62 protein-coding genes and 1 pseudogene (2 of these 63 only partly in view) are annotated in these 56364 nt (G+C 47.6%); 30 read left to right on the top strand and 33 right to left on the bottom strand.

Annotated features, from left to right (window positions below):
* The 4 genes from OWN49_RS03960 to OWN49_RS03975 form a co-directional block, all read right to left on the bottom strand.
* Positions 1–207: the beginning of a MarR family transcriptional regulator gene (locus OWN49_RS03960; RefSeq protein ID WP_012117244.1), read on the bottom strand. Its footprint begins 315 nt before the window's first position; only the first 207 of its 522 coding nucleotides appear in the window; it begins with the start codon at positions 205–207; its stop codon lies beyond the left edge, outside the window.
* Between the two features lie 89 nt (positions 208–296).
* Positions 297–1778 carry a monooxygenase gene (locus OWN49_RS03965; protein WP_176283234.1) on the bottom strand — a complete coding sequence of 494 codons (1482 nt, stop codon included), beginning with the start codon at positions 1776–1778 and terminating at the stop codon, positions 297–299.
* A gap of 144 nt (positions 1779–1922) precedes the next feature.
* Entirely contained in the window at positions 1923–2438 is a 516-nt protein-coding gene (gene lepB, locus OWN49_RS03970) for a signal peptidase I (RefSeq protein WP_003155158.1), read from the bottom strand.
* Entirely contained in the window at positions 2435–3061 is a 627-nt protein-coding gene (locus tag OWN49_RS03975) for a TVP38/TMEM64 family protein (RefSeq protein ID WP_165408879.1), read from the bottom strand. Before OWN49_RS03975 ends, lepB begins: the two co-directional genes overlap by 4 nt.
* A gap of 151 nt (positions 3062–3212) precedes the next feature.
* Between OWN49_RS03975 and OWN49_RS03980 the strand changes: the two genes are divergently transcribed.
* The 4 genes from OWN49_RS03980 (at position 3213) to OWN49_RS03995 (ending at position 5717) form a co-directional block, all read left to right on the top strand.
* Positions 3213–3572 (top strand): hypothetical protein, encoded by a 360-nt coding sequence (locus OWN49_RS03980; protein ID WP_012117241.1) that lies wholly within the window; start codon positions 3213–3215, stop codon positions 3570–3572.
* Positions 3573–3692: 120 nt separating this feature from the next.
* Positions 3693–3893, top strand: coding sequence for a DUF3311 domain-containing protein (locus tag OWN49_RS03985; RefSeq protein WP_003155162.1), 201 nt, complete (start codon positions 3693–3695; stop codon positions 3891–3893).
* Positions 3890–5359, top strand: coding sequence for a sodium:solute symporter family protein (locus OWN49_RS03990; protein ID WP_063174181.1), 1470 nt, complete (start codon positions 3890–3892; stop codon positions 5357–5359). The genes OWN49_RS03985 and OWN49_RS03990 overlap by 4 nt, the downstream gene beginning before the upstream one ends.
* 40 nt (positions 5360–5399) lie before the next feature.
* The gene (locus OWN49_RS03995) at positions 5400–5717 is read left to right on the top strand and encodes a YbjQ family protein (RefSeq protein ID WP_176283233.1); all 318 of its coding nucleotides are present in this window, start codon (positions 5400–5402) and stop codon (positions 5715–5717) included.
* Positions 5718–5749: 32 nt separating this feature from the next.
* Here the strand turns inward: OWN49_RS03995 and OWN49_RS04000 are convergent, their stop codons facing one another.
* On the bottom strand, positions 5750–6019 hold the full coding sequence (locus OWN49_RS04000) for an excalibur calcium-binding domain-containing protein (protein WP_176283232.1): 270 nt from the start codon (positions 6017–6019) through the stop codon (positions 5750–5752).
* Between the two features lie 195 nt (positions 6020–6214).
* Between OWN49_RS04000 and OWN49_RS04005 the strand changes: the two genes are divergently transcribed.
* Positions 6215–6925, top strand: coding sequence for a YrpD family protein (locus OWN49_RS04005; protein WP_003155170.1), 711 nt, complete (start codon positions 6215–6217; stop codon positions 6923–6925).
* 132 nt (positions 6926–7057) lie between these two features.
* Here the strand turns inward: OWN49_RS04005 and OWN49_RS04010 are convergent, their stop codons facing one another.
* The 3 genes from OWN49_RS04010 to OWN49_RS04020 all read right to left on the bottom strand — a co-directional run bounded on the left by OWN49_RS04010 (position 7058) and on the right by OWN49_RS04020 (position 8548).
* Positions 7058–7429, bottom strand: a complete 372-nt coding sequence (locus OWN49_RS04010; protein WP_077722024.1) for an iron chaperone — start codon at positions 7427–7429, stop codon at positions 7058–7060.
* A 26-nt stretch (positions 7430–7455) separates the two neighbouring features.
* The gene (locus tag OWN49_RS04015; protein ID WP_003155175.1) at positions 7456–7824 is read right to left on the bottom strand and encodes an iron chaperone; all 369 of its coding nucleotides are present in this window, start codon (positions 7822–7824) and stop codon (positions 7456–7458) included.
* Positions 7825–7969: 145 nt separating this feature from the next.
* A complete protein-coding gene (locus OWN49_RS04020; RefSeq protein WP_003155179.1) occupies positions 7970–8548 on the bottom strand; it encodes a competence protein ComK in 579 nt (192 codons plus the stop codon).
* A 315-nt stretch (positions 8549–8863) separates the two neighbouring features.
* Here OWN49_RS04020 and OWN49_RS04025 point away from each other — a divergent pair, with 315 nt between their 5' ends.
* Positions 8864–9097 carry an IDEAL domain-containing protein gene (locus tag OWN49_RS04025; RefSeq protein ID WP_003155181.1) on the top strand — a complete coding sequence of 78 codons (234 nt, stop codon included), beginning with the start codon at positions 8864–8866 and terminating at the stop codon, positions 9095–9097.
* A gap of 30 nt (positions 9098–9127) precedes the next feature.
* Here the strand turns inward: OWN49_RS04025 and OWN49_RS04030 are convergent, their stop codons facing one another.
* A complete protein-coding gene (locus OWN49_RS04030; protein WP_007610477.1) occupies positions 9128–9985 on the bottom strand; it encodes an SDR family oxidoreductase in 858 nt (285 codons plus the stop codon).
* 124 nt (positions 9986–10109) lie between these two features.
* Here OWN49_RS04030 and OWN49_RS04035 point away from each other — a divergent pair, with 124 nt between their 5' ends.
* The 7 genes and pseudogenes from OWN49_RS04035 (at position 10110) to OWN49_RS04060 (ending at position 16889) form a co-directional block, all read left to right on the top strand.
* Positions 10110–11633 carry an FAD-dependent oxidoreductase gene (locus OWN49_RS04035; RefSeq protein ID WP_077722022.1) on the top strand — a complete coding sequence of 508 codons (1524 nt, stop codon included), beginning with the start codon at positions 10110–10112 and terminating at the stop codon, positions 11631–11633.
* Positions 11549–12289 (top strand): annotated as a pseudogene (locus OWN49_RS19495) (protoglobin domain-containing protein); the annotation flags it as partial. The gene OWN49_RS04035 and the pseudogene OWN49_RS19495, both read left to right, overlap by 85 nt.
* Before the next feature lie 243 nt (positions 12290–12532).
* Positions 12533–13048: a methyl-accepting chemotaxis protein gene (locus tag OWN49_RS19500; RefSeq protein WP_369719112.1), complete on the top strand. Its 516-nt coding sequence runs from the start codon at positions 12533–12535 to the stop codon at positions 13046–13048.
* Between the two features lie 130 nt (positions 13049–13178).
* On the top strand, positions 13179–13736 hold the full coding sequence (locus OWN49_RS04045) for a biotin transporter BioY (RefSeq protein ID WP_003155185.1): 558 nt from the start codon (positions 13179–13181) through the stop codon (positions 13734–13736).
* 11 nt (positions 13737–13747) lie between these two features.
* Entirely contained in the window at positions 13748–15184 is a 1437-nt protein-coding gene (locus tag OWN49_RS04050; protein ID WP_077722021.1) for an acyl-CoA synthetase, read from the top strand.
* Positions 15172–16263 (top strand): acetyl-CoA C-acyltransferase, encoded by a 1092-nt coding sequence (locus OWN49_RS04055; RefSeq protein WP_176283231.1) that lies wholly within the window; start codon positions 15172–15174, stop codon positions 16261–16263. Before OWN49_RS04050 ends, OWN49_RS04055 begins: the two co-directional genes overlap by 13 nt.
* 50 nt (positions 16264–16313) lie before the next feature.
* Entirely contained in the window at positions 16314–16889 is a 576-nt protein-coding gene (locus OWN49_RS04060; RefSeq protein WP_007610462.1) for a histidine phosphatase family protein, read from the top strand.
* 14 nt (positions 16890–16903) lie between these two features.
* Here OWN49_RS04060 and OWN49_RS04065 read toward each other — a convergent pair whose 3' ends face one another.
* Positions 16904–17782, bottom strand: a complete 879-nt coding sequence (locus OWN49_RS04065; protein ID WP_015388471.1) for an ABC transporter substrate-binding protein — start codon at positions 17780–17782, stop codon at positions 16904–16906.
* A gap of 487 nt (positions 17783–18269) precedes the next feature.
* Here OWN49_RS04065 and OWN49_RS04070 point away from each other — a divergent pair, with 487 nt between their 5' ends.
* Positions 18270–19418, top strand: coding sequence for a S8 family peptidase (locus OWN49_RS04070; protein WP_077722018.1), 1149 nt, complete (start codon positions 18270–18272; stop codon positions 19416–19418).
* A gap of 44 nt (positions 19419–19462) precedes the next feature.
* Here the strand turns inward: OWN49_RS04070 and OWN49_RS04075 are convergent, their stop codons facing one another.
* Entirely contained in the window at positions 19463–20713 is a 1251-nt protein-coding gene (locus OWN49_RS04075; protein ID WP_077722017.1) for a M48 family metallopeptidase, read from the bottom strand.
* A 154-nt stretch (positions 20714–20867) separates the two neighbouring features.
* On the opposite strand from OWN49_RS04075, the gene OWN49_RS04080 reads away from it, so the two are divergent.
* Entirely contained in the window at positions 20868–21263 is a 396-nt protein-coding gene (locus OWN49_RS04080) for a hypothetical protein (RefSeq protein ID WP_048368015.1), read from the top strand.
* A 47-nt stretch (positions 21264–21310) separates the two neighbouring features.
* On the opposite strand, the gene OWN49_RS04085 is transcribed toward OWN49_RS04080, so the two are convergent.
* The 4 genes from OWN49_RS04085 to OWN49_RS04100 form a co-directional block, all read right to left on the bottom strand.
* Complete coding sequence (locus OWN49_RS04085; protein WP_007409202.1) at positions 21311–22852, bottom strand: fatty acid--CoA ligase family protein; 1542 nt, start codon at positions 22850–22852, stop codon at positions 21311–21313.
* A 131-nt stretch (positions 22853–22983) separates the two neighbouring features.
* Positions 22984–23628: an SDR family oxidoreductase gene (locus tag OWN49_RS04090; protein ID WP_172615142.1), complete on the bottom strand. Its 645-nt coding sequence runs from the start codon at positions 23626–23628 to the stop codon at positions 22984–22986.
* A gap of 80 nt (positions 23629–23708) precedes the next feature.
* Entirely contained in the window at positions 23709–24704 is a 996-nt protein-coding gene (gene lplJ / locus OWN49_RS04095) for a lipoate--protein ligase LplJ (RefSeq protein WP_106080406.1), read from the bottom strand.
* 12 nt (positions 24705–24716) lie between these two features.
* The gene (locus OWN49_RS04100; protein WP_060562107.1) at positions 24717–25451 is read right to left on the bottom strand and encodes an MBL fold metallo-hydrolase; all 735 of its coding nucleotides are present in this window, start codon (positions 25449–25451) and stop codon (positions 24717–24719) included.
* Between the two features lie 169 nt (positions 25452–25620).
* Here OWN49_RS04100 and yhfH point away from each other — a divergent pair, with 169 nt between their 5' ends.
* Together yhfH and OWN49_RS04110 are read left to right on the top strand one after the other, a co-directional pair.
* A complete protein-coding gene (yhfH, locus tag OWN49_RS04105; protein ID WP_370465857.1) occupies positions 25621–25743 on the top strand; it encodes a protein YhfH in 123 nt (40 codons plus the stop codon).
* Positions 25744–25977: 234 nt separating this feature from the next.
* On the top strand, positions 25978–27267 hold the full coding sequence (locus OWN49_RS04110) for a cation:dicarboxylate symporter family transporter (protein ID WP_003155211.1): 1290 nt from the start codon (positions 25978–25980) through the stop codon (positions 27265–27267).
* A gap of 40 nt (positions 27268–27307) precedes the next feature.
* Here the strand turns inward: OWN49_RS04110 and OWN49_RS04115 are convergent, their stop codons facing one another.
* Entirely contained in the window at positions 27308–28339 is a 1032-nt protein-coding gene (locus OWN49_RS04115; protein WP_007409206.1) for a M42 family metallopeptidase, read from the bottom strand.
* 131 nt (positions 28340–28470) lie between these two features.
* On the opposite strand from OWN49_RS04115, the gene OWN49_RS19450 reads away from it, so the two are divergent.
* Together OWN49_RS19450 and fabHB are read left to right on the top strand one after the other, a co-directional pair.
* Positions 28471–28692: a hypothetical protein gene (locus OWN49_RS19450; RefSeq protein WP_003155215.1), complete on the top strand. Its 222-nt coding sequence runs from the start codon at positions 28471–28473 to the stop codon at positions 28690–28692.
* 137 nt (positions 28693–28829) lie between these two features.
* A complete protein-coding gene (fabHB, locus tag OWN49_RS04125) occupies positions 28830–29807 on the top strand; it encodes a beta-ketoacyl-ACP synthase III FabHB (RefSeq protein ID WP_077722015.1) in 978 nt (325 codons plus the stop codon).
* A 50-nt stretch (positions 29808–29857) separates the two neighbouring features.
* Here the strand turns inward: fabHB and OWN49_RS04130 are convergent, their stop codons facing one another.
* The 6 genes from OWN49_RS04130 to OWN49_RS04155 all read right to left on the bottom strand — a co-directional run bounded on the left by OWN49_RS04130 (position 29858) and on the right by OWN49_RS04155 (position 38784).
* On the bottom strand, positions 29858–32191 hold the full coding sequence (locus OWN49_RS04130; RefSeq protein ID WP_033574487.1) for a YhgE/Pip domain-containing protein: 2334 nt from the start codon (positions 32189–32191) through the stop codon (positions 29858–29860).
* 74 nt (positions 32192–32265) lie between these two features.
* Positions 32266–32838: a TetR/AcrR family transcriptional regulator gene (locus tag OWN49_RS04135; RefSeq protein WP_032874350.1), complete on the bottom strand. Its 573-nt coding sequence runs from the start codon at positions 32836–32838 to the stop codon at positions 32266–32268.
* A 147-nt stretch (positions 32839–32985) separates the two neighbouring features.
* Positions 32986–34419 (bottom strand): protoporphyrinogen oxidase, encoded by a 1434-nt coding sequence (gene hemY, locus OWN49_RS04140; protein WP_176283229.1) that lies wholly within the window; start codon positions 34417–34419, stop codon positions 32986–32988.
* 27 nt (positions 34420–34446) lie between these two features.
* The gene (hemH, locus tag OWN49_RS04145) at positions 34447–35382 is read right to left on the bottom strand and encodes a ferrochelatase (protein ID WP_003155221.1); all 936 of its coding nucleotides are present in this window, start codon (positions 35380–35382) and stop codon (positions 34447–34449) included.
* A gap of 75 nt (positions 35383–35457) precedes the next feature.
* Positions 35458–36519: a uroporphyrinogen decarboxylase gene (gene hemE, locus OWN49_RS04150; protein WP_032875175.1), complete on the bottom strand. Its 1062-nt coding sequence runs from the start codon at positions 36517–36519 to the stop codon at positions 35458–35460.
* Positions 36520–36642: 123 nt separating this feature from the next.
* Positions 36643–38784, bottom strand: coding sequence for a transglycosylase domain-containing protein (locus OWN49_RS04155; protein WP_033574485.1), 2142 nt, complete (start codon positions 38782–38784; stop codon positions 36643–36645).
* A 122-nt stretch (positions 38785–38906) separates the two neighbouring features.
* Between OWN49_RS04155 and hmoB the strand changes: the two genes are divergently transcribed.
* The 3 genes from hmoB (at position 38907) to OWN49_RS04170 (ending at position 42166) form a co-directional block, all read left to right on the top strand.
* Positions 38907–39407 (top strand): heme-degrading oxygenase HmoB, encoded by a 501-nt coding sequence (hmoB, locus tag OWN49_RS04160; protein ID WP_003155224.1) that lies wholly within the window; start codon positions 38907–38909, stop codon positions 39405–39407.
* 117 nt (positions 39408–39524) lie between these two features.
* The gene (locus tag OWN49_RS04165) at positions 39525–40910 is read left to right on the top strand and encodes a hypothetical protein (RefSeq protein ID WP_058906679.1); all 1386 of its coding nucleotides are present in this window, start codon (positions 39525–39527) and stop codon (positions 40908–40910) included.
* 68 nt (positions 40911–40978) lie between these two features.
* Positions 40979–42166, top strand: coding sequence for a M20 family metallopeptidase (locus OWN49_RS04170; protein ID WP_077722014.1), 1188 nt, complete (start codon positions 40979–40981; stop codon positions 42164–42166).
* Positions 42167–42186: 20 nt separating this feature from the next.
* On the opposite strand, the gene OWN49_RS04175 is transcribed toward OWN49_RS04170, so the two are convergent.
* The 3 genes from OWN49_RS04175 to OWN49_RS04185 are packed head-to-tail and all read right to left on the bottom strand — an operon-like array spanning position 42187 to position 44896.
* Positions 42187–42891, bottom strand: a complete 705-nt coding sequence (locus OWN49_RS04175; protein WP_058906677.1) for an EcsC family protein — start codon at positions 42889–42891, stop codon at positions 42187–42189.
* Positions 42892–42933: 42 nt separating this feature from the next.
* Positions 42934–44160 (bottom strand): ABC transporter permease, encoded by a 1227-nt coding sequence (locus tag OWN49_RS04180; RefSeq protein WP_007409219.1) that lies wholly within the window; start codon positions 44158–44160, stop codon positions 42934–42936.
* Positions 44153–44896 (bottom strand): ABC transporter ATP-binding protein, encoded by a 744-nt coding sequence (locus tag OWN49_RS04185; protein ID WP_176283228.1) that lies wholly within the window; start codon positions 44894–44896, stop codon positions 44153–44155. Before OWN49_RS04185 ends, OWN49_RS04180 begins: the two co-directional genes overlap by 8 nt.
* Positions 44897–45385: 489 nt before the next feature.
* Between OWN49_RS04185 and OWN49_RS04190 the strand changes: the two genes are divergently transcribed.
* The 3 genes from OWN49_RS04190 to OWN49_RS04200 all read left to right on the top strand — a co-directional run bounded on the left by OWN49_RS04190 (position 45386) and on the right by OWN49_RS04200 (position 47678).
* Complete coding sequence (locus OWN49_RS04190) at positions 45386–45823, top strand: HIT family protein (RefSeq protein WP_003155232.1); 438 nt, start codon at positions 45386–45388, stop codon at positions 45821–45823.
* A gap of 136 nt (positions 45824–45959) precedes the next feature.
* Positions 45960–47039 carry a 3-phosphoserine/phosphohydroxythreonine transaminase gene (gene serC / locus OWN49_RS04195; protein ID WP_077722012.1) on the top strand — a complete coding sequence of 360 codons (1080 nt, stop codon included), beginning with the start codon at positions 45960–45962 and terminating at the stop codon, positions 47037–47039.
* A 120-nt stretch (positions 47040–47159) separates the two neighbouring features.
* A complete protein-coding gene (locus tag OWN49_RS04200; protein ID WP_069013599.1) occupies positions 47160–47678 on the top strand; it encodes a tryptophan transporter in 519 nt (172 codons plus the stop codon).
* Between the two features lie 57 nt (positions 47679–47735).
* Here OWN49_RS04200 and OWN49_RS04205 read toward each other — a convergent pair whose 3' ends face one another.
* A complete protein-coding gene (locus OWN49_RS04205; protein WP_003155235.1) occupies positions 47736–47927 on the bottom strand; it encodes a hypothetical protein in 192 nt (63 codons plus the stop codon).
* 117 nt (positions 47928–48044) lie between these two features.
* On the opposite strand from OWN49_RS04205, the gene OWN49_RS04210 reads away from it, so the two are divergent.
* A complete protein-coding gene (locus tag OWN49_RS04210; protein ID WP_007409224.1) occupies positions 48045–48401 on the top strand; it encodes a YtxH domain-containing protein in 357 nt (118 codons plus the stop codon).
* Positions 48402–48580: 179 nt separating this feature from the next.
* Entirely contained in the window at positions 48581–49192 is a 612-nt protein-coding gene (locus OWN49_RS04215) for an HTH-type transcriptional regulator Hpr (RefSeq protein WP_176283227.1), read from the top strand.
* Here the strand turns inward: OWN49_RS04215 and OWN49_RS04220 are convergent.
* Positions 49189–49530 carry a YhaI family protein gene (locus OWN49_RS04220; protein ID WP_015388481.1) on the bottom strand — a complete coding sequence of 114 codons (342 nt, stop codon included), beginning with the start codon at positions 49528–49530 and terminating at the stop codon, positions 49189–49191. The genes OWN49_RS04215 and OWN49_RS04220 overlap by 4 nt on opposite strands.
* Positions 49531–49741: 211 nt before the next feature.
* On the opposite strand from OWN49_RS04220, the gene OWN49_RS04225 reads away from it, so the two are divergent.
* Positions 49742–50272 carry a DUF3267 domain-containing protein gene (locus tag OWN49_RS04225; protein WP_007409225.1) on the top strand — a complete coding sequence of 177 codons (531 nt, stop codon included), beginning with the start codon at positions 49742–49744 and terminating at the stop codon, positions 50270–50272.
* 60 nt (positions 50273–50332) lie between these two features.
* Positions 50333–50551: a hypothetical protein gene (locus tag OWN49_RS04230; RefSeq protein ID WP_003155245.1), complete on the top strand. Its 219-nt coding sequence runs from the start codon at positions 50333–50335 to the stop codon at positions 50549–50551.
* A 56-nt stretch (positions 50552–50607) separates the two neighbouring features.
* Here the strand turns inward: OWN49_RS04230 and yhzE2 are convergent, their stop codons facing one another.
* Together yhzE2 and yhzE1 are read right to left on the bottom strand one after the other, a co-directional pair.
* Entirely contained in the window at positions 50608–50694 is an 87-nt protein-coding gene (yhzE2, locus tag OWN49_RS04235) for a sporulation protein YhzE2 (protein ID WP_003155248.1), read from the bottom strand.
* Positions 50695–50818: 124 nt separating this feature from the next.
* Positions 50819–50905 (bottom strand): sporulation protein YhzE1, encoded by an 87-nt coding sequence (gene yhzE1, locus OWN49_RS04240; RefSeq protein ID WP_017417375.1) that lies wholly within the window; start codon positions 50903–50905, stop codon positions 50819–50821.
* Between the two features lie 158 nt (positions 50906–51063).
* Between yhzE1 and OWN49_RS04245 the strand changes: the two genes are divergently transcribed.
* A complete protein-coding gene (locus OWN49_RS04245; protein ID WP_003155249.1) occupies positions 51064–51915 on the top strand; it encodes a peptidylprolyl isomerase in 852 nt (283 codons plus the stop codon).
* A gap of 38 nt (positions 51916–51953) precedes the next feature.
* On the opposite strand, the gene OWN49_RS04250 is transcribed toward OWN49_RS04245, so the two are convergent.
* From OWN49_RS04250 to OWN49_RS04265, 4 genes are all read right to left on the bottom strand, one after another.
* Entirely contained in the window at positions 51954–52181 is a 228-nt protein-coding gene (locus OWN49_RS04250) for a sporulation YhaL family protein (RefSeq protein ID WP_007409227.1), read from the bottom strand.
* A gap of 114 nt (positions 52182–52295) precedes the next feature.
* On the bottom strand, positions 52296–53240 hold the full coding sequence (gene yhaM, locus OWN49_RS04255) for a 3'-5' exoribonuclease YhaM (protein WP_003155251.1): 945 nt from the start codon (positions 53238–53240) through the stop codon (positions 52296–52298).
* 73 nt (positions 53241–53313) lie between these two features.
* Positions 53314–56196 carry an ATP-binding protein gene (locus OWN49_RS04260; protein WP_176283226.1) on the bottom strand — a complete coding sequence of 961 codons (2883 nt, stop codon included), beginning with the start codon at positions 56194–56196 and terminating at the stop codon, positions 53314–53316.
* Positions 56193–56364: the end of a metallophosphoesterase family protein gene (locus OWN49_RS04265; RefSeq protein ID WP_077722010.1), read on the bottom strand. The gene runs 1052 nt beyond the window's last position; the window shows 172 of its 1224 coding nt (coding positions 1053–1224); its start codon lies beyond the right edge, outside the window; the stop codon is at positions 56193–56195. The genes OWN49_RS04260 and OWN49_RS04265 overlap by 4 nt, the downstream gene beginning before the upstream one ends.

Here is a 56364-nt window from a genome sequence, read left to right on the forward strand (position 1 = left end):
GATCGGTTCATGATCTCCGATACACGACAAAATGTGAATTTCCGTCAAGGTCAATTGTAACTTTTTCCCATTTTCTTCACGGAGTTCATCCATCCGTCCGGCCAACGACGCCCTGATATCCTCCTGGCACCTCTCCTGCTCGTGAAAAATATCTGTCAGCCCTTCAAGAATCATGTGTTTTGCATGGTCTGGCTGTCTTCTGTCCAACTGCTGAGTCACCCCTCCGTATTGATTGTTTCTTTTACTATAACGTTTTGTTACACAAGAAACAATCACACAGACGCATAAAAAGGTTATCAGATGAATAATCCCCATCTCTCCAAACCGGCCAGAACGGCTTCTTCCGCTTCACGTCCCGAGCCGCCGGCTGCCCATGCCGCATGGCCGTCCGGCCGGATTAAAACGGTGTGGACGTCGTTCCAATCGGCACGTGTTTCAGCAAGCTCCGCCCTGACTGCTGCCACGCTTTCCGTATCAATACCGGCGGGAATGCTCCCTCTTAATGACAGAAGCACAAAGCCGCCCTCGCGGAGAAAATCATAGAGCTGGGCCGGCCGCCCGTCATGAAGGGTCAGTTCGATATCCGGCAGGCGTTTTCCGTTCAGCGTATGCGGCGGCAGCTCCGCATCCGGTTCATAATGCAGATCAAGCGCGGATACTTTTCCCGCCAATAAACGGTTGGACTCCTGAAAATCCAGCAAAGCGGTCATCGTTTCTCTTAATGCCATCCCCGACTCGGTAAAATCCATGAGCTTGATCTGCGTTTTGATATTGTGCAGCACTTCTTTTCCTGTGCTGTGCCTTTCCTGATGATAGCTGTCCAGAAGATGAGGCGCCGCTTTTCCTTTCATTTGCGCCGCCAGCTTCCAGCCGAGATTGACGGCATCCTGAAGCCCCGTATTCAGGCCTTGGCCGCCTGCGGGAAAATGAATGTGCGCCGCATCCCCGGCCACAAAAACCCGGCCGGAGCGGTACTGCTCAGCCTGACGCTCGGCATTGCCGAACCGCGACATCCATACCGGATCACTCAATCCGAAATCAGTGCCGCATATCCGCCGCAGGTCTTCTTTCAGCTCATTTTCGGTGACCGGCTCTTCCTTCCGCTTTTGCAGGACGTGCGGAGAAACGATGAGGACGCGGAAAAGTCCGTCCGTAAGAGGGATAATCACAACCGATCCCTCCAGGCGGCACGTTGAAAAAAAGGAAGATTCGGGCGGATGTTTCAAAGCGGCATCACAAAGGGTTCCTGTTAAGTCGGCATCTGTGCCCGAAAAAGCGATGCCCGCCTGTTTCCGGACAATGCTCCCCGCCCCGTCTGTACCCGCGGCATATAAGCTGTGAAGAGTGCGGATTCCGCTTTCGTCCCGGAACACCGTCTCCACTCCGTCATCCGTCTGGGTGACAGCCACCGCTTCCGCCCCGCGGATGATGTCTGCGCCGAGACTTGATGCATACTCCTCCAACATCCGCTCCGTTTCTGCCTGTGGCAGCATTAACGAATAATTCTGCTTCGTATCCAGCCGAGAAAAATCCAGCCGTGTATCCAGCATGGAAAAATGGCCGGAAGACACCTTCGTCCCTTGATCCGCAAAGCGTTCCAATATGCCTCTCATGGCAAAAAGCTCAAGTGTGCGCGGATGCATGATAAGCGCTTTGGAATATGGCACCGTCTTCTTCAATCGTTCAATGACAGTCGTTTTCACTCCGGCCAGCGCCAGTTCTGATGCAAGCATAAGCCCGACCGGACCTCCCCCGATAATGGCAACCTGTGTTTTCATCTCATCAGCCCTCTTTCCTTTTTTGTTACACACGTAACAAAACCACTAAAAAATAAACGCCTCCTTTTTTGTTTCGTGCGTAACAATTTTCATTATAGTCTTTCCTCCGCTTTTTGACAATCATTTCCGAAAAAAAGACGCCGTTCACTTGGCGTCTGATTCACTGATGACTCCGACAATGTCTTTATCCTTAATCGGACCGAAATGACGGCTGTCGAGGCTGTATATGCGGTTGTCGCCAATAACAAAGTATTGTCCCTTCGGTATGCTTTTGCGCCCGGTCGTTTCCTTCAGCGTATAATCACCGGTCACATGGCTCCCGGCGGACAATGATGACTTTAACGGTTTTAAAAACGGTTCCGCCACCCGTTTTCCATTCACATACAGCTGATCCTCCCTGTATGCGATTGACTCGCCGGGGAGCCCGATGACACGTTTGATCAGCACTTTGCGGTGCGGGCCTTTAAACAGAACAATATCGAAACGGCGGATCGTTTTGTAACGATGGGAAAACTTGTTGACCATCAGCTCATTTCCTTGTTTAAAGGTCGGATTCATACTGATTCCTTCGACTTTATAATCAATAAAAATGGCATTCTTTAATTGTATGGCCAAAACAACGATAAGCACGCCGGCTATAAACCAAAATCGTTTTTTCAAGATTCCTGTCTCCCTCCGTCTTTCTCATGCTGACTGATTCTCGTCTGTAAACGCCGTTCGATATGCTTTCCGGCATACCACAGCACCGCGATCACCATTATGGCGCCCGCCATCCTGAAAGGCTGTGTCATGAGTGCGTGAAGATCATACCCGATAAAGCTGATCATAAAGATCATAACCATTTTCCCCATAGCGGCTGCTGATATAAACTGCAGCGCCCCCACCCGTGACAGACCGGCAACGATATGAACCGCAGCGGACGGCGTAAAGGGGAAGCAAAGTAAAATAAACAGCGGACCGAAACCGTGCCGCTCAACCCAGAGCATCATCCGCCTTATGGTCTGATGCCTGCGGATGAAACCGAAAGCTCTTTTCTGTCCGAAACGGCGGACGGCATAAAACATCAGCATCGATCCTGACGCAGACCCGAGCCATGACAGAAAAAAACCTTCCCACAAACCAAATGCATTCGTATTCGCCACCACAAATACAACGAGCGGCAAAAACGGAAGAAACGCTTCAATAAAAGGCAGTACAGCCGCAGCAGCCGGGCCGAAAGCTCTATAGCTTTGGAACCATTCCGTCAGCTGTTCCTCAGTCAAATATGATAAAAATTGCTCCAACGTTTATACTCCTTAACGAGTTTGTCTATCCTTATTCTACACATTATCTCCAAAAAACGAAAATGTTTACGAGATTTTCCGACTTGAAATATCGTGTAAGCGAGCATAAAATAAGAACAAACGTTCTCTTTTTAAGAAAGAAGGAGTATTTATGCCTGACATTCGGAGCGGCACCCGCGATCTCATCGAAAAAGGGCTGTTTCTGCCCATGGCGGCTGCCATCCTGAACCGGGACCTCGAAGCGCTTGATTCGTGCCCGTTCAAATTAAAACAACCCTATAAACAGCTTATCAGCTGCTCTTTAAAATTAGCACAAAAGGATTTGAGTGATGTTCGAAAAGAGTTAAGAAAGCGTAAAATTAAAATATACGAAGCGGAAAGAGACGAAGCATTTACGCTTTATATATGCACCATTAACGGCTATGAAGAAAAACACCGTTATTTCAACCCGAGAATACGGGAACAGGTAACCGCCTTATTGGAATATTACCTGTCTCTTGCGACCATTTAAAAAGCAGCCGGGACTGCTTTTCCTTTTCAGTTGATAAATTTCAGACTATTCACACTATACATTCGACATGATTTTCTTTATAATCGGGACACGCTGTTTTCAATGAAAAGGAGGAATGTTATGAAACTGATTCATGTTCTCGCCGCCCTGCCCTTTTTCGGAATTCTCGCCGGCATTCCATTTGCCAACCGGGTGACGCCTTATGTTTTCGGAATGCCTTTCATTCTCGCATATGTCGTCATCTGGGCGGTGCTGACTTCCGTTCTGATGGCCGCCGTTTACAAATTGGACAAAGAAAACAAGGCGGGTGAGACGGAATGAACGCAGCATTTCCCGTAATGGCCGCCGTGCTCCTGTTTTGTGTATATCTCGGAATCCGGGCCCGAAAAGGAAAACATATGGACCTTGAACAATGGACGGTGGGCGGACGCGGCTTCGGCACGATGTTTGTCTTTTTATTAATGGCGGGAGAAATATACACGACCTTTACATTCCTCGGCGGAAGCGGATGGGCTTACGGAAAAGGAGGCCCGGCCTTTTATATTATCGCGTACGGCTGCCTTGCCTACATTTTGTCATATTGGCTTCTGCCAGCCGTGTGGACTTACGCCAAACAACACAAACTGATGTCGCAATCAGATTTTTTTATTTCAAAATACAACAGCCCGCTCCTCGGCATTCTCGTATCGCTCGTCGGCATCGCATCCCTCATCCCCTATCTCGTTCTGCAGCTGAAAGGGCTCGGATTAATTGTTTCAGCAACATCATACGGACAGATTCCGCCCTCCGCCGCTGTCTGGATCGGCGCTGTCTCCATCACGATTTATGTGATGATTTCAGGAATCCATGGTTCAGCGTGGATATCCGTCGTCAAAGATATCATGATTTTAGGCATCGTCCTGTATTTAGGCATTTATCTGCCCATTCATTACTATGGCGGGTTTACGGAGATGTTCAAACAAATTGACGCCGCAAAACCCGGTTTTCTCACGCTGCCGGAAACCGGACAGAGCGTTTCCTGGTTCAGCTCAACGGTTTTGCTGACCGCCCTCGGCTTTTATATGTGGCCTCATACCTTTGCCGCTTCCTATTCGGCGGAGCATCCGCGGGTGTTTCGGAAAAACGCGATCATCATGCCTCTTTATCAGCTCGTCCTGCTGTTTGTCATCTTTACCGGATTTGCGGCGATTCTGCAGGTGCCCGGTTTAAAAGGGGCGGACACGGATCTCGCCTTATTAAAGCTGTCTGTGAAAACCTTTGATCCCTGGTTTGTCGGACTGATCGGATCGGCGGGCATTCTGACGGCGCTTGTGCCCGGTTCAATGATATTAATGGCCTCAAGCACGCTGTTCGCCAAAAACGTGTACAAAGCCATTCGGCCCGGCACGACTGACGAAAAAGTCTCACGGCTCGCAAAATACGCCGTACCCGTCATCGCGCTGATATCCGTATATTTTACGCTGAAAGGCGGAAATACCATCGTCACCTTGCTTTTAATGGGCTACAGCCTTGTCACCCAGCTTTTCCCCGCCCTCTTATTCAGCCTGCCGAAGCGGCGTTTCATCACAAGCCACGGCGCTTTTGCCGGCATAACGGCCGGGGTCGGAACGGTGGCCTTCATTACGCTGACCGAATCAACCGTCGGAACCCTCTTTCCGTTTCTTCCGCAGATCGTTAAGGATATGAATACAGGCATCATCGCGCTGGTTCTGAACATTGCCGTCATGTTTGCAGTCAGCGCCGCAGTCAGAAAAAAACAAATCAGCGCAGCCGAAAAGGCGGCTTAATGATAAAATAGCGGTAAGACACATGAAGGGGGAAAGCCGCATGATCATGACAACGACCGAAACCGTCGCCGGAAAACAGATTACGGAAGTAAAAGGCTTAGTGACAAGCAGTATCGTCCAGTCCCGTCACATCGGAAAAGATTTGCTTGAAGGCTTAAAATCTGTCGTCGGCGGCGAATTGAAAAGCTATACCGAAATGCTGGATGACTCCAAAAAAGCGGTGAAAGAGCGGCTGATCAGAGAGGCGGAGCAGCTCGGAGCGAACGCCATCGTCGGCCTGCGGTTCGAACTGACCGCAGGACAGAACACATCCGAATTAATCGGATACGGAACCGCCGTCACCGCCGAATCCATTTAAAAAAACAAGCCTCTTTAAAGAGGCTTGTTTTTTTATTTCTCACATGCGATATAGTCTTTATCCCGGTCAAGTCTTTTATTTGCATTGTAAAGCGCTTTTGATACATACGGGTTGTACTTTGTTCTGCCGCCCTTGTTTTTCACTTTCGACGATTTGGCCACGCCGCCTTTATACACCTTATTCAGCGCCTTGCAGTTTTGATACGTTTTTACCTTTGTTTTCGCTTCTGCCGTCTGCCCCGCTCCGTATGAACAACCGAACACCAGGCCGAAAGACAAAAGCACAGCTGCCGTCTTTTTCATTTCTATCCTATCCCCTTTCCTGAATCATGTTGTATGGCTGAACATATCATAGTTCAAATAATCTCCATTTACAAGATAAATAGGAAAATAGTTTTAATTTATGTCCGCCCGTATATCTTTTATGGAATTTTTCCCAAAACCTTTTATAATATGAATTGATAGCGCTATCTGACTATGATGATAGGAGGAGAAATGATGATGAAAAAAGGGCTTGTTGCGGGTGTTCTCACTACAGCCGTTCTATTCGGCGCATGTACGGCGGATATTCCGGGGGTGATCAGTCCAAATACGGCGGAAGCGGCGTCCCAGCTCAGTAAAGGAATCGGCGGAAGGGCCTATCTGAACAGCACGGGCTCAGTTCTCGTCACGAAAATTCAGCTTCCAAGCTCGATTCAGGTGTCAAATGGGACAGCCTATATTTACTCAGGATTTACCGGAGGCACAGAGGCTGATATCGGGCTTCAGTACAGTGACACCTATCATGTATGGAAACCGATCATGAAAGTCGGTTCAAAGGGACAAGGCCAGGTCCGGTATCTGGAAGGAGAAAGCCAATTCACTTATACGAAAGGCTTCCGGCCCGGCAGCACCGTACAGCTGACCATTTACAAAAATCTGAACGGCAATACCCGCGCCACATATTGGGGCACGAATAATGACGGATACACCGGCCGCATCATCTCAGAACTCGCCCAAACAAATGTAGGCTCTGTCTCAAAATGGAAAGCGCTCGCCACCGTCGCGGTCACATCAGAGGATCAGCGCCCTTACATCAAATCAAACTTCTCAACAGCCTTTACGAACATCACGATCGACAATAAAGCAGTCACACCTGTGATTGATACACAGGATTTTGCCAAATTGACAGTGTCAGGAAGCAGCGTCAGCATGTCTGTCGTCAAATAAAGAATTTTGAACGCACGATTTCTGTCATCGTGCGTTTGTGAGGGTCTGCCGGATACGCAAATCCCTTATTTTTCGGATTACGTTTAATAAAAAAACAGCCCTCCTCAGGGTTGTTTTTTAACATTTCTTTCATTATTTCCGCCAAAACGCTGAGCAGTCCGCCTTATCCTGGATATTGAATTGAATCATGCTTTCAAGCAGCTCATAATGCACCGGTTCAGTCCATTGAATTCTGAACAAACGGGAAGTAGCGCTGTAGCCGGCACGGGCAATGTCGTCGGCAAAATGCGCAATTCCAGCTTCTTCGGGGGAAACACTTACATGATGCTTTGCTGCCGCAAAGCCGATAATAAACGTGCCGTGATCGGTAAACATCGGCGTGTTCCACTTGATCTGCGGTGTTAAACCCGGGAATTGCTCAGCCGTCCACGACAGGATTTCCTCCATTCGCAGACGATGATCAGGGCTGTCGATACTTGATAAATAGTCTTTGAAAACGTCCATGTCTTCCTCCTTCTACATCACGTCCGCTAGCGCCAAAACCCCGGATTTTCAGCTTTTTCCTTGATGTTAAATTCGATGATCTTCTTAAGCAGATCATAGTGCACCGGATCAGTCCACCGAATTCTGAACAGGCGTGAAGAAGCGCTGTACCCGGCTTGGGCGATGTCATCGGCAAAATGCTCCATCGTCTCTTTTTCAGGCAAAATGCTCAAATGATTTTTTGCCGCGGCAAACATAATGATATAGGTGCCGTGATCGGTAAATGTCGGTTTGTTCCACTTGATCTGCGCTTCTAAGTTCGGAAATTGGTCAGCCGTCCACGACAAAATTTCCTCTGCTTTGAGACGGTGATCCGGATTATCGATTTCTGATACATATTTTGCAAACACATCCATGCCCATCTCTCCTAAAATGAAATATCATTACTCTTTACATCATCATAGCCAACAGACGGACACGATACAACTCTATCCGGGCATGTAAATCGAAAAAAGCCCTTCCTAAAAGGAAAGGGCCCGTCCCTTCACATCACAGCTTTCTCTAATATCTCTCCCCCAGCTCCCGCAAAATAAAGTCGTAGATCATTCTTGTCCGCTCTTCTTTCGGATACAGCATGAATTCCTGCCGCTTCGGGATATGACTGCCCATCCTGTCCTGAAAAGTGGTTCTGAGATAGGCGGTTCTGTAAACCTGATTTTCAAAAGAATGATAGGATACTTCCAGTTCCATCGTTTTGCCGTTTGAGAACGTGACCGCTGTGTCATCAAATGCCGTCGGTTGAAAATCTTTAACGTGCACATGAGATATCCAGCCGCATTGAGGCCTTGCAGAAGAAAGTGTAGGGAATAAAAAGATGTGATTTGAAGGGTCCACCATAATCGGCGGCTTGTGAGAAATTTTAATCGCTTCATATGTTCCTGCTTTTCTCCCGGCATAGCTGGAGCCAAAGTAGCGGCAGCTTCTGTCGATGATGTGAATCGGCTTCATGCTGACATACAGAATGCAGTCTTTTTCAATGACCTTCGACCCCATTTTACCGTCTATTTCCTCAGGCAAAACAGCGATGGTTGAACGATTTACTTCGTAGCTTTCTAAGGGTGCGTGTGTTTTCTGGCACATGATGTGCAGCCTCCAATCCTTTTCTTGAAAATTTATACTAATAATCTATCATCTGTCATTGGAAAACGACAGGTTTTTTTTGAATATAGCTAAAAATCACCTTTTAAAGCTGTAATTTAGTCTTAAATTACTATTTAAATATTATTTTTCTTTTTCATTTCACCTCATTTATACAACGATCATTTTCGTTTTTTCGTCAATTTGCAGGATATGTCGATATATTTCCAAGTATTAGTTGTCTAAAGATTATAAAAATTAATTGATTTTTCCGGCCGTTATCCATATACTATAAAAAAGGCATTGGGGGGATTCTTTATGAAAGAGAAAAAGTCGTACACTGAGCTCATGAAGTCCCGCAACACGGAAAAAGCAAACGAATTCGATGTGACAATGGCCGATATTTACATTCAAATGGTGCTTGATGAATCCTTGTATAAACGCCGGATCGCCATGCTGACAATGCAGATTAATAAGGCGCTTGATGATAAAAATAAAGAAGCGTTCCTCACGCTTTCAAAAGAATATGCCGCTCTCAAACAGAGTGAATAAGCCAATCCATATGGATTGGCTTTTTTTACATTATCCGTTTACGATGGTGCCGCCGTTCACATGAATCGTCTGTCCCGTGACATAGGAAGAATCATCGCTTGCTAAGTACAAATAGCTCGGCGCCACTTCAACAGGCTCTCCCGGGCGCTGCATCGGCACGTCTGAGCCGAAGACTTCCACTTCCTTCGCCGAGAAGCTCGCCGGGATCAGCGGCGTCCAGATCGGCCCCGGCGCCACTGCGTTTACCCTGATGCCCTGAGTGACAAGAGATTGGGAAAGAGATCTTGTAAACGTGACGATCGCCCCTTTTGTCGCTGAATAGTCAATCAATGTTTTGTGGCCTTTATAGGCGGTAATGGAGGCCGTATTAATGATTGAACTTCCTTTTTTCAGGTGAGGGAGCGCGGCTTTCGTTAAGTAAAACATTGAAAAAATATTCGTCTGAAACGTTCTGATGAGCTGGTGGCTCGTGATTTTCTCAATCCCCGGCTGCACGTGCTGCTCACCCGCGTTGTTGACCAGGATGTCAATGGAAGGAAAGGCTTGGCCCGCCTGGCGGATGACATCATTGCAAAAGGCTTCGTCGCCGACATCCCCTGCGATCAGCAGACACTTCGCCCCCTCTTTTTCTACATATTGCTTCGTCTCTTCGGCATCCTGATGCTCATCAAAGTAAACGATGACCACATTAGCGCCTTCCTTCGCGAATAAAACGGATACGGCGCGGCCGATCCCGCTGTCTCCGCCCGTGATGATCGCCGTTTTCCCTTCAAGTTTTTTCGCCGCTTTCGGTTTGTCAAAAACGGGGCGCGGGTCCATTACATATTCAAAGCCCGGCTGCCGGTTTTGATGCTGCGGCGGCAAGGTTTTCTTCTTCTGATTCGCCATTTTGATCACTCCTTTACATTAATTACTATATTATGAGTAATTTGAGCATCTTATACGAATTTCATGTATGAACAGAGTCTTATTGGAAAAATTAAGAATATACAACAGAGGAGGTAAATCTGAATTGACTACTTTTTCAAACGAGGAACCGGCTTCCTATTGGCAAGCAACAGCTGACATTCCTTCCTTTCCCGCCCTCACTGAAGATACGGAATGCGACGTTGCGGTTATCGGCGGAGGAATTACGGGTCTGACAACGGCATACGAACTGACGAAAAAAGGTTTCCGTGTCGCTGTCATTGAAGCAGACCGGATTTTAAACGGGACGACCGCGGGCACGACCGCAAAAATCACCGCCCAGCATGATTTCATCTATGCCGATCTTATTCAGCAGATCGGCCTGACCAGCGCAAGGCTGTATTTCGAAGCCCATCTCCGCGCCATGGAAGACATGAAGCAGATCATCAAGGACCTTTCGATTGACTGCAGACTGATTGAACAAGACGCATATCTTTACACGAATACAGAATCAGGCGTCAAAAAAATCCGCAGTGAGCAGGAAGCTTATACCAAGCTCGGTATTGAACATGAGCTTGTGAAAGAACTTCCCGTCCCCGTTGATTGCAGGCTCGGCCTTGCCATGAAGAATCAGGCGCAATTCCATCCGCTTTTATATGGTGCGGCGCTCGTGAAAGAGATCGTTAAAAACGGGGCGCGGATTTTTGAACAGACGGCTGCGATCGACATAAAAAAAGAACCGCAGCCGGAAGTGGTCACGAAAAACAGACACGGCATCAAGTGCAGCTACATTGTCTGCGCTTCCCACTTTCCTTTTTATGACGGAGGCGGGCTTTATGCCGCCAGAATGTATGCCAGCAGATCCTACGTACTCGCGGTAAAACCGAAACAAGCGTATCCGGACGGGATGTATCTCAGCATAGACAAGCCGTCCAGATCACTGCGATACACCGATTTGAACGGTGAAAAACTGGTGCTTGTCGGCGGTGAAAGCCACAAAACAGGCCAAGGAAAAGAAATGTCCGGGCATTACGAAGCGCTGAAACAATTTGCGGAAGACACAATCGGAGTTGAAAGCATCCCATATCATTGGTCTGCACAAGACCTTGTCACCATTGACAAAATTCCGTTCATCGGTCCCATCTCAGGCGATGAAGAACATATTTTGGCGGCGACCGGTTTTAAAAAATGGGGGATGACAAGCTCAGCGCTCGCCGCGAAGCTTTTGGCTGATCATATTCAAAACAAAAAGAACCCGTTTTCCGGCCTGTTTATTCCGTCACGCTTCCACGCAGATCCCGGACTGAAAAAACTGATTTCCTATAATGCCGACGTGGCCAAACACCTTATCTCGGGCAAACTTGAGAGGCCGGACGCTTCACCTGAGAGTCTTGGGCCCGGGGAGGGAAAAATCGTAACGGTAAACGGCAAACGGGCCGGCGCCTATAAAGATGAAAAAGGCTGTCTGCATCTTGTCGATACGACATGCACCCATTTAGGCTGTGAGGTTGAATGGAATGACGGCGAACGGACGTGGGACTGTCCATGTCACGGGTCCCGGTTCACACCCGACGGCGGGGTTGCCGAAGGTCCCGCCATCAAGCCGCTGAAACGTCTCACCCAAGATTGACTAAACCATTCTGTACGAATGGTTTTATTTTTTTCCGCATTAAAATATTTTTATCAGATTCCTTCATTCAAGTTCCTTCCAAACCGATAAAAAGAAAAAGAGAATATCTGGGGGAACTTATATTGTTATTTAAAAAAGACCGCAAAAAAGAAACAGCATATTTTTCAGAAGCCGATGGAAAAAAACGCATCGCGCTTTCAAATCAATATGCAGATGTCCAAAAACAGCTGAAAATGGTCAGGCTCGGAAACGAAGAACTTCATGTGCTTGAAGAGCTGCAGCCGTTAATTAAAGAACATATCTCAACAATCGTCGATTCCTTTTACCGAAATCTGGATCACGAAAAATCATTAATGACGATCATTAACGACCACAGCACGGTTGAGCGACTGAAAAAAACATTACGGCGTCATATCCATGAGATGTTCGCCGGCACGATTGATGATGAATTCATTGAAAAAAGACAGCGCATCGCTTCCATCCACTTGCGGATCGGCCTTGAACCGAAATGGTATATGGGAGCGTTTCAGGATCTGCTTCTGTCGATGATGAACATATATGAAGCAACCATTCCGGATTTGCATGAGCTTTTAAAAGCGATCAAAGCGACGACGAAAATATTGAATCTTGAACAGCAGCTCGTCCTTGAAGCATTCCAGACTGAATATAACTGCCAGCGTGACGAACAAGAGGAAAAGAAAGCCCGCCTTCATCAGAAAATCCAGGAAACATCCGGATCACTCGCTGATTTGTTTTCAGAAACGAGCAGAGCCGTGCAGGAACTGGTCGATAAATCCGAGGGCATTTCCGAGGCGTCAAAAGCCGGCACCGTCACTTCCGTACATGTCGAAGAAAAATCAATCGGCGGGAAAAAAGAGCTTGAAAGCCAGCAGCAGCAGATGAATAAAATCGACGCCAGCCTTCTGCAGATTGAAGAAGAAATGGACAAGCTGAATGACATCGCCCAACAGATCGAAAAAATCTTCGGCATCGTGACGGGGATCGCCGAGCAAACGAATCTCCTGTCACTCAACGCTTCAATAGAATCCGCGAGAGCCGGGGAGCACGGCAAAGGGTTCGCCGTTGTGGCGACGGAGGTAAGGAAGCTTTCAGAGGATACGAAAAAAACCGTTTCCACCGTATCAGAGCTTGTGAACAATACCAATACACAAATCAACATCGTGTCCAAACATATTAAAGATGTAAACGGACTTGTAAGCGAAACGAAAGAAAAAATGACGCAGATCAACCGTCTGTTTGATGACATCGTCCAAAGCATGAAAACGAGCAAAGACCAGACAGGCAAAATCGACGTTGATTTGCAGGCCTTTCTCGGCGGCCTTCAAGAAGTCAGCCGCGCCGTTTCCCACGTTGCATCATCCGTTGATTCACTTGTTATCCTTACAGAAGAATAAAGATAAACCGACCGGCCTTTTTCATAAAGGGCCGGTCTTTTTATTGTTAACTTAAAATATAATAGAGTTGACATATGTAAAGACTCGCTTTATTGTATAAACATATTTTGATAAGCTGGAGGAATACATAATGAAATTGACAGAAATGATGCATATTGCCGTGTTTACCGCCATTATGGGACTTTTGGGGCTGCTCCCGCCGCTTTTCTTATCCTTTACGCCGGTTCCGATTACGCTCCAGACGATCGGTGTGCTCTTATCGGGAAGCATCCTGAAACCGAAAGCGGCGTTTTTAAGCCAATTGCTTTTTTTGCTGATTGTGGCATGCGGAGCGCCTCTCCTTTCAGGCGGAAGAGGCGGCTTCGGGGTTTTTTTCGGGCCGAGCGCCGGATATCTCATCGCATATCCGCTGGCGGCATTACTGCTGAGCCTCAGCATCCAAGGCCTTCGCTCAGCTGCTGTCCCCCATTTGTTTATCAGACAGTTCTTGTTCGGCGTGCTGTTTTTGTATGTCATCGGCATTCCCGTTCAGGCTTTTATGATGCACATTGATATCTTGACTGCCGTAAAGCTCAGCCTCATCTATGTGCCCGGAGATCTGCTTAAAGCGGCCGCAGCCTCATTCGCAGCCGTAAGAATCAGAAAAACTCTTCAAGCTAGCCGGCTTTTGCCGACGAAAGGAAGCTGATTTTAGTCATCATGATTACATCATCATATTCAGATACAGCCGGACAAGCGCCGGAACAGATCGCGATTCAGACAGAAACAGAACAGATCAACTATCAAACTTGGAACAGGCTAGTAAACCAAACCGCAAACTGGCTTGGCAGCCTTTCAGGTAAGCCGGAAAACATTGCAATATTACTGCCGAACGGCATCCCATTTTTACAACTTTTCGCAGGGGCGGCGCATGCCGGCTGCACGGCGGTTCCGTTAGATCCCCGCTCGGCGGCGGCGGAACTCGCGGACCAGCTGCACATCAGCAAAACCGATCTCGTCATCTGTGACCGCCGGCTGAGCGGCAGACTGGACGGCATCAAAACGCCTGTCATCCTGTGGGATGAATGCAGGCCTTTGATCGAGGCGGAAAAAGCGGAAGGCGCTTTTATCAAAAACGCCTGCCTGCCCTTTTATACCGGATTCACCTCGGGATCGACCGGTAAGCCGAAAGCCTTCACCCGCTCTCACCGTTCGTGGCTGGAGAGCTTTTCTTGTACGAAACGTGAATTCGGCATTTCCCCTGATGACAAAGTGCTGGTGCCGGGCACGCTGCGCTCATCACACTTTTTATACGGCGCTGTCAGCACTTTGTTTATCGGCGGAACCGTCCTCCTTCAAAGAAAATTCAATCCGGCCGGAATGAAAGACCGGCTCAGACAAGCTGACGTTCTATATACCGTTCCGACAATGACGGACGCCCTGCTCTCACTAGAGGCGTTTCCGGATACACCGCTCAAGGTGATTTCTTCCGGTGCAGACTGGCCCGCTTCGTCTAAACAAGCGCTGTCAGAGCGCTATCCCCATTTGCGGCTGTATGATTTTTACGGAACGTCTGAGCTGAGTTTCGTGGCGTTCTTATCGCCTGAAGACAGCGCCCGAAAGCCTGACGCGGCGGGCCGTCCGTTTGAAAATGTTACAATCGAAATCCGCCGGCCCGGCGGGGAACGCTGCATGCCGGGCGAAACGGGGAAGATTTTTGTGAACAGCCCGATGAAATTTTCCGGATACATCAACGGCGCAAAGCCTGATGATTCCGGCTGGATGACGGTTGATGACATGGGATATATCGATCATGAAGGCTATCTTTATATCGAAGGACGTGAAAACGGGATGATCGTATCAGGCGGCCTGAATGTATTCCCGGAAGAGATAGAACGTGTGCTCAACCGCTGTCCGGGCGTCAGAAAAGCGGCCGTCATCGGCATTCCTGATGATTATTGGGGCAGCATCGCCGTTGCGGTGATCGACGGACATGCAAATGTAAAGGAACTGAAGAAACAGTGCCGCGAGCAGCTGGCGGCATATAAAATCCCGAAAAAATGGCTGTTTTCAGAAATACCGGAAACAGCCGGCGGAAAGATCGCCCGTGCCGCCGTACAAAAGCAGGCAAAGGACATGATGGAATGGAAGCTGTAATTACGGATGCGAAGCGGACGATTTTCGCCCGGGAAAACGGCCTGTTAAAAGACTGTCTCCCTGAAGATTTGGCAGCTCTGCTGATCCGACATTTGAGCCGGAACATGCCCGAAGACATTGATGAAGTCCTGCTCGGAAACGCGACGGGCCGCGGCGGGAACCTCGCCCGGCTGTCAGCCTTGGCCGCCGGGCTTCCTTTGAGCGTGTCCGGTACGGCCATCGACAGGCAGTGCGGTTCCGGATTGGATGCCGTGAGAATCGCGTGCCACTTTGTTAAAGCCGGCGCGGGGAGCACATACATCGCGGGAGGAGCGGAGAGCAGCAGCCTTTCCCCTTTCTCATCCCGGGCGCGCTTTTCTCCTGAACACATCGGCGATCCTGATATGGGCATAGCGGCCGAGTATACGGCACAGGCTTACGGCGTAACGAGAAAGATGCAGGACGAATATGCCCTTCTCAGCTATGAACGGAGCGTCAAAGCGCACGAAGACGGCTTGTACCGCCGGGAAATTCTCCCCTGCCACGGATTCGCCGCTGACGAAAACATGCTGAAAAAGCGGAACATGGCGCCTCTCATCGCCCGCGCCAAACCCGTCTTTCAGTCCGGAGGCTCTGTCACCGCCGCCAACAGCTGCGGAATTTCTGACGGGGCGGCGGCAGTTTGTGTGATGGAAGAACAAAAAGCGCGGTCTCTCGGTTTAAAGCCGGGATTGCGTTTTATCGGAAGCGCGGTAAGCGGCGTCCATCCGCATTATCCGTCAGCAGCTCCGGTTTATGCCGTCAAAAAGCTTTTGAAGGAACGGGACCTGTCACCGGATGATATTGATATATACGAAATCAACGAGGCGTTTGCCGTCAAAATATGCGTTTTTTCACAGCAGCTTCAAGTGCCGTATTCTAAAATAAATGTCCGGGGCGGCGCTCTGGCCGTCGGGCATCCGTACGGGGCTTCCGGGGCGGCGCTTGTCACCCGGCTTTTTTATGAAGCAAAAAGACGCCCTGATGCCCGCTATGCAGCAGCAGCGATCGGCAGCGGAGGCGGAGTCGGACTGGCGCTTCTCTTTGAAGTGTTAACGTAACGGCAGTATAATAGATGATATCGATAAAAAATGATCGGAGTGGAGACTTTATGACTGCCGTTTGTTTAGTAAGACATGGAGAGACTGATTGGAATGCCCAAAAGAAGCTTCAAGGCAAATCGGATATTCCGTTAAATGCGACGGGAGAGCGTCAGGCGAAAGAAACAGGAGAGTACTTAAAGGGGTCCGAATGGGATGTCATCGTCTCAAGCCCGATGAAACGGGCCAGAAAAACGGCTGACATTATTAACGGTTTTTTGAATCTTCCCATTGTCGTCATGGAAGATTTCAGAGAACGGAGCTACGGTGATGCGGAAGGAATGTCTTTACCGGAACGGTCGAAGCGCTACCCGGATAAAAACTACCCGAACATGGAGACCGCAGAAGAGCTGACAGACAGAATGCTTGCCGGTTTAGTGAAAGTTCAGGAGCGGTTTCCTGAGCAAAAAGTACTGATCGTCGCTCACGGCGCAGCCATTCACGCCCTCTTGTCCGCCATTTCTGACGGTGATACCGACATACAAAACGCAAAGCTTGTCAATGCGTGCCTGAGCAATATCGAACGAATTGAAAATAAGTGGCGCGTCAAAGATTACAATGTAAGCAGCCACCTATCAGAATCATAACAAAAAGGCCCGAATTAGTTTTGGGCCTTTTTGGCGAGCATTTTTTTCTGCAGATCATGTAATACGGCGTCCGCACCGTCAATGCTCCGGCGCTCCGTCCATACCGCCCTGTCCGCGCGGTAAACGCGGCCGTTTTTTACGGCAGTCAGCTGTTTCCAGAGGTGATTTTTTTCGAGTTCTTTCTCACCGTCCAATAGTACGATGTAATCAGGATCGATATGCAAAAGCTGCCCGGGCGTCATTTTGATAGCGCCTGATTTCCCGCCGGAATCTGTCTGGACCGCATATGTAAACCCTGCGAGCGTCATAAGCCGGGATGTGAAAAACCGGTCATCCTTTACGGAAATGCTGCCATTTGCAGCGTCAATTAATAAAATCGTGCCGCCTTCTGCATCCAGCTTTCTTTTGATGTCATTCAGCTTTTCTTCCTGAGCCGACAATTGTTTCTCTATGATGCCCTCTTTACCGACCGCCTTTTCAATGGTAAGGGCAGCATCAACCGCATCCTGATAATCCGCAGCTTCATTTTTCAAAGCGATTGTCGGAGCGATCTTTGTCAGCTCATGGTATATCCCCCTGTGCAGGCTTGAGTCTGCAATGATGAGATCGGGTTTTAACGAAGTGATCTTTTTCAAATCGGGATGTGACGGGGGCCCGACGGACGGACTGCCGTCGTTTCGCTCTTTCCGGTTATCCGCCGCGGCCGCCGGCTTTATGCCGAGATCATGGAGGGTGTCAATAAAGCCCTCATTCAATACGGCGATGCGCTGCGGGTGCGCAGCCACATGCGCCGTCCCCAGATCGTGCCTGACGGCGGTTTCATGTTCCTGTTCTGAGCATGCCGTTATGAAGAGAACGGATAAGATCATCAGCATACTGAAAATTGGTTTCATCTGTTCCCCCTCTTTCGTTTTTCCGCAATTATATCATTGACAATATAAGTATCAATGATATTCAATATCATTATTTTCATAAAATGGTTTCACAGCTTTCTCCGTCAAGAAAGCCAAAGACTGATTCATGCCGGCCGCTTTATTTCATTCCGCTTTCGTTTCCATCAGACTTCTGCATTCAACAAAAGGTGACATTTATCCTGTTTTTGCCGCAGCTTCCAAAAATGGAATCAAACCGTTCGACCCAGTAAACAAGAGAGCGATTGCGGCTGTGTACAAATACTCATGTCCTTCCATCGGTTTTTTCCATTAAAATTTAAATATTTCGGGTTCCTATTAAACGAAAGAGAGATGATATACCTAAATAGAAATAAAACAAACTGAAAAAAATTGGGTCTACTAAAATATTATTCCATACTATACAATTAATCCACAGAATAATCTGTCTATTGGTTATTCTGCAAATGAAAAAAGGAGTGGATAAAGAGTGAGAGGCAAAAAGGTATGGATCAGTTTGCTGTTTGCTTTAGCGTTAATCTTTACGATGGCGTTCGGCAGCACGACTTCTGCCCAGGCTGCAGGGAAATCAAACGGGGAAAAGAAATATATTGTCGGATTTAAGCAGACAATGAGCACGATGAGCGCCGCCAAGAAAAAAGATGTCATTTCTGAAAAAGGCGGGAAAGTGCAAAAGCAATTCAAATATGTAGACGCAGCTTCAGCTACATTAAATGAAAAAGCTGTAAAAGAGCTGAAAAAAGACCCTAGCGTCGCTTACGTTGAAGAAGATCACGTTGCACAAGCGTACGCGCAGTCCGTGCCTTACGGCGTATCACAGATTAAAGCCCCTGCTCTGCACTCTCAAGGCTTCACCGGATCAAATGTTAAAGTAGCGGTTATCGACAGCGGTATCGATTCTTCTCATCCTGATTTAAAGGTAGCAGGCGGAGCCAGCATGGTTCCTTCTGAAACAAATCCTTTCCAAGACAACAACTCTCACGGAACTCATGTTGCCGGTACAGTTGCGGCTCTTAATAACTCAGTCGGTGTATTAGGCGTTGCGCCAAGCGCATCTCTTTACGCTGTAAAAGTTCTCGGCGCTGACGGTTCCGGCCAGTACAGCTGGATCATTAACGGAATTGAGTGGGCGATCGCAAACAATATGGACGTTATTAACATGAGCCTCGGCGGACCTTCTGGTTCTGCAGCGTTAAAAGCGGCAGTTGACAAAGCCGTTGCTTCCGGAGTCGTAGTGGTTGCGGCAGCCGGTAACGAAGGCACTTCCGGCGGCTCTAGCACAGTGGGCTACCCTGGTAAATACCCTTCTGTCATTGCGGTAGGCGCTGTTAACAGCAGCAACCAAAGAGCATCTTTCTCAAGCGTAGGTTCTGAGCTTGATGTCATGGCACCAGGCGTCTCTATCCAAAGCACGCTTCCTGGAAACAAATACGGCGCGTACAATGGTACGTCAATGGCATCTCCGCACGTTGCCGGAGCGGCTGCTTTGATTCTTTCTAAGCACCCGAACTGGACAAACACTCAAGTCCGCAGCAGTTTAGAAAACACTACTACAAAACTTGGTGATGCTTTCTACTACGGAAAAGGGCTGATCAACGTACAGGCGGCAGCTCAGTAAAACATAAAAAACCGGCGTCGGGCATGGCCCCGCCGGTTTTTTTATTATTTTTCTTCTTCCGCATGTTCAATCCGCTCCATGATCGATGGGTGGCTCCCTCTGAAAATTTTGACGAGAAACGGCGGGTTGACCCGGCTCAGTCCCGTATCGGCCAAGTCCTGAAACGTCTCAATCGCCGCTTCCCGGTTTCCGGTCAGCTCGATGCCGTAACGGTCGGCGGCGTTTTCCTGATACCGGGAGACGGCGTTCGTAATCGGATCAGAAGCAAAACTGAGAACGGATATGAGCAGCAATAACAGCGGAAGGGCGGCCAGATCTTCAGGCCCCTTTATATGAAGCATTCGGCCGAAGAATTTGGACAGCCGCTTATAAAGCTTGTCAATGATATACAACCCGGCTAATGACAGCAGCAGATACCCGGCCAGTCCGATGTACACGTGCTTCATCACATAGTGCCCCATCTCATGCCCCATAATGAACAAAATTTCCCGATCCTTCAGTTTGTTAAGCGTCGTATCCCACAAAACGATCCGCTTATTCGAACCGATGCCCGTCACATACGCATTCAGCGCATTCGTTTTCTCCGACATATTTACTTCATACACATGGCTGGCCGGAATGTCGGCCTTGTCGGCAAGCGACAAAATTTTGCTTTCCAGCTCCTTGTCTTTCAGCGGATAGAAATCATTGTATAAAGGATCAATCACGACCGGCTGCAGGAAAAACAAAAACAGGGTAAACGGCACAGTAAGACACCAAGCGTAAAACCACCATTTTTTTGTATGCTTTGTGATCAGCCAGTAAAACACAAGCACACACACGGCAAACAGCGGAAAACTGATCCAGAAATCAATGACATGGTCTCTTATCCAGCTTGATGCTGTCTGCGTCGAAATATGATACGCAAGCGAAACCCGATATCCGATCCACTCAAGCGGAAGCGAAGCCGCCGTAACGATGAGTGAAATCACAAATACGAAGCTTACGATTTGCAGCACCCGAAAGCGCACCGCTGCTTCCAGCCAATGCTTTATTTTTTTGGCAAGCCCCGTAATGAGCAGCAGAAAAAATAAAAACCAATCTAACGGCGCTCCGATGAAAAATAAAAAATCCTTTACATTTGAAAAGTTTTCAGCGGCTGCCAGGCGGCCCGGCTCCATAAACGAGGACGGATCGGCTTTCGTTCCCTTTACGGCCTCCGGGACGGCGGAGTCTCCTGTCATAAAGAAATACCAATAGAAAAAAAGGCCATACAGCACATAGGCAAGTCCCGCTGCCGCTATCCATTTGCGCATGGAAGTCTCCCTCCTTAGCCTTATGACTTACTCCTATTGTAAGCATAAATGCAAATAAATAGAACCAAGCCTCCGAAACGGATGTTAATCTTTTCACAACAGAAAAGAATGGAACAACAGGAAGCGGGAAAGACTAAAAGACGGAGTGATGAATATGAAAAAAATAATCGCGTTTATTGTAGTAATCGCCCTTTTGGTTATTGCTTTCTTCTATGTATACAGCCGGACCGGCGATGTGTTTCCATCAAGCAACGCAGATCTGATTATTCTGTCAGAGCACGGAAAAAAAGAAATCAAAATTAAAGACAGGCAGAATGTAAAAGATATGCTCGATATCTTGAACCAAGGAAAACAAGTCAAACTGACCAAAAGCGTGTCTCCCGATTACGACGGAACGGTCAAATACCATGAAGACCGTTTTGATTCATTCAGTATGTGGCTCGAAAGCGGCAATTATATGATGTACAAGCATAAAAACACGTATTACAAACTGACCCGGCATGATACGAAGCTTGTGCAAAGCATCATTAAGGAAGAATCGCAAAGCTGACCGGATCAGCATGTAAAAGCGAAGCCCCCGGCTTCGCTTTTCGTCCGTCATTTCGGAAGCATGTCCCGGACCGCCCTTCTCAGCAGCTTCCCGGTCGCGTTCTTCGGAATCTCATCAAGAAAAACCACTTCCGCCGGCCGCTTATATTTTGCCAAATGTGTTTCACAGTAATCAAAAACAGCCTGCTCTGTCAGCTCACCGTCCCCAGGCACTATATAAGCATGCACCGCTTCCCCCGTTTTGGCGTCAGGAACGCCGATGACCACGGCTTCTTTAATGCCCTCATGGCTGTAGAGCACTTCTTCTACTTCGCGCGGATAGACGTTGTATCCGCCGACGAGAATCATATCTTTTTTTCTGTCGACGATATAAAAATAACCGTCTTCGTCGCGCTTCGCCAAATCACCCGTGTACAGCCAGCCGTCTTTCAGCGCGTGCTCCGTCTCCTCGGGCATCTTGTAATAGCCTTTCATCACATTCGGCCCTTTCACGATCAATTCTCCCACTTGATGGTCGGGCAATTCGCGTCCGAGCGTATCGACGACTTTATTTTCGACATGTAAAATATTCGTCCCGATCGAGCCGGGCTTTCTCCCCCGATCAAACGGATTAAAACAAGTAACCGGAGACGCTTCAGAAAGTCCGTACCCCTCCAGAATGGTGACGTCAAAGGTTTGTTCAAACGTCTGCAACAGAGCGACCGGCATGGAGGCCCCGCCTGAAATGCACAGTCTGACGGACGCAAAATCCTCCGCCTTGCCGTGCTCGTATTGATACAGATAGTTATACATCGTCGGAACGCCGGCAAAAATGGTTGCCTGTCGGCTTTTAATCAGTTTAAACACAGAAGCCGGACTGAATTGCGGCTCGATTAAGACACACGCTCCGCTCATCAGAGGCGCATTCATACAAACGGTTAAACAAAAAACGTGAAACATCGGCAATGCCGCCACAATTTTGTCTTTCTCATTCATTCCTAAGTATCCGGCGACATCATTTGCATTGGAGAAAAGATTCTGATGGGTGAGCATGGCGCCTTTCGGTTTTCCGGTCGTCCCTGAGGTGTATAAAATGACGGCAGTATCGTCTTTGGACAATGTCGGATAAGTTCTGCTGCGCTCCGCCGGACGGAGCATTTTTGTAAACGTTGTCATTTTTAAGCGCAATTGAGGGTCTTCTGTCGATGGAGCGTTCTCTGCTGTCTGGCTGATAATGATATGCTCCAGCAGCGGCAGCGAGCCGTGCAGGCTTTCAAATACGGGAATTAATAGGTCGATGCCGGCGATCGCTTTGACATCGCCGTTTTTCAGCATGTATGCGATTTCTGAAGGTGTGTATGCCGGATTAACAGGTATGACGACAATTCCCGCTTTTAACGCGCCGAAAAACGCAATAACAAAGTCAGGCGTATTTCCGAGCAGCAGCGCGAGATGATCCCCTTTTTTCAGTCCCCTGTCCTCCAAGCCGTTTGCAAATGCTTTGATTTTACCTGCCAGCTCCTCATACGTCATGTACTGATCTTGAAACAGACAAGCTGGTTTTTCCGGTTTCTGCGATGCCGTTTCTTCCAATTTGGAAACCAGATTCATTTTCCCACCCCTTTAAAAATATAATGAATGAATAGTCATTCATTTATCCGGAATAAACGTTCACTTTTATTATAGAAAAATATAGAAAAACACTCAAGGGCAAAAAGCCCCGAGTGCCGTAAAACCGGAAACTATAATTGTTTCAGCGCTTCACTGACCGGCGTGCCGCCCGCTGTCAGATCGAACGCTTTTTCATACGTATTCGGTTCATCAAGGGATGCGATAACGGTCTTGGCGACATCGTCTCTTGAAATGGAGCCTCTTTCTAAATCGGCCGCGGCTTTGATATTTCCCGTGCCGGGATCATTTAATAACGCGCCCGGCCGGATAATCGTATACGTCAGACCGCTCGCTTCAAGAATTTTATCCGCATAATGCTTTGCGGCATAATACGGCTTCAGCGCTTCATTCCAATTGTCGCGGTTATGAGCCTGAAGGGCGCTTACCATAATGAACCGCTTGATGCCGGCTTTCTTTGCCGCTTCTATCGCTTTCGCCGCTCCGTCAAGATCAATCAGAAGCGTCTTATCGTATCCGGTGCTTCCTCCTGATCCGGCGGTAAACACAATCGCGTCACAGCCTTCAGCGGCTTTCGCGATGTCTTCCGTGCTTCCTTCCAAATCTGCAAGAACGGCTTCTGTTCCCGCGGCTTGAAGCGCTTCTTTCTGCTCTTCTTTCCGGACCATCGCCCGCAGCGTATGCGTGCCGTCTTTTTGAAACAGCCCGGTCAGACGCTGTCCGATCTGCCCGTTTGCTCCGATGAGAAATACTTTCATCATGATCCCTCCCCATTCATTATGGTTCTATCATTTCACAAAAACGGGTGCTGATTCAAATCATGCGTTCGGCAAATGTTCTAATAAATCAGCTCGAGGAAATCTTCCAGCTCTATTTTGCCGAAATACTGTTTCAGATCGATTCCGGCCAGCGCCTCCCTGATAGCGGTTCTGTCATACTGTTTTCCGCTCAGCGCCTGTTCGACTTCACTCACATCTTTCGCACCGAAGAAATCACCGAAAATTTTGCAGTCCTGAATGATTCCTTTTTTCACTTCAAGACGCAGATCAATCGATCCGACCGGATAACGTTTCGAATGCTGAAGGTTGAATGCGGGCGACCTTCCGAAATTCCAGTCCCAGTTTTGATAGCGCTCTTCGGAAATCTTCCGGATCGCTTTCCAGTCTTCATCGGTCAGTTTATATTCCGGCACTTCGGAAAGATCATTTGTATTAAAAATATGGTGAAGCAGATGCTTTTTGAATTCGTCCGCCGTCATTTTATCATCAAGAAACTCGCTGATGTTGGCGACACGGCTTCTGATTGACTTAATGCCTTTTGATTCGATTTTGTCTTTTTTCACTTTTAAGGCTGACACGACATGATCAATGGCGGAATCCAGCATTAATGTTCCGTGGCTGAAAATACGCCCTTTCGTCGAAAATTGAGCGTTGCCGGAAATTTTTCTGCCGTCCGCGACGATGTCGTTTCGGCCGCTTAATTCAGCTTCCACACCGAGCTGGCGCAGCGCCTGAATAACGGGTTCTGTGAATTTTTTAAAATTGTGAAAGCTGTCGCCGTCATCCTTGGTGATAAAACTGAAATTCAGATTCCCGAGGTCATGGTAAACCGCACCGCCTCCTGACAGCCTGCGGACGACGATGATTCCGTTATCTTCTACGTATTTCGTATTGATTTCTTCTATTGTGTTTTGGTTCTTCCCGATGATAATCGACGGCTGATTGACATAAAACAGCAGGTATGTCTGTTCAGGGTCGAGATGCTTCACGCAATATTCCTCGATCGCGAGGTTGATCCTCGGGTCGGTTATGTTTTGGTTGTCGATAAATAACATGGTGCTCCTCCTTTATTTCTCCCACTTCAATCCGGAAGCGGCGATTGTCACTTCGCCCCCGAACACGGATTCCGCTTCTTCTTTCAGCTTCCGGTGCTCGCCGAAATGAGGCAGATGTGTGAGAATCAGCTCCCCCGCTCCGGCCTCCTCCGCGATACGTCCGGCTTCCAAACTGTTCATATGGCCGGCTGACGTGCCGTCCTGGTCCGCGTAAAAATTGCACTCGCAGATCAGCAGATCGGCATTTTCCGCAAACGGGATAAACGCGTCCTGGTAGCTTGAATCAGCCGTATACACAACAGAAGCTGCACCGTCAGTAATCCGCATCGCATAACAAGTGACCGGATGCACCGTTTTCAGAAAAGTAATGGTGAACGGCCCGGCAGAAAGCGGGCGGTCCGGCTGATAGGCCACTCCTTTTGTATGCGTTTTATATGTAAGACGCTCAAACTGTTCTATATCAGCATCATGCCCGTAAATCGGCAGTGCATGCGTCCCTTTTCCGAGAAAGGAGCCGACCTGTTTGGCAAATTGAAGCGGCCCGATATCAGCGATATGATCATGGTGATAATGGGACAAAATGACGGCATCAAGCTCTTCTGCCGGAACATAGGCAAACAGCTTTGATAATACGGCGCTTCCGCAATCAACGAGCAGAGAATAGCCGCCGGACTGAAACAGATAGCCTGAAGTTGCTTCGTTTGCGGCCGGAAACCCGCCGCAGCATCCAATAACTGTAACTTTCATATGACCCTCCGAATGTTTATGATAAAAAGATCCTTTCCTCCAATATACCTATTTTTCGTACAAATTGCATGTTTTAAACATTGTGCCAAAACAGCCGTTGATTTTCCAAAACTGTTATAATACAATGTAGAGACAAAACAATGAAAGAGGGATGGGTATGTTGGAAAAGATGTCGGATTTTTTCAGAAATTTACCCGGTAAGAAATGCGAAGAATGCGGAAATGAGATTGTTGAGCAGTATGAGTGTCACATTAATTTGTGCAATGACTGCTTGAAAATTAAGGATATGTGACAATAGGGCGCCGCACAATTCTAAGTTGTGCGGCGCCCGTTTTTTTCGGCCGTCATCATACTTTCTGAATAGGGAGTTATTCACCATTATTAGCAATTATCTGTACGTTTTAAAAGATTCAGTATTTTCAATCTATATTTTTCTATAGACGGATTGTTTTCTTTTCTATTATAATTTGTTCTAATAGCTATCTTTTTAGATACTTATTGCACTTTTTTCTTCGGGAGGTAATCTATGAAAAAATTACGCTTTGGACTAGCGACGCAAATTTTCGTCGGACTCATACTAGGGGTTGTAGTCGGTGTCATCTGGTACGGCAATCCTGCCATTCCAACATATTTACAGCCTATCGGCGATTTGTTTTTACGCTTAATCAAAATGATAGTGATTCCAATTGTCGTCTCCAGCTTAATCATCGGCGTTGCCGGCGCGGGAAGCGGAAAACAAGTCGGAAAATTAGGCTTCAAAACGATTTTGTATTTTGAGATCATTACCACTTTTGCCATTATTCTCGGGCTGGCTTTGGCGAATCTGTTTCATCCGGGAACAGGCGTTAATATACATGAAGCTCAAAAAACAGATATCAGTCAATATGTTGAAACAGAAAAAGAACAAAATAACAAATCTATCGCAGACACATTCCTGCATATCGTACCGACAAACTTCTTCCAATCATTGGCCGAAGGAGATCTGCTTGCCATCATCTGCTTTACCGTGCTGTTTGCACTCGGCATCTCGGCAATCGGTGAAAAAGGAAAGCCCGTATTGGCCTTCTTTGAAGGTGTTTCTCATGCGATGTTCCATGTTGTGAACCTCGTCATGAAAGTTGCGCCGTTTGGTGTTTTTGCGTTGATTGGTGTTACCGTTTCCAAATTTGGGCTCAGTTCCCTGCTTTCACTCGGTAAACTGGTCGGTTTAGTATATGTAGCTTTGGCTTTCTTTCTCATTGTTGTATTCGGAATCGTCGGAAAGCTTGCCGGAGTAAACATTTTCAAATTCCTCGCCTATATGAAGGATGAAATTTTATTGGCGTTCAGTACGTCAAGCTCCGAAACCGTACTCCCCCGCGTTATGGAAAAAATGGAGAAAATCGGCTGTCCGAAAGGTATTGTTTCCTTTGTTGTGCCGATCGGATATACCTTTAACTTAGACGGATCTGTGCTGTACCAATCTATCGCCGCTTTATTCCTCGCTCAGGTATACCACATTGACTTGTCCATTTGGCAGCAGATTACCCTTGTGCTTGTCTTGATGGTCACTTCCAAAGGAATGGCTGCCGTGCCCGGGACTTCTTTCGTCGTCCTGCTTGCGACATTAGGCGCATTCAACATTCCTGCAGAAGGCCTTGCATTCATCGCCGGTGTTGACCGGATTATGGACATGGCCCGTACGGTCGTCAATCTGACCGGAAACGCGCTGGCATCCGTTGTGATGTCAAAATGGGAAGGCCAATATGATCCCGTTAAAGGCGCGAAGGTCATGAGCCTCGCCAAAACAGAACAAAACACAACCATCTCAGGTTAAAATGAAACCCCTGCACGGAATGATTTCCGCGCAGGGTTTTTTATGCCATCGGCGATAGAACGTACCTGTGTAAAAGCTTCGCCGTATTAAGAAGCGATAATTCATGCGTGCGTTCAAAAGCGTGTGAAGCGTCAATTCCCGGTCCGATCAGCCCGTGGACGATGTCATGGCCCGAACGGATGGCTGCTGAGGCATCAGAACCGTAATACGGATAAATATCAAGCTGATAATCAATGCCATAGCGCTCCGCAAGCCCGGCCAGATGCTTTCTGAGCTGATAATGGTACGGGCCGCTCGCATCCTTCACGCAAATGGAGACGGTATATTCATCCGTAGACTGGCCGTCGCCGATCGCTCCCATATCAACAGCCAAGTATTCGACGGTCTCAGGAGGAATGTTGGAATTGCCTCCGTAGCCGATTTCTTCATTATTAGAAATCAGAAAATGCGTCGTATACGGAAGTTCGATTTTCTCTTCCGTGATGCGGCGGATTAAATTCAAGAGCAGAGCCACGCTCGCTTTGTCATCAAGATGACGGGACTTAATAAAGCCGCTCGGCGTAATCTGCACACGCGGGTCAAATGAGATGAAATCGCCGACCCTGATGCCGAGATCGGACGTCTCTTCCTTCGTCCGGACAGGTTCATCAAGGCGGACTTCCATATTCTCCTGATTCCGCTCTGCCTTACCGGCGTCCTTGTAGACGTGCACTGAAGTCTGATGCATTAAGATGGTGCCTGTATAGGTTTTGCCGGAAGAAGTTTGAATCTCACAATATTCCCCTTCAATTGAGTGATATCGGAAGCCGCCGATCAAGTCAATCTTCAGCCGGCCGTCCGCCTTTATTTCCTTTACCATCGCGCCGAGCGTATCGACATGCGCCGTCAGCAATCTGTGTTTCTTGTCATCACGGCCGGGAATTGTGACAAAAAGACCGCCTTTGCGGTTTCTGTAAGAGGAGACGCCCCATTCTTTTAAAAGACTTTCTGTATAGGCGATAACCTCGTATGTATTGCCCGTCGGACTCGGAATCGACACCAGTTCTTTAATCAGTTCCATCGTATGTTTCATATTTGCCACAGGTCATTCCTCCTATCAATTTTATTCTTCTTAAAATATACTCTTTTGATCCATAACCCGTCCAATCTTTTCCTGCTCTTTTTTCATAGAATGAAGGGAGCATGAGCATAGGAGGGAAATGTATGATCAGCCGTAAACCGCACAAGCGGAAAAGGTTTCATAATGATTGGTTTGAGGATTGGTTTGAGGATGATTGGTCTGGTGCAGCCTTCTGGTGCTGTAAAAAAGAAAAAGATCACTGTAAAAAGAAAAAAGAAGACCCTTGCAAAAAGAAGAAAGACAAAAAGAAGAAAGACAAAAAGAAGCATCATCATTCATGCCGCCGCTGCTGCCGTCATTGGTAATCGTTCACACAAGCCCGTTTTACAAATAAATTTCTCATGCTCCCCAAACAGCGGATGCTGCTTGGGTTTTTTTATTAAAATTAGTACCAAGTAATAATATCAGGTGTTATAATCTGATATAAAGGAGTGATTTTTTCATGTCAAAATCTAAAATTACAGCAATCGGTACATATGCTCCGGCACGCCGATTAACAAACGCGGATTTGGAGCGCATCGTCGATACATCTGATGAATGGATCGTCCAGCGCACCGGTATGAAGGAAAGACGCATTGCCGGCGAACATGAATTCACATCGGATTTGTGTGTGGAAGCGGTGAAAAACCTTGCAGAACGATACAGCGGAACTCTTGATGATGTCGATATGATCCTTGTCGCCACAACGACGGCGGACTATGCGTTTCCAAGCACCGCGGCACGCGTTCAGGCTTACTTCGGCTGGCCGCACACGGGAGCGCTTGATATTAACGCCACATGCGCCGGACTCACTTACGGCCTTCAGCTCGCAGACGCATTAATTACCGCCGGTGCCCATCAAAAAGTGATTGTCATTGCCGGTGAAACATTATCAAAGGTAACGGATTATACTGACCGGACGACCTGCGTTCTTTTCGGAGACGCTGCAGGCGCCCTATTGGTGGAACGCGACGAATCAGCGCCGGGATTTTTGGCAGCCGTGCAAGGAACAGCGGGAGGAAGCGCGGACGTGCTGTATCGCACGGGACTGAGCGCAGAATTAAACGGCGAGCCGCTTAAAGGCGGAGGAAATATGGTGCAAAACGGGCGCGAAGTATATAAATGGGCGGCCAGAACCGTGCCGGAGGAATGCAATGCCCTTTTAGAAAAAGCCGGCTTTTCAAAAGACGATCTGGATTGGTTCGTTCCTCACAGCGCCAACATGCGGATGATCGAATCCATCTGTGAAAAACTGCCTTTCCCGCTTGAACGGACATTGACAAGCGTTGAATATTACGGCAACACTTCATCGGTTTCTATTATTCTCGCTTTGGATGAAGCTGTGAAAGCAAAAAAACTGTCGGAAGGCCAGACGCTGGTATTGTTCGGGTTCGGCGGCGGATTGACGTATACCGGACTGTTGGTGAGATGGGGATTTTAATCGAAATCTAAAAAAAGAGGCCCTGAGCATCTGCTCAGCGCCTCTTTTTCTTATGCTGTTATTTCTTCTTCCGTTTTGTGTTCTTTTTTGCTTTGCACCGTAAAATACACAATGGTCAGCGCGATCATGACAACGGCGATGCCCAACAGAATGGATGCCTGCTGCCACATATAGCCGTAATCGCCATTTGAAATGACGGCACGGAACCCGTTGATGCTGTATGTCATCGGCAGTGCCCCGTGAATCACTTGATAGAATCCCGGCAGGAGTTCAAGCGGGAAGGTTCCTCCGCTTGCCCCGAGCTGGAGCACCAGAATGATGACAGCGATAAAGCGTCCCGGATTTCCCATCGTTGTCGCCAATAATTGAATCATCGACAGGAACGCGATGCTGGTAATCATCGTAAAGAGATAGAATCTCCAAGTGCTTTCCACATCAAGCCCGATTCCTTTTAACAGAACCGTGGCGACAATTACGGATTGAATCAGTCCGACGAGCAGAATGACGCTGAATTTGCTGAGGAACCATTCAAAACCGTTTCTCGGACGCCCTGAAGCTTCACTCAGAGGGAATACGACCGTCAGCATCAATCCGCCGACATACAAGCCCATAGAGAGAATATAAGGCGTCAGTCCGGTACCGTAGTTAGGCACGGAATGAATCGCGTTATCGTCCGTTTTTACCGGATCGGCAAACATGCTGTACGTTTTGTCATCTGTCTTAATGTCCCCTGTTTGATCGGCCGCATCTTTCAGCTGGCTGGACAATTGTCCGGTGCCGTCTAAAAGCTTGCTTAAACCGGTGCCGAGAGACGCTTGACCCTGCTCAATTTTGGACGAGCCGTCATGGATTTTGTTTTGCGCGTCCAGCAGTTTCGTTAAGCCGCCAGACACCTGGCCGCTCCCTGACACTAACGCTTCTGATCCTGATTTAAGCTGTCCGAACTTGCTGTTGTATTCGCCGATACCGGCCGTTAATTTGTTTTGGCTTTCAAAGACGGTCTGCGCTCCGCTGTACAATTTATCAGTTCCAGCCGTCAGCTGGTTAATCGCGTCTTGTACCGCCGCCGCGCCGTTATACAGTTTCGATGTGGACTGAGGCAGTGCTTTCAGCTGATCAGCCTTCGCTTTTACATCTGCCAGCGCGCTTTTTATGACTGACATATCCGGAAGCTGGATATCTCCGCCGGACGGAAGCTGGCTGACGATATTGTCTAAATCCGGAAGGTCGGCCTTCGGAAGCTTCTCATTCAGAAGCTGAACAAGTTTCGCTTTTTGCTCATCCGTTAAGAAATCACTGTCCTTAATCACCTTTTTGACCGCGTCATCCCGGGCATCCAGGCTGTTTTTCAGATCAGAAAGCTTTTTCTTAAACTGCTGCAATTCCTTTTCAGTCTGCTCAAGCTCCCCAACCGCTTTTTCAATATCTGAGAGGTTGACTGAATTGATCGCATCTTCAAATGCCGCCGCTTTTTGCGACACTTCCTGCGCCTTGCTGTTTAACGCACTTAATCCATTCGTTAAATCCGGAAGCTTTTGCTGGAGCTGCTTTTGTGCGTCAAGGCTCGTTTTCAGCCCGCTGGCCACTTGGCCTCCTCCTGAAGCAATCTGTCCTGATTTATCTTGAATTTCGGCGCTTGCGCTCTGAAGTTTTGCGATAGAGCTGTCAAGCGTTTGAATTCCGCTTGTCACTTTCGCCGCTCCGTCTGCAAGCTGCTGCGTTTTATCGCCGATGGTGGCGGTGCTTTCAGTAAGCTTCGCTAAATTTTCCTTCAGCTTGGCGCTGCCGTCTTTCGCGTTTTTCGTGCCGTCGTCTATTTTCTTGGCGCCGCTGCTGGCTTTGCCGAGTCCTTTGGCAATATCTTTAAAATTGTCAAAAATGACTTTTGCGTATTGCTCCGTCACTTCTTTCGACACGGAGGCTTTCAGCTTGTCGATCGCCTTTTCTCCGATTGTCGCGCCGACATAGTTTGATCCGGCATTCGTATGATATTTCAGATCCAGCTTCTTCGGATTTTTATCCATTACCGTGCTGGCGTTTTTAGAAAAATCTTCAGGAATCTCGACCAATAAATAATATTTAGCATTTAATAAGTCCTTTAACGATTGATCAAGATCGCTTGAAAAATGCCAATCAAAATTATCATTTTTCTTTAACTCTTTCACAAGATCGTCACCGATCTGAAGATGTTTCCCTTCGTAGTCCGCCCCTTTATCCTGGTTGACAACGACAACCGGCAGCTGATCCACCGTGCCGTACGGGTCCCAGTACGCCTTCAAAAACACTCCGCTGTAGATCAGCGGAACGAATAATATGGCAATGATGGGGATTAACAGTTTCTTGTTCGTTACAATGTCTTTCCACTGGCTTTTTATTGTATTCAACCCTGTTGCCTCCTTCCGCAAACTGACTCATTTGACAAAACGGTCACGGCACCTAAAAAGTGAAGGATCATCTATTATTTAGATAATCCTTGACCAACATACATTTCCAGCAATTCGGCGATCGTCTCTTTTTCAAGAGGCGGATGGTTTTTTTCCCAGTCAAATATCAGCGCGATGTAGAGCTTGAGCATCACAAAAGCGGTCAGTTCCGGATCACACGGTTTAATGCTTCCGTTTTCAATGGCTGTTTCTATCTTTTCTTTAATGTATGACAGAATGGCCCGCTCCATTTTCGCAATGACATCCTGAACGGCTATTGTACCAATCTCAGCGTTCTCCTGAAAAATTTTAATAGTCAGCTGGTGTGTTTTTCTGAATTCCAAAATCGCGATAAGCGCCCGGTGAACATTTTCGTGAAATGAAAGCTCCGGTTTCATCGCTTCGTCTGCGTGTTCCTTCATTTCTCTTAAAATAGTGGTGAAAATATCATCAAACAGTTCTTCTTTGTTTTTGAAAAACGTGTAGATGGTTCCCTTCCCCACATTTGCAAGCTTTGCCACCAGATCCATTGTCGTTGCTTTGTAGCCGAATTGTGTAAAAGACTTCGTTGCCGCTTCCAGAATGAGCTTTTTCCGATCGACGGACATGTTTCCCACCTCGTTAAATTGACCGTTTGAACGTTTTAGTCATTTTGTACATAAGATAACTTATCACAGTCGCAAAGAAGATTCAAATGTTTTTTCTCTTTATTGGTGTTCCCTTTACAGAACGGGAACATGCAAAAAACCTCCGTTTTACGATAACGGAGGCTGGTACGTTTCAAATAAATAAGCCAGTGAATCATATACGGCGGCTTTTCCCTGGTCAATACAGTCTGGGATGCCCACCCCTTCGAAAGACGCGCCCGTCGCGTATACGCCCGGATAGGAAGCTTTCAGCGCATCTCTGAACTCTTTGATGCGCTCCTTATGGCCGACATGGTATTGCGGCATGCTTTCATTCCAGCGGGTCACACAGGTCATTTCCGGTTCGCCATTTATTTTCATTACTTTTTTCAAATCTTCCATTACGATTTTAATGATCTCGTTATCTGAAAGATCTACGATGGATTCATCTCCGGCCTTTCCGACGTACGCCCTGAGAAGCGTTTTGCCCTCCGGCGCCGCGTGCGGCCATTTTTTATTCGTCCATGTGCAGGCCGTGATGGAGAAATCGCTGTTTCTTGAGATAACGAATCCCGTACCTTCATGCTCCATCTTGACGGCTCCCTCAGGAAAACCTAAGGCGACGTTGGCAACGGACGTAGAATGCATGTCTTTGAGACATGAAACCGCCGGCAGATCAGAAAGCATTTTCGCCGCGGCTTTATGCGGGGCTGTCACTATGCATCCTTCCGCATAGAGCACTTTGCCGTTATCAAGCGTCACGGAATATCCTTTCTCCTCGCGGCCGATATGGGTGACTTTCGTTCCTTTCATCACCTTTGTCAGCGTAAGCTGCTGTTCCAGCTCCTCCACCAACGTTTGAAGCCCTGTCGTCAGTGTTAAAAACTGGCCCTGCTTTTTGGCCGTCAGCTGCTGTCCCGAAGGCTGCGGACGTGATTTTTTCATACCGAGAATCAGGCTTCTGTGCTTTTGCTCAGTCTGATAGAATTGCGGAAACGTGGACATGAGGCTCAGCTTATCAATATCTCCGGCATAAATCCCTGATAATAGCGGTTCTATTAAATTCTCAACGACTTCGTCACCGACGCGTCTGCGGAAAAATTCACCGAGAGACTGATCTTCCTTCGGTTTGCTCGCAGGCAGGACAAAGTCAAGCGCCGCCCGCGCTTTTCCGGGAACAGAAAATAAACCGGTGGAGATGAACGGAGCGATTTTGGTCGGAATGCCCATCACCGCGCCCTTCGGCATCGGATGAAGCGTCTCATTGACGAGCACGTAAGACTGGCCGGTCGCATTGTTGACGAGCAGATGCTCAAGCCCCAAATCCTTAACGAGCTGCGGCGCGCTTTTTTTCCTTTCCAAAAAAGAATCCGGCCCCCGCTCAATGATGTAGCCGTCTTTATGCGCCGTCTGAATTTTGCCGCCCGCTCTCGGGCCCGCTTCGATAAGGGTGACCTCAAGCGGCAGCTGTTTTTCCTTGATTTCTTTTTCCATGTAGAAGGCGGCGGCTAATCCCGTTATGCCGCCGCCGATGATGACCAGATGTTTTTTATCGCCACTCATTTTTATCGCCTTCTTTACCGTTTAATTCTACTTGTCCAGCTCTTTCAGCACGACCGCTGCAAGCGCGTCGATAAATTCAGGCTGTGCGTTCGGCATGGCCGGACGATAGTAGCTTGCGCCGACTTCTTCGGTCACAGCTTTGCATTCATAATCATTATCGTAAAGCACCTCTAAATGATCGGCAACGAAGCCTGCGGGCACGTATACAAATGCTTTATAAGGATGCTTTTGATACAGCTCGCGCGTGAGATCCTGCACATCCGGCCCGAGCCACGGATCAGGGGTGTTCCCTTCGCTTTGCCAGCCGACTGCGTAATCGGTAATTCCGGCGCCTTCGGCAATCAGTTTTGCGGATTCCTCCAGCTGGTCAGGATACGGATCGCCGTATTCTTTAATTTTTTCAGGAAGGCTGTGCGCTGAGACGATCAGCATCGCGTCATCCCGTTCTTCTTTCGGCATTGACTCATACGTTTTCTTCACCTGGCCGACCCAATAATCAACGAATTTCGGTTCATCATACCAGCTTTCAACAGACTTGATGGTCAAGCCGCCGAGCTTCTCCGCTTCTTCTTTCGCGCGTTTGTTGTATGACTGGACGCTGAATGTTGAAAAATGAGGGGCGAGCACAAGGCTGACAGCTTCTGTAATGCCGTCTTTATGCATGTCCGCCACCGCGTCTTCAATAAACGGTTCAATATGTTTTAATCCGATGTACACTTTGAATGTTACGTCGTCCTGGATTTCATTTAAACGCTGTGCGAGCTTCTCCGCCTGCTCCTGCGTGATTTTTGCCAGCGGCGAAATGCCTCCGATCGCTTCATATCTGTCTTTTAAGTCTTGAAGCATGTGCGGCTCAGGCTTTCTTCCGCGTCTGATATGTGTATAATAACGTTCTATGTCTTCTTCTTTGTAAGGCGTTCCGTAAGCCATGACGAGAAGTCCCATTTTCTTTTTGCTGCTCATTTAGTTAAACACCTCTTTTGATGGTCTGTCTATCTTGATTTTGACAGGAAAATCTTCTTATAACCAACGATCTGCTCAGGAAGATTGTTCCGTTTTTTGGGCCGCGGAGTATTCATGTACAAACGCCGTCAGCTTTTTCAGCGTTGCCGGATTGACATCAGGGAATACGCCGTGCCCTAAATTGAAAATAAACCCGTCCGTTTTCATGCCTTGATCAAGTATCGCTTTCGCTTTTTTCTCGATGACTTCCCAAGGCGCAAGAAGAAGCGACGGATCAAGATTGCCCTGAACCGTTTTTGTAATGCCTTGTTTTCTGGCGTCATCTATGCCGAGTCTCCAATCAAGACCGACGACATCAAGAGGAAGGTCATGCCAATCCCCGGCCAGGTGGCTTGCGCCTACGCCGAACATGATCAGCGGAACTTGCTCTGCTGAAAGCTCCCGGAATATTCTGTCCATCACCGGTTTTATAAACTGCCGGTAATCTTCGCGGTTCAGCGCGCCGACCCATGAATCAAAAATCTGAATGGCTTTTGCGCCGGCATTAATCTGCGCTTTTACATAAACGATAATCATGTCCGCGAGCTTGTCCATCAGCATTTGCCACGCTTGCGGCATACTGTGCATAAACGCTTTTGTTTTGTTGTAATTTTTAGAAGGCCCGCCTTCAATCATATAACTGGCCAGCGTAAAAGGCGCTCCCGAAAAACCGATGAGCGGAACATTCAGCTGTTCGTTTACGAGTAATCGGATCGTTTCCAGCACGTAAGGAACATCCTGTTCGGGATTCAGTTCGCCGAGCTTTTCAATATCCGCAGCAGAGCGCACCGGCTGATCGATCACCGGGCCGATTCCGTTTTTTATTTCAACATCCACTCCGATATAAGGAAGAGGCGTCATAATATCTTTATATAAAATGGCAGCGTCCACTCCGTACTGCTCGACCGGGAGCCTCGTCACATACGCGCACAGCTCGGGCTGATGCGTAATTTCGACTAAGCCGTATTTTTCTTTCAGCTTGCGGTATTCCGGCTGAGACCTCCCCGCCTGTCTCATGTACCAGACAGGGACGTGATTTGTTTTTTCTCCCCGTGCCGCTTTTAAAAACGTATCATTAAACGCTTCTCGTTTACTCATCTGAATTTCCACCTTTCCTCCTGCAACCATACGTTCGTGTTCTTCGCCCATTACACTATACCTTGTTTTTTCTGAATGGTATAGAATTGAGGCTTAATGTTCAAAAAATCGCCGAATTCATGATTAAGAAGAAAAAAGCTTCGGCTGAACGTATTCCGTTCCCTCTCCTTCTTGATTCGTCTGTGAATTATATGGAACGACTTTGTATGAAGCCCCTGAAAACAGATTGGCGTACGGTATGTCAAAGCTGCCTTTTCCTTTCACCGAATCCAGAAGCTTGTCTTTTCCGTCTTTCTTCTCATATATTCGGTAAACAACCCGATCATCCTTTTGAATATCCCATTTTAATTGAACCGTAATCAGTCCCATCGCCTTAAATGTATAACGGGCCGACAGGGATTTTACCGCCTCCAGCTCAATCGGGCTGCCCAGTTCCTTCACATTTTCAGGCTTTTTGAATGTCCGGCCGTTTTCACCCGCTTTTGTGACGATATCTTTAAAGAGTCTGACCGGGTATTGGCTGCCGCCTTTCAGGTAATGGGTTTTATCCGTTTTGTCATAGCCCATCCAGACGGCTCCCGTCAGTCCGGGAGTGTATCCCGCAAACCAGGCGTCCTTTGTCGCGCCGGGGATGCCGGTAAATGTGGTCGTGCCGGTTTTCCCCGCCAGGTCACCTTGATAGCTGCCTTGTGAAGCGGTTCCTTCTTTTACAACCTGCTGAAGCATTCTCGTCATATTCCATGCCGTCTGTCCGCTGAAGACGCGCGTTTTGCCGTTTTTAGGCCCGGATAACGTTTCTCCGTCTTCGTCCGTGATGTTCTCTATAAAAAATGGCTTCGTATACATTCCGTTTGCCGCAAAGGTATGATAAGCTCCGGCAAGCTGAAGCGGAGTGACGCCTTCAGACAGACCGCCCAGCGCAATCGCGAGTCCGTTGTCAGAAATGTTCATGCCGTTTTTCTCAAGATACGATTTTCCCGTATCCACGCCGATCTGCTTCAATGTCCAGACAGCGGGCGCATTTATGCTGTAAGTGATCGCATCCTGCATCGTCACTTCCCCCTTGTACTGTCCGTCATAATTTTTCGGTTCATACCCGTCGTAGGACGTCAGTTTGTCTTGGAGAAGCGAATACGGTTTGAACTTGTCTTCCTGCATGGCGGGCCCGTATACGGCAATCGGCTTAAACGTTGAGCCCGGCTGCCGCTTCGCCGTAACCCTGTTGTATCCTTTTGCCACATAGTCGCGCCCGCCGACCGCCGCGCGCACGCCTCCGGTTTTATTATCAATAAAGACGGCGCTTCCCTCTGCCGCCTGATCCGTCCCCGGAAAATAGCCGCTTTCCTTCATGAGGGTATATGCCGTTTTCTGCAGCTTGGAATCAAGTGACGTCCGGATCGTATAGCCGCCTTGAAGCAGCTGTTCTCCTGACATCGAATAACGGTCTTCCGCCTCCTTGATGACAAGATCGATATAACTGTCAAACCAAGGCGTTTCTGATGTTTTCTTGACATTAAGCCCCAATGTCCGGCCCTGGGCTCTGACGGCTTCCTTGGCGCTGATATAGCCTTGATCGTTCATCATTGCAAGAATCGTATCGCGGCGTTCTTTATTTTTATCCGGATGCTGAATCGGCGAATAAAGAGATGGCGCCTTCGGAATCGCTGCCAGAACGGCTCCTTCTGCAACGGTTAAATCTTTTACTTCTTTATTAAAGTAGTAGTGGGACGCGGCTTGAATGCCGTAAACGCCATGGCCGAAATAAAGCTGGTTCAGGTACATTTCAAGCAGCTTGTCCTTGCTGTAATCACGCTCAAGATTGATGGCGATAATGACTTCCTTCGTCTTGCGCAAAAATGTTTTATCATGAGTCAGAAAAATGTTTTTCGCCAGCTGCTGGGTGATCGTGCTTCCGCCCTCCACCTTGCCGCCTGCTAAAACGTCCCGGAACACCGCCCGGCCGACAGACTTCACATCAATGCCGTGATGTTCGTAAAACCGTTTATCTTCAACGGCGATAAAGGCATCTCTCACATCTTCCGGAACCTGCTGAATGGATACCGGCTCGCGATTTTCCGTATAGAGGCTCGCGATTTCATCACCGTTTTGATCGACGATTTTTGAAGATGCATGCAGTATTAATTTCTTTTCATCGATGACATAATGGCCGAGAAATATAATGATAATGTATCCGATTAACGCGAGAAAAGCGGTTGCCGCCGCAATTACAGCCGGAATAAAGAATCTTTTTTTCTTTTTCAGCATAAGTCACCTCGCCTTTCTTAACTTGTAGTATGGGAAATATTGTTTCGAATTATGTCAGAATGAGTCGCCAATAGAAACTTATACCACTCTTTTGATATACTAGCAAGCAGGAGGTGGCTGATATGAAGGTTTATATTACATACGGGACAGCCGATTTTTTAAAGACGATTGCCAAGAAACACCCGAGTGAGAATATGGTGCTGATGCAAGGGGAGGATAATGCGGTTTTAATTCATGAAACAAATGGAGAAACCGTTTTTCAGGCGCCCCATTCCTATGAAAGCATCGACAGCGTCGGGGAAATCAAAAATCCGGGCTACGCCGTCCTCAACAACATCGCCGTTACCCAGGAAGGCCGTCCGCTGTTTGAAAACCGGTTTAAAAACCGCGCCGGCAAAGTGGAAAATGAACCCGGTTTTAAAGCCATCCGCGTATTAAGACCGCTCGAAGGCGATACGTATGTCATTTTGACCCTGTGGGAAGAGGAAAAAGCCTTTCAGGATTGGCAGCAGTCAAACTCTTATCAGGAAGCTCATAAAAAACGCGGAACATCTGCCGGTATCGACACGACGTCTATTTTTTCCCGTCCGTCTTATGTAACCGCTTATTACGCAATAGACTGAAAACCGCCGGAGATTCTCCGGCTTTTTTGATGTCCCGATTTTACGCATCCTTCTTTGCACCTTCCGCCCGCCTATGAATACCCTGTAGCAATCCTATTTATAAACGGAGTGGTTCAATTGGGGATCGGCGTCTACTCGGTACATCTGCTTTATGTTGCTTTTATCGCGGCCATTATCGTTTTTATGCTTCTCAGAAAAGATACAACCTTTATTTCACTCGCCGGCATTTTTGTGATTGCGCTATGGACGACGCATTCATTCTCCGCTTCGGTCAGCAGCCTGTTTCACAGCTTTACGTATGCCGCCGGAGAATTGCTGCCGACGATTTTCATCATTTGTTTTATCGTGGCGATGAGCGGCCTTTTGACCGAAACCGGTATTAATGAAGCGATGATTTCTCCGTTTGCAAAGCTGATGAAAGGGCCGGCTGTCGCGTATTGGGTTATCGGCTGTCTGATGTTTGCCATCTCTCTTTTTTTCTGGCCGTCACCCGGGGTGGCGCTGATCGGCGCTGTGCTGCTTCCCGCAGCGATCCGGGCGGGCCTTTCTCCGATCGCCGCGGCTATGGCGATGAACCTGTTCGGCCACGGATTCGCTTTATCGGGCGATTACGTCATTCAGGCGGCCCCGAAATTAACGGCCGACGCCGCGGGCATTCCCGTGAGCGATGTCATGCAGGCAAGTATTCCGCTCGTTTTGATCATGGGGTTAACGACGACAATCACCGCTTTCTTCCTCATCATGCGGGATCGAAAAAAAACGAAGGCCCCCCTCTCCTTGGACAGCTCTGGTTCTTTGGACACAAGTATGTATCTGCCGAAAAAACTCAGGGTGATCCTGGCGGTTTTCATTCCGCTTGTTTTTCTCGCCGATATTATCTGCATGATCGTATACCGCCTCCAAGGAAACGATGCGACGGCACTCGTCGGAGGAACCGCGATCGGCATTCTCCTGATCATTCATTTCATTGTATATAAAGAGCGGCATTTAGAAAAGATCACCGAGTATTTTATCGGCGGTTTTCAATTCGGCTTTAAAGTATTCGGCCCCGTCATTCCGATCGCGGCCTTCTTTTATCTCGGTGACGCGGGGTTTAAAAATATTTTGAACACCCCGCTGCCGAAAGGGTCTGCGGGGATCGTCAATGACCTTGGACTGGCCCTGTCCCATTCTTTTCCGATGTCCGGAGAATTCGCCGGCATCGCACTGGCCGCAGTGGGTGCGATTACCGGGCTCGACGGGTCTGGGTTTTCCGGTATATCTCTTGCAGGCTCGATGGCAAAGCTGTTTTCTGCCGCGCTTCATACGGACCCGGCCGTTTTAACGGCGCTGGGCCAGATTTCAGCGATCTGGGTCGGGGGCGGAACATTGGTCCCTTGGGCACTGATTCCCGCTGCGGCTATTTGTAAAGTTGACCCGTTTGAGCTTGCCAGGAAAAACTTTATCCCGGTTGCGGCCGGACTTATCGTCACGACGATCGCCGCCATCATCATTCTCCCGTAGCAAAAAGATTGAAATCTTCTGATATTTTCTATACAATCATGGGAAAAGCAGACGAGGGGGCATCGCTTTTGACGTTAACGACACTTCAAAAAAGCTTAAACGCTCAGCTTGACGGGCTGTATGAGGAAATGGTTGAAATCAGGCGTCACCTTCACATGAATCCCGAGCCATCCTTTAAGGAGAAAAAAACACCGGCGTTCATCGCCTCATTTTATGAAAAGCTCGGCGTCCCTATCCGGACGAATGTCGGGGGCAACGGTGTCACAGCCTGTATTGAAGGCAGTGAACCGGGACCGGTCGTGGCACTCAGAGCTGATTTTGACGCTTTGCCGATACAGGATGAAAAAGATGTGCCCTATGCTTCACAAATTCCCGGCGTCATGCACGCCTGCGGGCATGACGGCCATACGGCGGCTCTCCTCGCGGCCGGAAAAGTGCTGTACCGCAACCGGGAAAAACTGAAAGGGTCATTTGTGATGATCCACCAGCACGCTGAGGAATTATCTCCCGGCGGAGCAAAAGCAATGATTGAGGACGGCTGCCTCGAACATGTCGATGCCATTTTCGGCACACACCTATGGGCGACTGAACCCGTCGGAACGGTCTTATGCCGCCCGGGCCCAGTAATGGCCGCCGCTGACGGTTTTACGATTAAAGTCATCGGCAAAGGCGGCCACGGTGCGATCCCTCACGATACGAAAGACGCCGTTTTAATCGGCTCACAAATCGTCACGGCTCTTCAGCATATCGTCAGCCGGCGGGTAAATCCGGTGCAGCCGGCCGTCATCTCAGCCGGCTCGTTCACCGCTGAAAATCCGTTTAATGCGATTGCCGATCAGGCAGTCATATCAGGCACCGTCCGCTCATTTGACGAAAGTGTGCGCAGCCTGCTCGAAGCAGAAATAGAAGCCGTCGTAAAAGGAATCTGCTCCATGCACTCCGCTTCCTATGAATATCGTTTCAAACGCGGCTATCCCGCCGTCGTCAATCATCCTGAGGAAGCGGCGCACGCGGCGGCAGCCGCAGCGGAAACAGACGGCGTTACGAAAGTCGTTGAAGGAGAGCCGCAAATGGCGGGAGAGGATTTTTCCTATTATCTGCAGCATACAAAAGGCGCTTTTTTCTTTACGGGCGCCGCTTTAGAAAATGCGGAAACCATTTATCCTCATCACCACCCGAAATTTGATTTTAATGAAAAAGCGATGCTGACGGCCGCCAAGGTGCTTATCGGCGCCGCGGTAAGCTACCCCCGCTGACATAAAAAACAGCCGGTACATTACGTACCGGCTGTTGTGATTCTTAAATGAAAAACGTGCCTTGCCGTCTCACCGAGCTGTGACAGCAGTTTATAATTGGCCGCTCCGCCCACGGCGGCTCCGACGACCGGCAAAAGCTGAAACAATTTCACCACGTCCAGATAATCGCGGTATTCCTGCTGAAAAACTCTCCAATCGACATCATGCTTTTTCGAATCCCACTGTTCAATCATTGAGTATATGCGTTTCCGCTGTTCACCGCTTGAGAAAGCCAGCTGAAAAATAAACAGCAAGAACAATCGCTCATCCCTGTCTTTCACATCATAGCCGTAAATGGAGGCAAGATCGAACAGACATTTCATTTTAATGGATAGCAGCAAAGGAAAATCAGCCATCCCTAAAAAAATTCCGCCGGCCCCCGTACCGATACCTTCGGCTGCCGCGACCTTTTGGTACGATGCGATGGTTTGTCTGGCGAGGGCATCTTTTTCAGCAAGCGTCATACCGTTTGTATCCCGCTTGCTTTTCACCAGATTTGAACCCGTCATTGTTGCTTCGGTCATTTTTTTAATGCTTTCTGTGATGACGGCATGAATTTTATCGGGAATCCGCTCATTTATTTTCGCCTGCATTCCTTTAGAAAAGCGTTCAAGCATAGAATCCTTGCGCAAAAAACGCGCTTTCCATTGCAGTGCTTCCTGTATCAGCTGCTGATCGTCGGTCATCTGTGTCTCCTTCTTTCATTGAGGTTTCAAAAACCCGATTGATTACAGCTTGCCGTACTTTTTCAATCTTCCGCCCATATACGAAGGCATGATCACAAAAATCAGAACGGCTGAAGCAACGGCCGCATACAGCGCCCCGCTGACTCCCGCGGCATAGGCTGACGCTGCACAGAACAGCAGCGCCTGCACGGTTAATGCTGATTTCATCAGCGAAAAGAAACTTTGCAGCTTCGCTTTCTGATTGACCGGGTAAAGCTCCTGCAGAGAAAGATGATGAAAATGCCCGAACAGCGGAAGAAGCTGTATTCCCGTAATAAAGACGGTAAATACGGTTAACGCCGCCGTGATCCACGGATTGGCGGAAACGAGCATAATAATCAGGATAAAAATAATCGTGAGCCTGACCTGAATGCCGAGATAATCATTTGAACGCAGAAAGGCCCGCGCATACATATAGGAGAACGTTTTCCGCTGCTCAAACGGAATCATTCTGAGCAAAAAGTCGAGATACGCCCGGCGTTTTGCCTGTTTTTTCAGGTGAGGCACATCGGTAAACAGATTGGCGATTCTGTAAAACCGCTGCTTCCTTCTTAATTCATATTCAATATGAGCTTCCCATTTTAATGATTTATGTTTTGCGGCCGATGTGAAATACACATAAAGGCCGGCCATCACAATGTAGACGGCGGCAGCGTACACATAAAACGACTGTAAGACGAAGTATAAAAGCAGCATATTGCAGATAAAGCGTATGACCGCATCCATCATTTTCATGCTTCTGTCATTCATAAACGTCATCCGCCACTCCATGGCCTGATTCCACGCTTTTACCGCCAGCATCTGAATAAATACTGCGGCATACGACGCAAGCGACGCCCCCGGACTTACAGCGAAAAACAGAGGCATGCATACAAGCGACAGAGCAATAAGCGGAAACAGCTGTGACAGATAGCTGTACTTAAATGAATGCTTAAAGTATGTCCCCATTTTCGGTTCAAGCGGCAGCAGAAACACGAGGTCCGCTTCCTTTAACAGTGTCCGGACGTATGAACCGGTCAGCACAAATGAAAAGAGCACCGCCATCACCCAAAATGAGGGAAAATGAACGGGAATGTCTTTGACCCACTTGCTGTACCAGCTCGCCGCGCCGGCAATAAAAAAGATCAGCACAATGACGAGATGATCATTGAGCATATATTTCATATACATTCTGGTTTCCTTTATATGCTCTTCAAGCCGGGACTGCCAAATAGTAGACATATTATTCATGGCCGGCGTCTTCCTTCGTCAGTTCAATATACAAGTCATCAAGAGCTGCGTCTTTCATGCCGAACTGCTCTCTCAGTTCTTCCAGTGTGCCGCTTGCCCGCACTTCGCCGTTATGTAAAATAATGAAAGCATCACAGTAGCGCTCTGCCGTAGCCAGGATATGGGTTGACATCAGCACGCTTGATCCGGCTTTTTTCGCGGCGTCCATCCGCTCCAGCAATGCATTGATCGCCAGCGGGTCAAGGCCGAGGAACGGCTCGTCAATGATATAAAGCGAAGGCTCCGCGAGAAACGCGCACATGATCATGACCTTCTGCTTCATCCCTTTGGAAAAGTGAGCGGGAAACCATTTCAGCCTTTTTTCCATTCTGAATTCTTTCAGAAGCGGAGGAAGCCTTTTTTCAAGCGTTTCTTTGGAAAGGCCGTACGCCATGGCCGTCAGCTCCAGATGCTCTTTGAGCGTCAGTTCTTCATACAGCATCGGCGTTTCGGGGATGTACGTAAATTGCGAGCGGTAGCTTTCCTTATCCTCCGAAAACGTCTTGCCGTTCAGCTCGATCGAGCCTTTATGCGGGTCCATTAATCCGATAATATGCCGGATCGTCGTGCTTTTGCCCGCGCCGTTTAATCCGATGAGTCCGACAATCTGGTTCGGCTCAAGGGTGAATGAAACATTTTTTAAGACCGGGTTTCTCGTATAACCGCCGGTTAAGTCTTTTACCGATAGCAGAGACATAATTTCTCCCCTTCTGATTCGTTTTTCTTCATAGTACCAAAAATAAAGTCTGATTTGAAACGATTCCCTTTTTTTCTCACGTGAAAAGCGTGCATAGTTATCGTTTTGGCGGACATCATATGTATGTAGAAGGAAACAGCTTTAATCAACTGAAAATGAGGTGTTTATAAAAGACGTCTTAGAACAGTTGGATGAAAATCAACATGTCCTGTGCTTACAATTTCTTCACACACTGCTTTGATGATGTTCTTCATTCATGATGAAATAATCAAATGAGGTGTTTGTCCCAGGAATGATTAAGCAGACCCATAAGTCTTCATTTTAAAAACAAATGAGGTGCTTACAAAAGGCATATTTAATTTTCTGTGATAAAGCTCGTACTTCTGCATCAGGGTGAACGCGCAGCCGTTCACCCTGTTTTTTGTTTTGGCCGTTTTTGTGGTACGATGAGAATATACATATATTTCTTTTCAGGGAGGAAACCCATCTATGCACAAAGCGGACGATTGTATTTTCTGCAAAATCATTGCCGGTGACATTCCGTCTTCAAAAGTATACGAAAATGAACATGTTGTGGCGTTTCTTGATATCAGCCAGGTCACAAAAGGCCATACGCTCGTGATCCCGAAAACACATATTGAAAACGTGTACGAGTTTACGCCTGAGCTTTCTAAAGAATATTTCGAAGCGGTGCCGAAAGTTGCACGCGCCATCCGCGATGAATTCGAGCCGATCGGGCTGAATATTCTCAATAACAACGGTGAAAAAGCGGGCCAATCGGTGTTCCATTTTCACATGCATATCATTCCGCGTTACGGAAAAGGCGACGGTTTCGGGGCTGTCTGGAAGACACACGCCGAAGACTATACGCCTGACGATCTTCAGGAGATCGCTTCAACCGTCAGAAAACGGCTTGCCTCATCTTAAAGATGAGGTTTTTTTGCGTCCGGAAACACAAAAAACATAAAATTATATTTTTTCATATCAAAAAAATCAAAAAATTGTGATAGGATAATTGTATTATTTCTTACACTAAAGCGGAAAACAGGGAGAGATCGTAAACATGGAACGTACAACGAATTTCAATGCAGGACCCGCAGCCCTTCCACTGGATGTGCTGCAAAAAGCACAGAAAGAATTTGTCAACTTCAATGACACCGGCATGTCCGTCATGGAGCTGTCCCACCGGAGCAAAGAATATGATGCGGTGCATCAAAAAGCAAAAAGCCTTCTGAAAGAACTGATGGATATTCCCGACGATTATGATATTTTATTTCTTCAAGGCGGCGCAAGCCTTCAATTCTCCATGCTGCCGATGAACTTTTTAACGTCGCAGCAAACGGCGCACTTCGTCGTAACGGGCGCATGGTCTGAAAAAGCGCTCGCCGAGGCGAAACTGTTCGGAAACACATCCGTCACGGCAACAAGCGCAGATTCAAACCATAACCACATACCGGAAGCGGACCTCACAGGAATCAAAGACGGCGCCTACCTGCATATTACGTCCAACAACACGATTTTCGGAACGCAGTGGAAAGAGTTCCCGAATTCACCGATCCCGCTCGTAGCCGACATGTCAAGCGACATCCTGAGCAGAAAAATTGATGTCAAAACGTTTGATGTCATCTATGGCGGCGCCCAGAAAAACCTCGGTCCGTCCGGCGTCACGGTCGTCATCATGAAAAAATCATGGCTTGAAAACGAAAACGCCAACGTCCCTAAAATTTTGAAATACTCCACACATACAAAAGCCGATTCACTGTATAATACGCCGCCTACATTTGCGATTTATATGCTGAGCCTCGTCCTTGAATGGCTGGCTGAAAACGGAGGTGTCGAAGCGGCTGAACGGCGCAATCAGGAAAAGGCCGACGTCCTGTACGGCACAATCGACGCAAGCGGCGGGTTTTACGCGGGGCATGCCGCAAAAGACAGCCGTTCTCACATGAACGTCACATTCACCCTCCGCGACAGCAGTCTCACGAAAAAATTCGTTGAAGAAGCGAAAGCGGCTAAAATGACCGGACTCGGAGGCCACCGCTCAGTCGGAGGATGCAGGGCGTCTATCTACAACGCCGTCAGCCTGGCTGATTGTGAAAAACTGGCTCAGTTTATGAAAAAGTTCCAGCAGGAAAACGAATAAATTTCTTCTAACATAACGGTTCCTTTGATATACTGTTTGCATATCAATTTTTCCGGCCATCGCAATAAATGACGAGCATATTATTGGATGGCGAAAAAGCTTAGCAGAGGAGAGCTTAGTATGAAAACAAAAGAATTAGTCATTATGGCCCTGTTTGCGGCAATCGGAGCGGTGCTTCATTCCATTATGCCGCCGGTATTATTCGGAATGAAGCCCGATATGATGCTTGTGATGATGTTTATGGGTATTCTGTTATTCCCCCGTGTGCAGAACGTGCTGATGATCGGGATTGTAACGGGAATTATTTCCGCACTCACGACATCTTTTCCGGGCGGACAGCTTCCGAATATCATTGAAAAACCGGTAACGGCGTTTCTGTTTCTCGCGCTGGTGCTTTTAGTGAAAAAGAGCGTGAAAACAGCGGCCGCCGCCGTCATTACAATAGCCGGCACCTTCATCTCCGGTTTGCTCTTTTTGGCGCTGGCCCTTCTGATTGTCGGCCTGCCGGGCGGATTCACCGCCTTGGTGCTCGCGGTCGTCCTTCCGGCGGCTGCGCTGAATGCGATCGCCATTATCATTATGCATCCGATTGTGCAGACGATCTTAAAACGGTCCAATATGATTGAAACGGTGAAATAACCGCATACCGAAACCTCTTCCGGCCGGAAGAGGTTTTTTAATGTGTTTCAGCATGTTTTATACGAGAAGTTTTGTGAAAAAGATAAGGAACAATGTGAGGGCGGTTCCTGCTGAGCAGACGATGGCCTTTTGGCGGACGACCCGCTTCGGCGGATAAGAAGCGGCCTGGCCGAGCAGTTTCAGGTAATAAACGGCGCCCGCCGCAAAGACAAGAGCCATACAAGATAAAACAATCATAAAGACAGACAACCTTCTCCCTCCTTTTCCCTTAAAAAATATGCTAAAATAAAGCAAGCTATGTATAGAAGTTTATTCTTCTGAACAAAAATGATAAAAGTTATGAGAAAAAAAACGGGGTGATTTCAAATGGCTGACGGACGTTCCCTTTTAACAGGCCTTTTCGTAGGCGGATTGATCGGAGGCGCAGCGGTGTTACTTTCGGCTCCTTCATCCGGAAAAGAGCTGCGGGGCAAAATCAAAGCAAATTGCAATTCAATTGAGGACACAATCAAACGGTTAAAAAAAGACGGAATGGCGCTTAAGGACCAGCTTGTCCAAACGGCGAAAGAAAGTGCAGAAGTCATTAAAGACGTAGGCGGAGAGCTTCAGACCAGCATTAAAAGGTGGCAGGAGGAAATCAAGCCGCACCAGCAGGATCTCCAAAAGGAAATCGCTGATATTGAAGAGAAAATCAGACAGCTGGAGAAAACCTTACAAAACTAATATCCTATACAACCAAAAAAAGTGCGGACATATTGCGTTCCGCACTTTTTTTTGCGGTTTAAAGCCTTTCCCAGCAACGGATGAAGAATTTATTATAAAATTCTTAAATTTTCATCTTTATTAATCTTTATTTTATTGGCATAATAGAGGAAAAGAAAATGTGAAGCAGGTGATCTGTATTGAATCGTGTTGAACCGCCTTACGATCTAAAAGAAGCTTTAATCTATACCCAAAAAATGGCGCAGCTGTCCAAAGCGCTCTGGAAATCTATCGAGAAAGACTGGCAGAATTGGCTGAAGCCGTACGACCTTAATATTAATGAGCATCATATATTATGGATTGCCTATCAGCTTAAAGGAGCTTCTATTTCAGAAATCGCCAAATTCGGCGTTATGCACGTATCAACTGCATTTAACTTTTCAAAAAAGCTTGAAGAACGGGGATATCTGAAATTTTCCAAGCGGCTGAATGATAAACGGAACACGTACATTCAGTTAACAGAAGAAGGGGAAAATGTATTCGAAAGCCTGCTTGAGGAGTTTGACCCGTCGAGAAACGCGGTGTTTAAAGGCTCACAGCCGATCTACCACTTATTCGGGAAGTTTCCGGAAGTTGAAGAATTAACCTGTGTCATCCGCCACATTTACGGCGAGGATTTTATGGAGATATTCGAGAAATCATTGACAAACATAAACAATGATTTTGATAGTGAAGACGGAAGGCTGAAGAAAAAAACGGACGAATCGGCTGTCCATAAAACGGCTGAAGAGCTGGAACCGATCAACAGTTAATCAAAGTGCTTCATAATCTCAATAAATTCTTCCATCAGCGCTGTATAAAGCCCCTGCTCATACAGAGCAAAAATCGTTTCATGAACATCTAATTTTTCGTTCAGCTGTCCCGCAAAAAGCGCAAGGAGCTTGTCAAACGTCACAAAGCCTTGCGCTTTTTGCGACTTCAGCTCGTCCTCCAATTCGCGGCAGATCCGCCCGACCTCTTCTCCTTCTTCTTCGGTCAGCCCTTTTTCAATCATCATCGCATAAAAAGGGTACTTATCCATATCCACCGTTTTCACCAGCAATTGTATGTAATATTCTAAACGCCCGATACGCTGATCCATTGAATCCATCCGTTTCACTTCTTTCTATCTTTAATCTTATTTTAGCTGATAATGAATAGAGAAGAAAGGTTAAACCGTACATTTCCATGTTTCACCGAGCTCTTCTGTTCTTCCCTTTCCGGGGTTATTTTTTTTCTTTAAAAAAGGATTGATTTTTTCTCCTGAAGAGAGTAAATTATTTTGAGATTGTATTCCATCTTTGTACGGAAGGATGACTCTGATGAATTGCTGGAAAACCATTAATCTGATCAAAGATTATGGTGCGGTTCGTTTATTATTGACTGCTGTAGGTTTTATGATCCTGTTTTTTATATGCAACTTCTTGGCATTCGGGCTGCTGCGTCCGAATATCAGTTTAAGTGACGGGCACGTGTTTGCTTTTTGTGTTCTGCTCGTTGTTACTTTATTTGTACATAAAGTCATACATGTCCTGCCGATGATCTGTAAAAAAAGAAAAAAGGAAATGAAAATGTACTTCTTGCGGATGCCGACTTGGAAAGGCATACCGAAAACGACGATGCTGATTTCTACGATCAGCCCGTTTTTATTCATTACGCCGTTATTGTTTTATGCCGGACTGGCATTTCCGAGACACGCTCATTACTTTTATATGATTTCGAGCATTCATGCGGGTTATTGCCTGCCTGATCTTCTGTTTGCGCTGCACCTGGTCAAAGCGCCCAAATCATGTCTGATTGACCAGGAATCCGACGGTTTTGATATATTAGTAAAAAAAGTGCCGGAGTCTTGATATCCCGCTGATTTTTCAGGTTACATTCTATCTTTTTTAATAAATATTTGGTAATGTAATATGGGAGCAGTTCAGAGAGAGGGGGAATCTCCCATCATTTTATTCTATTTTATCGTGGCTGCCCTGTTTATTCTTTATTTCATAAACAGGCTCACAAATACATTATGCCTTGTCAGAGAGATTCCTGAAGACCGGCAGGATAAGGTATTCCGTTTTATTAATGTATCTATTTTAATTTTACTGATCTCTTCATTCGTCGAGATCTCCTTTACTGTGTAAACAGGCAAAAAAATATGGCTGACGGAGGTCTGACCCCCGACAGCCATATTTTTTTCTTAATAAAGCCAAGAAGCGCCGATGATGATCAATAAGATGAACAGAACAACCAATAATGCAAAACCGCCTGCAAATACTTCACCCATCTCCAAAAGCACCTCCTACAAAACGTTTTATTTTTCCAATTACATCATATGCAATTTACTTCTGAAACGATTAGGCGCCCGGGTAAGAAAACGGACCGCTTTTAGAAAAAGCGATCCGTTTCGCTTAACAAATGTAAGCTGCACCTACGATGATAAGCAATATGAACAGTACTACGAGCAGTGCGAAACCGTTTGAATATCCTCCGCCCATGGTTCATTACCTCCTTTTCATGATCAATATATTTGTATGTATCAGGAAAAAGTTTGACTAGACGAATGCCCTTTATTTAAAATCTTTTTACAGAAAGCCACAATATGTTATGATACGCATATGCAATTTAATTTGGATGATTAGGAGTGTTTAAAGGAATGAAGAAAATCGCGATAGCAGCTATTACGGCAACGAGCGTCCTGGCTCTCAGCGCTTGCAGCAGCGGCGACAACGACGTGATTGCCAAGACGGATGCCGGAAATGTAACAAAAGGCGAGCTCTACACGAATATGAAAAAAACCGCGGGCGCAAGTGTGCTGACACAGCTCGTACAAGAAAAAGTATTAGCAAAAAAATACAAAGTATCGGATAAAGAAATCGATAACAAGCTGAAAGAGTACAAAACGCAGCTCGGCGATCAGTACAGCGCCCTTAAACAGCAGTACGGCGAAGATTACCTGAAAGATCAGGTGAAGTACGAACTGCTTGCACAAAAAGCGGCGAAAGACAACATCAAAGTGACTGACGCTGATACGAAAGAATATTACGACGGCTTAAAAGGTAAAATCCGTGCGAGCCACATCCTTGTCGCTGACAAAAAGACAGCTGACGAAGTGGAGAAAAAGCTGAAAAAAGGCGAGAAGTTTGAAACGCTTGCGAAAGAATATTCAACTGACAACTCAAAAGACAACGGCGGCGACCTTGGCTGGTTCGATAAAAAGTCAATGGATGAAACATTCAGCAAAGCTGCATTCGGTCTGAAAGTCGGACAAGTCAGCGATCCGGTCAAAACAAAATTCGGTTATCATATCATCAAAAAGACAGAAGAACGCGGCAAATATGATGACATGAAAAAAGAACTGAAAGAAGAAGTTCTTAAACAGAAATTAAACGACAACTCAGCTGTACAGGCGGCAATTCAAAAAGTCATGAAAAAAGCTGACGTAAAAGTGGAAGACAAAGACTTAAAAGACACGTTTAACACTTCAACTTCTTCTGAATCTAAATAAAAAAATTGTGCGGGCTCTCGGCGAGCCGCACAGTTTTTTTATGCGATGGAATGATTGGAGTTTTCTTCCGCATCCGCGTTTTCACTTGCGGGCGCCGCCATACGGCGCTCGCGTTCCTGTTCCATCCGTTCAATATACACCCTTCCTTCTTTTTCAATAAACGACTGGTCAAGCTTTTCCTCTTCTTTAGCTGTTGTGAAAAGCTTATAGGCGCTGAAAATAATTCCGATAATGCAAAGGTATACCCACCAAGGAAAAAATAGCACGTCGGTTTCCTCCCTTTTTCACCCAGAGTCTTTATTCTAAGCTATGCTTGATAAAGACAAGTTATGAGAGCTGAACGTAAAAAAGACCGATCATAGAGAATCGGCCTTTTTATCTTATTGATGGAACGTCGGTTTGTAGAAAGAACGGTTTTCAAGCGCAAATACACGCTCTGTGTATTCGCCCGGCTTCACCCGTTCCAGCGCTCTGTCCATCATGATCATTTTTGCATCCAGATTGTCAATGTAGTGCAGAATTTCCGCTTCTTTCACCATCGGCGGTTTCGGGCTTCCCCATTCCGCTTTTCCGTGATGGCTTAAAATCAAATGCTTCAGAATCAGCACTTCTTCAGCGTCAATCTGAAGCTCTTCGGCCGCTTTTGAAAGCTCTGTCACCATGATCGAAATGTGCCCGAGCAGATTCCCTTCCACGGTGTACGTCGTGGAGACGGGGCCTGAAAGCTCTTTTACTTTGCCGAGATCATGCAGAATGACTCCGGCATACAGTAAATCCCGGTCAAGAGACGGATACAGATCGGCAATCGCTTTTGCCAGGTTCAGCATGGACACTACATGATACGCGAGCCCGGAGACGAACTCATGGTGGTTTTTAGCCGCCGCCGGGTAATCCATAAACTCAGCCGCATATTTTTTGACCAGATGTCTTGTGATCCGCTGGATATTTGGATTTTTCATTTCAAAAATGTATTGAGTGACGGTTTCCATCATTTCATTTTTCGGAATCGGCGCCGTTTCCAGAAAATCATCAATGCTGACATTTTCGTTCTCGCCGGCCGGCCGGATGTTTCTCAGCTTAAGCTGGTTTCGTCCGCGATAGTGATGGACATCTCCGATCACCTTCACGATCGTCTGCGCCGCGTACGTTACTTCATCAGTCGGCTTGGCATCCCACAGCTTCGCTTCGATATCTCCCGATTGGTCCTGCAGCATTAACGTCAGGAATGGTTTCCCGTTGCTTGCGATTCCCTTAGTCGAAGATTTAATCAGAAAGTATTGATCGACCTGCTCGCCGACCTCGTGCAGCATAATACCTTTTGCCATTCTATTAAAAGCTCCCTCCATATCTTACATAATACCAGTATAGCACATACCTCTTTTTTGAAAATAAACTCTTTTATGACAGGAGCCGCATGACTTGTCCGCTGTGAAAAGACCGGCTGACATGCTCATGGCAGGTGAAATAAAGTATCTGCCGCCCGCCTTCTGAAAGCTGATTCAGCACATCAAACAGCCGCTCCAGCCGCTGCCTGTCAAAATGGACAAAACTGTCATCAAGTAAAAACGGAAGTGATACCGCAGATTCCCTCTCTGACGCAAGGGCGAAACGGATCGCCGCATAAAGCTGCTCGCATGCCGCCTGTGAGAGTTCGCCTGCAGAAAACACCGTTCCGTCTTTCCGCATGACCATAATGGAATCATCCGCCTCGGAGAAATACAATTTGTGGTAGCGTCCGTCCGTAAGCGGTCCGTATAATGCACCGGCGGTTTCTAACAGACGGGGAAGCGTCACTTTTTTATGCCGCTCCATTTTTTCCCTGATGATGTGTCTGACCGTCTGTAATGCGGCCCACTCTTTAGCGGTTTTTTTCACACGCTCCTTCTGCATTTCTGTCTGCTGTTTTAAATCGGATACAAGCCCCGAGGACTCCAGCTGCTCTTGTTTCACCGTTAATAAAGCGGTTTTCTCACGGAGCTGCGCGCTTTTTTCCTCAAGCGTTTTTTTCTCTGTTTCCTTCTGAACGACTGTATGTTCAAGTTCGGACACTGTGCGGCTCATAAATGGCTCAAGCTGTTTTCCGCCTATGCCGGACAAGTGCGTTTTGATTTCGCGCAGCTGCCGCTCTGTTTCCCGGCGGCTTTCATTCAGCCTGGCGAGTTCACAAAAGTGTTCGCGGTTTTTTGCGCCTGCCGCCATGAAAAGCTGTTTGACCTGCTGTTCGTAGTAATGGACTTCTTCGTTTAATTCACGCATTTGCTCTTGTGCATGCAGCAGATCCGTTTCGAGCGCCTGCTTTCGTTTTGCTTCCTCACGGGCTCGTTCCGCCTGTACCAGCAAAACGCGCAGTCTTTCTTTTACGGACAGCTCCCTTCCGTCTGAAGGACTCAGCTTTTTGACCCGGTCCTCAAATGCTCTTTGCAGCTTTTGCAGCCGGCCCGCTTCAATGGTCAGCTCATGCTTGTTAAGGATTTCTTTTTTGACATCTTTCATCACATGATATGCGTCAAGAAGATGGGAAGGACTTCCTGAAAACCCCAGTTCCTTCATAAAAAGTTCCGCCTGTTTTTCAGACGGCGCCATTTCCGCCTCCCATTCTTCATATTGGCGGATGACTCTTTCATATGCCGTTTCTTTCTGTTCAAGCACGGCTTGATCCGCAATCAGCTGCTGCCGGTGCCGGCCGTCACGCCAAAGCTCTTCCTGCAGAAGATCAGCCGCTTCTTTGGAGATCGTCGGCTTCTTTTTCTTGTGTCCGGGCCCTCCTCTTTCTGACGGCAGCGGCTTTTGTATGCCGGACAGCATATACAGCAGCAGAGCGCCGGTAAAAAGGGCGGCGGGCAGCCATTCCTTTAACATAGCGAAAATCGCAATGAACAGAATGCCCGCACCGAGAAAGAGCTTTTTTTGTTTGGCGCGCTGTTTTTCCAGCTGCTGTACATGTGCCTGCCATTCGTTTCCTTCTGTATCAGCTGTTTGCTTATATGATTGTAAAGCGGCTTCTTTTTCTTTCCTGACAGCGGGGTCCAAAATGTTTTCCGCCGTCAAGGCATGTTTTCGTTCGGCTTCTTCCAGCTCCAGCCGCGCTTGTTCGAAAATCGCATCAAGCTGTGTCTTTCTTTCTCTTGCCTGTCCGGCGCTCTGCACGGCTTCCTGCAGCCGCCATTCATATTCATAATCGGTGTTCAGCGAAAGAATGCCGTCTTCCTCATGTCTTCCGAGCTGCTGCAATCCTGACGAAACACGGGCAGATGTCTGCCGGATCTGTGATTGGATGGCGGCAAGCTGTTCACCGCGCGATTCGTACATATGCTGCTCGCCGGAAAGCTCCTGCAGCTGCCGCTCTGTTTGCAGCAAGTCCTCATTTGGAGCGAGCAGCTCAGCCTGCCGCCTGAGTTCAGCCGCTTTTGCCCGAAGCCCCTCAAGACGGGCCGCTTTCGGATGGAGATGCGATTCGTATTTTTCAAGCTGATGCATTCCGTCCTTCGGGAATTGCTTCAATGCTTCCGGATAAGAAGAAAGTTCGCTTTCCAAGGCTGTTTTTTTGTCTGCGATCGGCTTTGCTTCTATCGCCGATTTTACTGTTTTGATTTCTTCAGTTATGTCTTTCAATCGTGCTTCGGCATCCTGCAAACGGCCGCCGGCGCTTTTTTTCTCTTCCAGAAGGCTGTGATAGCCCGCTTCTGCAGCTTCCGCCTGTTTCAGCTGGGCGCTGAGCCGCTTTAATGTATCCAACTCCTGATTTAAGCGGGGGTTCCGCCCGTTCGGCTTATACATCCTGTCAAGTTCTTTTGCCAGCCGCCCGTCAAGCTTTGCCGCCGCTTCCGACCCGAATAAGCTCGAATACAGGAGAAACTCGCCGATTTTGTCCCGGTTAAAAGCTTGAATCTCCTGCAGTCCGAATACATCGAACGAATAGATCGCTTCGTACAGCGCCCGATCTGTATCGGAAAGAAGCTGTTTGAGCCATTCTCCGTCCTTGATTTCGCCTGAAGCCGTATACACTCTTACTTTTTCGGCAGCACCTTTTGTCCGTTCGATTTTGACGGCACCGTGATCGCCATGCTTCAATTCCACAGTGCCGCCGTAAACCCCGCCGTTTTTCGGTTCGTATTTTTTTGATTTCGGAAAACCGAACAGCACGCTTTTGATAAAGGACATCAATGTCGTTTTGCCCGCTTCATTTAATCCGTAGATCACTTGCACGGGAGAATCTGACAGCTGAAAACTTCGGTCGGAAAATTTTCCGTATTGGTAAATATGCATCGCCGTTATTTTCATCGCTGAATCTCCTTCATCTGGCGTCTTAAAACGGCTTGAGCCTGTTGCTTAATATCCAGTATCTCTTCATCTGTAAATGAAGTGATCTGACGCCGGTATACGGGGTGACGCTCAAGGGCTTCAAATACACCGCTCATGTCTGCGCATTGTTCTATGTCCTGAAGCAGC

Origin of the sequence: Bacillus sp. NEAU-242-2, from assembly GCF_027853835.1 — a bacterium.
Lineage (GTDB): Bacteria > Bacillota > Bacilli > Bacillales > Bacillaceae > Bacillus > Bacillus velezensis.

Coding starts and splice junctions, on each gene's coding strand:
- OWN49_RS04060 (WP_007610462.1), top strand. CDS start 16,314: ATGACTGCCGTTTGTTTAGTAAGACATGGAGAGACTGATTGGAATGCC.
- yhzE1 (WP_017417375.1), bottom strand. CDS start 50,905: ATGGGCGGAGGATATTCAAACGGTTTCGCACTGCTCGTAGTACTGTTC.
- OWN49_RS04185 (WP_176283228.1), bottom strand. CDS start 44,896: ATGTCTCTGCTATCGGTAAAAGACTTAACCGGCGGTTATACGAGAAAC.
- OWN49_RS03995 (WP_176283233.1), top strand. CDS start 5,400: ATGATCATGACAACGACCGAAACCGTCGCCGGAAAACAGATTACGGAA.
- OWN49_RS04260 (WP_176283226.1), bottom strand. CDS start 56,196: ATGAAAATAACGGCGATGCATATTTACCAATACGGAAAATTTTCCGAC.
- OWN49_RS04050 (WP_077722021.1), top strand. CDS start 13,748: ATGATTACATCATCATATTCAGATACAGCCGGACAAGCGCCGGAACAG.
- fabHB (WP_077722015.1), top strand. CDS start 28,830: ATGTCAAAATCTAAAATTACAGCAATCGGTACATATGCTCCGGCACGC.
- OWN49_RS04115 (WP_007409206.1), bottom strand. CDS start 28,339: ATGAAACATACGATGGAACTGATTAAAGAACTGGTGTCGATTCCGAGT.
- OWN49_RS04075 (WP_077722017.1), bottom strand. CDS start 20,713: ATGCGCAAATGGATAGCGGCAGCGGGACTTGCCTATGTGCTGTATGGC.
- OWN49_RS04225 (WP_007409225.1), top strand. CDS start 49,742: ATGAATTGCTGGAAAACCATTAATCTGATCAAAGATTATGGTGCGGTT.
- OWN49_RS04220 (WP_015388481.1), bottom strand. CDS start 49,530: ATGGATTCAATGGATCAGCGTATCGGGCGTTTAGAATATTACATACAA.
- OWN49_RS04100 (WP_060562107.1), bottom strand. CDS start 25,451: ATGAAAGTTACAGTTATTGGATGCTGCGGCGGGTTTCCGGCCGCAAAC.
- OWN49_RS04025 (WP_003155181.1), top strand. CDS start 8,864: ATGAAAGAGAAAAAGTCGTACACTGAGCTCATGAAGTCCCGCAACACG.
- hemE (WP_032875175.1), bottom strand. CDS start 36,519: ATGAGTAAACGAGAAGCGTTTAATGATACGTTTTTAAAAGCGGCACGG.
- OWN49_RS04010 (WP_077722024.1), bottom strand. CDS start 7,429: ATGGACGTTTTCAAAGACTATTTATCAAGTATCGACAGCCCTGATCAT.
- OWN49_RS04200 (WP_069013599.1), top strand. CDS start 47,160: ATGAAAACAAAAGAATTAGTCATTATGGCCCTGTTTGCGGCAATCGGA.
- OWN49_RS04175 (WP_058906677.1), bottom strand. CDS start 42,891: ATGACCGACGATCAGCAGCTGATACAGGAAGCACTGCAATGGAAAGCG.
- OWN49_RS03965 (WP_176283234.1), bottom strand. CDS start 1,778: ATGAAAACACAGGTTGCCATTATCGGGGGAGGTCCGGTCGGGCTTATG.
- OWN49_RS03980 (WP_012117241.1), top strand. CDS start 3,213: ATGCCTGACATTCGGAGCGGCACCCGCGATCTCATCGAAAAAGGGCTG.
- yhfH (WP_370465857.1), top strand. CDS start 25,621: ATGTCGGATTTTTTCAGAAATTTACCCGGTAAGAAATGCGAAGAATGC.
- OWN49_RS04065 (WP_015388471.1), bottom strand. CDS start 17,782: ATGAAACCAATTTTCAGTATGCTGATGATCTTATCCGTTCTCTTCATA.
- hemH (WP_003155221.1), bottom strand. CDS start 35,382: ATGAGCAGCAAAAAGAAAATGGGACTTCTCGTCATGGCTTACGGAACG.
- OWN49_RS03990 (WP_063174181.1), top strand. CDS start 3,890: ATGAACGCAGCATTTCCCGTAATGGCCGCCGTGCTCCTGTTTTGTGTA.
- yhaM (WP_003155251.1), bottom strand. CDS start 53,240: ATGGCAAAAGGTATTATGCTGCACGAGGTCGGCGAGCAGGTCGATCAA.
- OWN49_RS04090 (WP_172615142.1), bottom strand. CDS start 23,628: ATGAAAGTATTTCTCATCGGAGCAAACGGGCAGATCGGACAGCGTCTG.
- hmoB (WP_003155224.1), top strand. CDS start 38,907: ATGAAGGTTTATATTACATACGGGACAGCCGATTTTTTAAAGACGATT.
- OWN49_RS04190 (WP_003155232.1), top strand. CDS start 45,386: ATGCACAAAGCGGACGATTGTATTTTCTGCAAAATCATTGCCGGTGAC.
- OWN49_RS19500 (WP_369719112.1), top strand. CDS start 12,533: ATGAATAAAATCGACGCCAGCCTTCTGCAGATTGAAGAAGAAATGGAC.
- serC (WP_077722012.1), top strand. CDS start 45,960: ATGGAACGTACAACGAATTTCAATGCAGGACCCGCAGCCCTTCCACTG.
- OWN49_RS04055 (WP_176283231.1), top strand. CDS start 15,172: ATGGAAGCTGTAATTACGGATGCGAAGCGGACGATTTTCGCCCGGGAA.
- OWN49_RS04245 (WP_003155249.1), top strand. CDS start 51,064: ATGAAGAAAATCGCGATAGCAGCTATTACGGCAACGAGCGTCCTGGCT.
- OWN49_RS04030 (WP_007610477.1), bottom strand. CDS start 9,985: ATGGCGAATCAGAAGAAGAAAACCTTGCCGCCGCAGCATCAAAACCGG.
- OWN49_RS04085 (WP_007409202.1), bottom strand. CDS start 22,852: ATGAATCTGGTTTCCAAATTGGAAGAAACGGCATCGCAGAAACCGGAA.
- OWN49_RS04110 (WP_003155211.1), top strand. CDS start 25,978: ATGAAAAAATTACGCTTTGGACTAGCGACGCAAATTTTCGTCGGACTC.
- OWN49_RS04000 (WP_176283232.1), bottom strand. CDS start 6,019: ATGAAAAAGACGGCAGCTGTGCTTTTGTCTTTCGGCCTGGTGTTCGGT.
- OWN49_RS19450 (WP_003155215.1), top strand. CDS start 28,471: ATGATCAGCCGTAAACCGCACAAGCGGAAAAGGTTTCATAATGATTGG.
- OWN49_RS04230 (WP_003155245.1), top strand. CDS start 50,333: ATGGGAGCAGTTCAGAGAGAGGGGGAATCTCCCATCATTTTATTCTAT.
- OWN49_RS04080 (WP_048368015.1), top strand. CDS start 20,868: ATGAAAAAAATAATCGCGTTTATTGTAGTAATCGCCCTTTTGGTTATT.
- OWN49_RS04210 (WP_007409224.1), top strand. CDS start 48,045: ATGGCTGACGGACGTTCCCTTTTAACAGGCCTTTTCGTAGGCGGATTG.
- OWN49_RS04005 (WP_003155170.1), top strand. CDS start 6,215: ATGATGAAAAAAGGGCTTGTTGCGGGTGTTCTCACTACAGCCGTTCTA.
- yhzE2 (WP_003155248.1), bottom strand. CDS start 50,694: ATGGGTGAAGTATTTGCAGGCGGTTTTGCATTATTGGTTGTTCTGTTC.
- OWN49_RS04135 (WP_032874350.1), bottom strand. CDS start 32,838: ATGTCCGTCGATCGGAAAAAGCTCATTCTGGAAGCGGCAACGAAGTCT.
- OWN49_RS04155 (WP_033574485.1), bottom strand. CDS start 38,784: ATGCTGAAAAAGAAAAAAAGATTCTTTATTCCGGCTGTAATTGCGGCG.
- lplJ (WP_106080406.1), bottom strand. CDS start 24,704: ATGTTATTTATCGACAACCAAAACATAACCGACCCGAGGATCAACCTC.
- hemY (WP_176283229.1), bottom strand. CDS start 34,419: ATGAGTGGCGATAAAAAACATCTGGTCATCATCGGCGGCGGCATAACG.
- OWN49_RS04015 (WP_003155175.1), bottom strand. CDS start 7,824: ATGGATGTGTTTGCAAAATATGTATCAGAAATCGATAATCCGGATCAC.
- OWN49_RS04045 (WP_003155185.1), top strand. CDS start 13,179: ATGAAATTGACAGAAATGATGCATATTGCCGTGTTTACCGCCATTATG.
- OWN49_RS04020 (WP_003155179.1), bottom strand. CDS start 8,548: ATGTGCCAGAAAACACACGCACCCTTAGAAAGCTACGAAGTAAATCGT.
- OWN49_RS04180 (WP_007409219.1), bottom strand. CDS start 44,160: ATGAATAATATGTCTACTATTTGGCAGTCCCGGCTTGAAGAGCATATA.
- OWN49_RS03985 (WP_003155162.1), top strand. CDS start 3,693: ATGAAACTGATTCATGTTCTCGCCGCCCTGCCCTTTTTCGGAATTCTC.